This window comes from Psychrobacter sp. PSi21 (genome assembly GCF_054960615.1).
This window is the reverse complement of sequence record NZ_JBHNYR010000019.1, coordinates 1-57671: the sequence shown is the minus strand read 5'-3', so window position 1 is coordinate 57671 and position 57671 is coordinate 1. Positions and strand designations below refer to the sequence as shown.

Here is a 57671-nt window from a genome sequence, read left to right as displayed (position 1 = left end):
TGGTGCTTGGTCTGCACGGACATACTCAAAGCGTCTCATAAGCTGTCCCCTGCTGTGGTTGTCTGTTGGCTGGTTGCGTTAGATTGGCTACTCAGCTGCGCTTCACTTGGTGGCGGAGACCAAATACCAGTAACCGCACGCGAATCAGTGGTTGACGGTACTGGCGCGGATTGGTCTGCCACTTCTTCAGTTAACACTTGCTGAATGGCCTTGATGATATTGGGATACGCTGAGCAGCGGCAAATATTACCACTCATGCGCTCAGCGATTTCTTGTACTGACAACACATCAGGATGCTGCAAGTCGCCACTGACATGGCTTGGCCATTGCTGCTTGACCTCCTCGATAAGCGCCGTTGCTGAGCAAATCTGCCCAGGCGTACAGTAGCCACACTGGAATGCGTCATGATCGTTAAAGGCTTGTTGCAATGCCGATAACGAATCAGGCATACCAATGCCCTCAATCGTCGTGATCTCATCGCCGTCATGCATAATGGCCAAAGTCAGGCAACTATTGACCCTGCGACCATTGATCAGCATGGTACACGCCCCGCACTGTCCGTGATCGCAGCCCTTTTTGGGGCCAGTGATTTGTAAATGATGGCGACACACATCAAGGAGCGTCGTGCGCGAATCAAGATTATCAAACTGATAATCTTTTTGGTTAATCGTTAACGTCAAAGTAGACATGCTGGCTTCTCGCTGGCAGAGGATATTATTAGCGTTTTTATTATCAATAATAATGCTGTAAAAATGATAACTGGGTTCAAGCAACGTTTTTAATAATGATTACTTTCGCTTAAGTTATCAACCGTTTAATTTTATTTTTCTTGTTACTCTTTGGTAAGTCTTTCGTACTATTGACTGTTGTTGCGATTTAATTTTTTTGTTATTACTCATGCACTCGGCTATGATGTTAATGATAATCATTTTAAAAATTAAGACTGGCTACATAGCTTCATATCTCATTGTAAACAATACTATTTTGTTGAATATTCCAATAAAATAATGCACTATCAGCAAATAATGCGCAAAAAAATAATACTGTTTAGATATAATATTTTTTATAATACATAACCAGCATGTCTTGATAAAAAACAGGATGACCGACCTACCTTTTTAATGATCACTTAATAGCCGCTCACACCATATAAATAACGTGGCATAAAAAATAGATAGTTATTTTTATAAAAATACGTTACTTTCTCTTCGATTCGTATTTTTGATAGCATAAATGCTCATATCTCTTGAATTATAAAATTGTACTGACCAAGCATCTATATCTCGCGCTGCTATATTTGGTATGCCAACAGATCATTGTGGCCTCATCAACCTATTTTGTGGCGCAGCTTGCAAAAAGCCTGACAGAAGATCATGTGTCACTGCCGTTTGCAGCCTCTCTCATTGTGGTTTACTTGCCTGCATATTTTTGTGTGACGAATATCGCGCGGGCAAAATATGATGCGCATCAGCGTTATAACGATCAGTTTCATACCACATTCTTAGGCCAGACCGCTTTGTTATCTAGCGAGGATTTACAAAGTACCGCCACAACCACGCTGGCTCAAGAGAGCAGTTACACCCTTGATACAGCGATTGACAGTATCTTTGATATTGCCGCTTTGATATTGAATGTTTTGTTTAATGTACTCATCATAGCTTGGTTTTTAGATGGCATCTTATTACTTGGTTATGCTTTAGGGCTTATTTTTGCGTCCGCATTTGTCCATGTCAGGCGACATGCGTTGAAGTCAGTGGCCAAAACGGGCCAGCAATCACGACTGGATCTGACCGCAAAGCTGTTTGCCAGCTGGGACAATGTCCTTATTTTTAATAAGCATAATTACGCGCTTTATAATAATGGGCTGCAAAACAAATTTTTGACTGCCAAAAATAACAGCATCCAATCTGAATCACTCAAACATATTCATTCAAGCGTGGGCATGATTATCCTTATATTGCCTGTGTTTATCACCACGGCTTTTATTTTTCAAAAAAACTGGCAGGATGCTGCCACTATGGCTGTATTAATTGCAACGCTACCAAGACAGATTCAGCTCATGCAAATGTGTTATGCGCTGATTGGTTATCACACCAGCATCAGTCTGGTGAAAACGATGTTAGATGGTATTTTAGAGGTATTAAAACCTGATACGGTTCATTTGGATCAGTATATCCAAGCCGATCAAATACGTATTAGGCAAACAGGGGCGGTGTTTGATCCAGATGTGTTGCCTGAGCAAGGCAGAATAACGCTGGTTGGTGACAATGGCGTCGGCAAGTCTTGTCTGCTACTCAAGCTAAAACAGCATTACCAAGAGCAGGCTTATTATCTACCTGCCAAGCATCATTTGTATTTTAATCATCATACAGACCAGCAGCATAAAGGCTCAACAGGACAACAACTGATCAAACAAATTGAAGAAATCAGACAAGAGGATCAAAGCACCATCGTCATGCTTGATGAATGGGATGCCCATTTAGACCGCAAAAACACGGAAACCATAGACCACTATCTTGACGCGCTGGCCAAAACAAGGCTGGTCATTGACATCAGACACTAGGGCGTGTCTTCATTTTAAAAATGGTAATAAAAATGAGATAAATTGCCGTCAAACAAGAAAAATAGTGTCGGTAATATCGAAATATTAACAAGCTATTTGACGCAGTTTGGCAAAATTTAGCCATTTTTAGCCCATTTAAATGACCATCGATTGAATTGAAGACATGCCCTAGGTGCGCGATAAAAAATCCAGCTCGTCGATACCCGCCTGCTCGTGCGCTTTAAATGGATAACGATTGGCCATCACCATCCACGCCGCGCTTGCGGCGGGCTGTTCTTCCACAATGCCATGTCTTGGCAACATGCAAATCAGCAAAATATCAATATCCATCGTGACGCGCCTGATACCAGTGGCGTCATCATCTGTATTTGTGCCCTCTAAGCCTACATGATGCTCTGCGCGGCAGCGATTGCATTCGTTCTCGATGGTTTTGCACACGGCTTGTATTTGAGCCAGCGGCATCGGCTCCGTCAGCGATAACAAGGCGCATTGATTGGTATAGTCTGGCTTTGGCTGAGCCGCCGTCGCCGTAAAATCAGGGTTTTCAAAAGCGGTAGACAGTGTCAGATGGCCCAGCAAGGCCAGTCGCTGCCGTACTTTTGGCAGGTAATCGTCAGCCTGATAGTTGCTGCCCAGCGCAAGGAGCACAGCCGTCACTGTCCGCTGCTGTAACGTATCAGGCAGCGCCATATCAAGCGACTGTGAGATCAGTGCGGTCGTTTTTTTCATGACTGTGGCGCTACTGCTCATCGGTATCGCTGCTCTCGGTGGCAGCATGGCGGGTAATCTGTACCCCAACGGCATCAGCAGCGGTGATGGCGGTCGGTTTGGCAATACTGATGGTCACCGTTTGACAAGGATAACGGCTGAGCAATTGCTGCGCGATTTTTTCTGCCAAATGCTCAATCAGCTGCGCCTGAATCTCTTGGCACCACGCGGTGACATCATCGCACACCGCTTTATAGTTGAGCGCATCACTGACATCGTCAGATACGGCCGCTTTGGCAATACTGCTCTCAAGCGCCATATCGATCAGTAATGGCTGGGTGATGGCGCGCTCCCAATCATACACACCGATCACCGCCTCTACTTTTAGCGCTTTGACAAACACCACATCCGCTTGCGTCTGGAACATACTGTATCCTTATGATTGATTTGATTGAGCCGTCATGATGGGTACGTGAGCATGGCGGATTATGTGAGTCATTATATCGGTAGTGACATGGCAGGTTATCCTGTTTTCGCCGCAGCATCGGCACGAAGCTGCGCTGCCTTTAGCTGCTTGCTTGGGCGATGACGCCATAAGTCAATACTAAAGAGCAATAGACCAAACCAAATCAGGCCAAACACGGCCAAGCGGTGCAGGTCAAACGGCTCATGATAATAGAATACCGCCAAAAAGAAAATAAAGGTCGGTGTCAGATAATTCATAAAGCTTAAAATACTATAGGCCACCTGCTTGGTGGATTTGTTAAACAAGAGTAGCGGAATCAGCGTGATCGGGCCTGCCAGCATGAGCAGCCAAATAGACGGCGTAAACCAAAAACTCAGCTGACTGCTTGCCACATCTGCCTGCCAAAACCACCATAGACAGATCGGCACCAGCATCGTGGTTTCGACAAACATGGCATCGACTGCTGTGAGCGGTGTTTGGCGCTGGATGGTGCCGTAGGTGCTAAAGCTAAATGCCAGTATCAAAGATATCCACGGCAAATTGCCCAACATCACCACTTGTATAACCACTGACAGCAGCGCAAAGCCAATCGCCACCCATTGTAGCGTGCGCAGGCGCTCTTTAAACAAAATCATCGACAGTGCCACACCGACCAATGGGCCGATAAAATACCCCAAACTGGCCTCAAGTATCTGATCGTTATTTACCGCCCACACATAGGTGAGCCAGTTGGTCGCAATGATCAAGCCAGAAATAAAGGTCAGCGCGATCCATTTTGGCTGCTGCTTTAAAGTAATGAGCCACTGCCAGCGCTTGGTCACCACCAAGACAACCAGTAGACAAGCAAAAGTCCACACGATACGGTGTCCGATGATTTCGGTCGCATCATACTCCGCCAGCTGCTTGAAGTATAACGGAAAACCACCCCAAATAAAAAACGCACCAAGCGCGGTAAAAATGCCGCGTTTGGTGGTTTTGATGGGAGTTACGGTTTTTTTGGTACTGGTTGAGGTTTGGGTGGTCATAAGGCAAGCAACCGTTTTGGGCGTATATTGCCTGCTTACCGCGGGTAAGCAAGCAGACGTCAAAAAAAATAATAGCGCCATGATCAATCATGGCGCATGACAATAAAACATTAGGGCGTGATAGATAAAAGCAATATCAGCTGTCGATTACGGTGTTGATTGCATCAGCAGTTGGGTATCAGTCTTCACTGCTATTGACTTGCACATTCATACCAATATGATTGGCCAATGCGGCAAAATCAGGGAAGCTGGTATTGACCGTCTCCGTGCCTTCGATCGTGATTTGCTCAGCGGCGCGCAAGCTGGCCACCGTAAAGCTCATGGCAATGCGATGATCGTGGTGTGAGATGATATGACCACCACCAAAGACAGGCTGGCTGTTGTCAACAGTGTCATTATCGCCACTTGCTAGCGCGTTACGGTGCGCGCCTTTGCCATCAATAATAATACCATCGTCAGTAACCGTACAATCCACCCCAAGGGTACTCAGCCCCTCTGCCATGACGGCAATACGGTCTGACTCTTTGACGCGCAGCTCTTTAGCCCCTGTCAACACCGTGCGCCCTTGGGCACAGCTGGCAGCGACAAACAATACAGGAAACTCGTCAATCGCAAGTGGCACCAGATGCTCTGGTATCTCAATACCAACCAAATTTGAGCTGCGAATGGTGATGTCTGCCACAGGTTCGCCGCCAACGTGTGTCTCGTTGCTGAGGCTAATATCCGCATTCATCAATTTGAGAATATCGATAACACCCGTGCGCGTTGGGTTAATACCCACTTGTGTTAACGTCAGCTCGCTATCCTGACTGATGGCAGCAGCCACCATAAAGAAAGCAGCTGAAGAAATATCTGCAGGCACGGCGATATCACCAGCGGTCAGCTTACCGCCGCCCGTCACACTGATGCGGTTGCCATCGACGGTCACCTCATAGCCAAAGGCCGACAGCATACGCTCGGTATGGTCACGGCTGATCTCAGGCTGAGTGACCGTCGTGGTACCCTCTGCCCATAGGCCTGCCAGCAGCAAGCATGATTTTACCTGCGCTGACGCAACCGGCATATCATACTCAGTACCTTGCAAGGGCTTGCCAACCGTATCACGACCTGTGATGCTAAGCGGTGCCGTGCCACTATGACCCGTACTTTGGATCACCGCACCCATGGTGCGTAGCGGCGCGGCAACACGCTCCATCGGACGCTTGTTTAAGCTGGTATCACCAGTCAGCACGCTATCGAATTTTTGTGCGGCTAAAATACCAGACAATAGGCGCATGCTGGTGCCAGAGTTGCCCATGTATAGCGGGGTTTTACTTGGTTTTAGGCCATGCATGCCAACGCCATGAATGATCAACTTGCCATTGCCATTATCAGGCCCTTCGATGCTCACGCCCATATCACGAAACGCTTGTAGCGTGGCAAGGGCATCCTCCCCTTCCAAAAAGCCAGAAACGTGCGTTGTGCCTTCAGCAAGGCTACCGAGCATGATACTACGGTGTGAGATGGACTTGTCACCCGGAATGGCAATGGTGCCAGAGACGGTGTTGGTGGGCGTAATCAGGTAAGAAGATGACATGGTAGAAGTATCCGTATAAGGGGTGCTGGTTAACATATGACCAAAATGTCGCCGCGCGGCTTGCGCTCGGCCCAAAAGTCCCATTAGGGCGGTCGAATCTTGATCAATAATAAGCTGGCGCAGGTGCTGCAAATACACGCCGTATTCATCAAGGGCGCTGACGATGGCGCTTTGGTTGGCAAAAAATATGTCATGCCACATTTTTGGATCACTGGCAGCGATGCGGCTAAAGTCACGAAAACCACCCGCCGCATAGCGGAACATGTCTAGATTATCATCGTGACTTGCCAGCTGCTCGACCAAGTTAAACGCAAGCAGATGCGGCAGATGGCTGGTGTGCGCCAGTATCGAATCGTGGTGATCGGCAGCCATCGCCATCACATTGGCACCGACCGCTTCCCACAACAGTCGCGCTTTTTTGATGGCACCACGGCTACTGCTTGGCAGCTCACAGATGATAACGCTGTGATTGGCGAATAAGGTGGCGCGGCGAGCATGGTAGCCCGAATTTTCAGCGCCTGCAATCGGGTGCGCGGGTACGAAGCCCTCAGGCAACGCATCATCAAAGGCGACTCTTGCCGCCTCAATCACATTAACTTTCGTGCTACAAGCGTCCATGATCACGCAGTCGGGCGACAGCTGACCACTGTCCATCGCGGCCTTAATCGCTTGAAATATCGGCTGTACCGCTTGGACAGGCACTGCAATGACGATCAAGTCACTACCTGCCACCACCTCATCCAGCAGCGCACTACCCGCATCCAGCAAACCGTCATCAATGGCTTCGGTCACGCTGGCGGCATGCCGATCTACCGCCGTGATGCGAGCGCTGAGCTGGTTGTCTTTAATGGCTTGAGCCAAACTGGCACCAATCAACCCCAAACCAATCACACACGTCTGCTGAAACAGCGGCGCGGCGGTTAGGAGTGATGTCTTTGAAAGTGTTTTTTGCATAACGAGTAACTTAACATGATCACGCTTGGCACTGATGACATCACGATCACGATGCCATGCAGCGGTTGATTTACAGTTAACGGTTTGGCTGGGGTGTCACACCTGCTGCCGTTTAGTCGTCGTTTAAGATAGAACGTAACGTGTCAATCAGACGTAGGTTGTCTTCTGCCAGCCCAACCGTGATACGCAGCCAATCTTCTAAGCCGTAGTTGGACAATGGCCGAACGATGACCCCTTGCTCAAGCAGCGCTTGATAAATCGCTGACGCGTCTTCCATTTCTACCATCACAAAGTTGGCCTGTGAGGCAATAAAAGCCAGCCCCAAGGCATCAAACTGCTTGGTGAGCCACTGCATTTGCTCTTGATTGGTCGTGCGCGTCTGCTCGATAAAGGCTTGATCGCCAAGTGCCGCTTCAGCCGCCGCAAGGGCAAGGCGGCTGACGTTAAACGGCTGACGAATACGGTTCAGTAGATCAGCCACTGGTGCTGAGCTGAGCGCATAACCGATGCGCAATCCTGCCAGCCCATAGGCTTTTGAAAAAGTACGCACGATGACCACATTATCAAAATCATCGAGCAGCGCTTGATGACTGCTCTCAGGGGTATATTCGATATAGGATTCATCGAGTACCACCAAGACATCACTTGGCAGGCCAGCCACAAACTCGCGTACTGCCGCCCGTGTCAACAACGTCCCTGTTGGGTTGTTTGGATTGGCGATAAATACCAGCTTGGCATGATCATTGTCCAGTACCGCCGTACGCATGGCCTCAAGATCATGACCATAGCGATGTGAAGGCACTTCAATGCTCACCGCGCCCTGCATTTGTGTCACTAAGGCATACATGGCAAACGCATACTGACTATAGACGACCGCATCATTATGACCGACAAAGCTACGCGCCAAAATATCTAGTAAGTCATTTGAACCATTACCCAGTGTGATGCACTCATTAGGGACATTGGTAAAATCCGCAATGGCTTGCTTGAGATAATAGCCGTTGCTATCAGGATAACGAGCCAGTTGACCCAGCTGCTCGGTGATCGCCAGTGTCACAAAAGGTGAGCAGCCCATTGGATTTTCATTACTTGCCAGCTTGACCACATCTGAGACACCGTATTCGCGTGTCAGCTCCTCGGCAGGCTTTCCCGTTTGATAAGGAGTCAGTGCCAAAATGCTGTCATAAGCAGGGATCAGCGGTGATAAATCGTTCATTGACATAAAAATCCTTAGGGGTCTGCGCCCTTTTTATAGGCTATTATTATTCAAACAAAATGATATATGCCGTTATCGTTTGTTATATGGTCTCGTTTTGTAGGCTGATACGACCATATCATCACTCATAGTTATTATAGGACGGCTTTTGGATACGAGCCCAGCACGCGCAAATCTTTTACCAAAGGACGGATATCAGCAATGGCGGCGCTGACATTTGCATCATTGATGTGACCATTCATATCGATAAAGAAGACATAAGCCCATTTGTTTGGACGCTCAGGACGCGTCTCAATACTGGTCATCGATACGCCGTGATACGACAATGGCTTTAATATCTCAATCAAAGCGCCTGCTTTGTCATGCGCCGAGACCACAATGGAGGTTTTGTCTTGACCTGACGGGGCAACTGACTCGTGACCAACGATCAAAAAGCGCGTGGTGTTGCTTGGGTTGTCTTCGATATTAGAATACAGCTTGTGTAAGTCATACTCAGCCGCAGCCACATCACCTGCAATGGCGGCAGAGTGCCATTCGTTTTTGAGGCGGCGAGCCGCTTCACCATTACTAGAGACCGCGACGCGCTCTACATTTGGGAAGTTCACATCAAGCCAATGACGGCACTGGGCGAGTGACTGCTGATGTGAGTAGATACGGCTTAGGCTATCAACCTTGGTATGCTCGGCGACCAAGAAGTTTTGGTGAATGGGCAGCTCGACTTCACCGATGATTTTAAGCGTTGAAGACAAAAAACCGTCCAAAGTGTGATTGACCACGCCTTCAGAAGAGTTTTCAACTGGCACCACGCCGTACATGGCGGTGCCTGCTTCTACTTCGCGGAACACGTCAGTGATGGTGTTTAGCGGCATGGTATCAGCAGCTTTACCAAAGTGTTTGAGCGCAGCGGCATGAGTAAAGGTACCTACAGGCCCCAAAAAGGCAATGCGCTGCGGCGCTTCCAAATCCAAGCAAACCGACATGATTTCACGGAACAAGCGCGCCATCTTTTCGTCAGCGATCGGGCCTGTGTTGCGATCCATTACCGCTTTTAGCACCTGCGCTTCACGTTCAGGACGATAAAAGATGGGGTTTTGCGTCTCACCCTTGGCATCTTTACTGCTTAGATTGTGCTCTTTTTTGACCGTCGCCACTTGCTGCGCCAACTTGGCACGGTTGTTGATCAGGGTCTGGATCTCACAGTCTACCGCATCAATGCTTTGACGCAGGCCGTTTAAAAACACTTGGTCGGTTGTGCTATCGCTGACATCAGAAGTCACTTGATTTAGATTGTCGTTTTGTTGATTTGATGACTGCTCGCTCATTACCGCCTATCCTTTTTTAGAACTGTTATTGATCACTATGATGAGAATGGGTGCTGGGTCATTTGGGGCTGCGCCTGATCACTTAATTTACCTCAAGTCAGTTTTCTTAAACAGTCACAACGATGTTAAGAAGAGGTTAAGAAGGCACATACTGTATTGGCTGATGACCTACCAGCCGCCCCTACTATAGCAAAAACTGCGCACAGTGCCCATGCGTAAATACGCTAAATAAAATAAATGCCTGTAAATGACAAAACAAGCGTACCCTGCAGCGTCGTCAAGCATTACCAAGCGGCGGCAAACTCAGGGCGAACCCAAGCCCAAAACTGTGTTACAGTTTCAGCTATTCTATTAGCCAACTTTTCTATTAGCCGACTTTGCCACCCACTCTCACAATAAGGATAAAAAATGAGCGCATTACAACAGCTTCGCACCATGACCACAATTGTCGCTGATACTGGTGATCTGACCGCCATTGGCCGCCTAAAGCCGATTGACGCCACCACCAACCCAAGCCTGATCACCAAGGCGCTGACCCACCCCGACAACCAAGCGATGCTGGCAGAAACCATGAGCCGCCACCAAGGTGATGTGGACGCGGTGATTGACGCCCTGACCGTTCAGCTTGGCTGCGATATTCTCACATTGATCGATGGGCGCGTGTCCACCGAGGTTGATGCAAGGCTGTCTTATGACACCAAGGCCACGATTGATAAAGCCACTGCCTATATTGACGCTTACCAAAAAGCGGGCGTCGATCCACAGCGGGTACTGATAAAAATGGCCGCCACGTGGCAAGGAATCGAAGCGGCGCGCTATCTGGAAACACAAAATATTCACTGCAACTTAACCTTACTCTTTGGTCAGCATCAAGCAGTGGCCTGCGCCGATGCAGGCGTTACCTTGATCTCGCCTTTTGTCGGTCGTATTTTGGATTGGCAAAAACGCCAGCAGAACCGCCAGCAAATACCTGTGAGTGAAGACATGGGTGTGCAGTCGGTTAAGCTGATTTACCAATATTACAAACAGCACGGCTACGACACGCAGGTCATGGGCGCAAGCTTTCGCTCAGTAGAGCAGATATTGGCGCTGGCAGGTTGCGACTTGCTCACCATCGCGCCGGACTTGATCGATAAGCTGGCGGCGCTGGATGTCGACGTGCCGCGCCAGTTATCTCCTGAGATGGCCACAGCACTGGCACCAATGACCCGTGTGGGCTTGACGCATGAAGAATTTAGCGCCGCCTACCAACAAGACAAAGTCACTCAAAGCTTATTACCCAAAGGCATTGATGGCTTTATCAATGCCCGTGATGAGCTGGCACAAACATTGGCCGCCATTCGCCGTTAATTGTTCGCCGTTAATTGGCTAAAACATGGCACACACTTAATACTTTAAAGCATAAAGTATAAGCCATAAAAAAGCGCCCATCATCAGGGCGCTTTTTTATGTTGCAGGCTTAAATGATCAGCCTTTTATGCTTTTAATACCGTATATACAGGCACAGGAAACTCGCCATGCAAATCGACCAAATCCAGCAATACCAAGACCCCGACAACGGTATGCGCCGCAGATTGACACAGCTCATAAGCCGTGTTTAGCGTACCACCAGTGGCAAGAATGTCATCAACGAGCAGCACCCGCTCAGGTGGCAGGTTGTTTTGCATCTCAAGCGTGTCTTTACCATACTCTAGCGCATAAGATTTGTTGGCCACAGGTGGTGGCAGTTTGCCAGGTTTACGCAGCAAGATCATGCCTTTACCCAAGCGACCTGCCAGCAAGCTTGCAAATACAAAGCCGCGCGCTTCAACCGCGCCCAAGCAGTCCACCTCATCCATCAAGCCTTCTGGCAAAGCGTCCAATAGCGCATCGATCACCGCATCGATATGGCTGCGCAGTAGCGGCGTGATGTCATAAAAATCGATCCCTTCTTTGGGGAAGTTTGGCACGGTGCGAATGATGTCCCAAAAAGCGTGATCGGTATTTCGCGTTGTTGTAGATGAATGTGCCGCGTCAGTAGCGCTCATAGTAACCCTTACTTTAGATATGGCTGGTTAACTGTTTAAAGAGTGAAAAACAGCTCAAATTTTTGGTGGCTATCATAGCATAATTCGTCCGTGCTGACGGCAAAAGCGGCCAAAATCTTACCCTTATGGCACAGCAGCGGCACCATAAATATGCTACGGTGACTTGATAAGTGCGAGGCCATCTCAATATACAAGTGTAAACTTAAGCACGTATAAATCAGATATATGCTACACTACGTGCGTTTTTGTGGTCTGTAATTGGACTATAGAATTGGTAACTATGATAGGACTGTTTATGAAACGTTATGAATGTATCGTCTGTGGCTGGATTTATGATGAAGCACTTGGCTGCCCCGAAGAAGGCATTGCTCCAGGCACCAAGTGGGATGACATCCCTGATGACTGGACCTGTCCTGAATGCGGTGTCGGTAAACTTGATTTTGAGATGGTAGAACTTTAAGCAGGAGCGCCCATGATGCACTCTCACAACGATACAGACGCCGAATCAGTCAGCACTGATGAGCGGCAGGCGACCAGTAGCCATACTGACTCACGCCAAGCTACTGACGATGCGACTGGCCTTGTCAATAGCTCTGAGCAATACCCAACGCCCGATTGGGAAAAGTTTGGCCCGCACCGCTGGCGGGTTTCCGATCTGAGCGAGCATTTGTATCAATCGATGATCGATATCGGCGATGGCATTGAGCTGTGTGTTGAGGCAGGCGGTAACCCAAACCACCCACCCCTGCTGATGGTCATGGGCCTTGGCTCACAAATGGTATTTTGGCCAGACAACTTTATCAAGCGCTTGATTGATGCTGGATTTTTTGTGATTCGCTTTGACAACCGTGATATTGGCCTGTCTTCTAAAGTACAAATTGAGGGCTTACCGCGTGTCAGTCAGCTCAAAATGATGCTGCGCTTGCAAACTGGCTTATCTAATAAAAGCCAGCAGGTCGCCTACAATTTGACTGATATGGCAGAAGACACCGCTCGCTTGATCAAGGCACTGCATCTGGGCAGCACCCACTTGCTGGGCGCGTCTATGGGCGGAATGATTGCCCAAATCGTCGCCGCCCGTTATCCCAGTTTGACCAAGCGACTGGCACTACTGTTCACCACCACCAATCGCGCCTTTTTAAGACCACCAAAGGTCAAGCAGCTCTATACTTTGATCAACCGTCCAGAGAGTCATTCTGAGCGTGACATCGTACGTCATAGTGTTTGGTTTATGAAAACGGTCGGCACGCCCGGTCATGTCAATGTACGCACGGTACGTGAGATCGCCAAACTGCGTTATCAGCGTAACTTCCATCCCCTTGGCACAGTGCAGCAGCTCAATGCGATTTTGGCATCAGGCTCGATCAGTCGCTTTAGCAAACAAGTCAAAGCGCCCACCATCGTGATTCATGGTAGTGCAGATGGCTTACTACCGCCCTCTCAGGGCCGCGTGGTTGCCAAAACCATCCCCAACGCTACTTTCCATCTGGTTGAGGGTATGGCACACGATCTACCTGACTATTATCAGCCTTATTTGGTTGATTTGATTCGCAGTCATTTGCTGGCGTAAGCGGCATAAATAATCGTACAAAAAAGAGACGCTATCAATAGCGTCTCTTTTTTATGGATGATGATACTAAACCGTCATCATTATCTAATCTGAGCAGTCCACTGTTTCACCTTTAGTATTGATACACACCTTCTGACCATTTTTAAGCGTGCTGACCCATGCCTTACCGTCCTTAAACACCCATGCTGGTACGCCATGATAATTGTCACGGTCTAACGCATCGCTATCAGCAAATTGGAACGGGATCACCAGCCTTCCGCCCAGATTGACAAAACCCCATTTGTCATCAATGCGCACGCCTGCCAGCTGTTCAGAAAACGGCCTGACTTCATCAAACGAATAATTAATCATGATCTCTTCTTGATCATCAATAAAGCCCCAGCGTCCATCTTGCTTGCGCGGTGTCCAAGTGGTAACGGGCGCAGCGGTGGGTATCTGCGGCTTTATTGGAGTGATGTTTGGCTCACTGCTGGCGCTGAGAGGATTGCTGCTCGGCATCTGCTCATTGGGTGACGGTTTTGGTTCTGATGGCATTGATATCAGATTGCCATTTTTGTCAATACTGGTGGTGCCTTGGCGGCGTTTGACCTGCGCGGTGCCACTGCGATAATCCTCAATATTACGAACATCGCCTGCAAACGCAAAAACCGTTCGGTTGCTGGTATCGATCACACCAAAGTCGCCTGCGCGTTTGACCACAATACGGCCTTCAGACACTGGTCGCGCCCAACCGCTGCCATCACTGATACGATCATACATGGTCGGTATCACCTCCTGCCCTTGCAGGTTGATATACCCAACACGGCTACTGCGCTGCACTGGCATGAGGCCGCCTGCGATTTTGTCCGCGGCCACGCTTTGGTAGCGCGACAGGTTCGCGACAGGCTTGCCACTTTTGTCAATCAGTGCCACAGGCGCACCAAAATCTTTGGTTGCCAAAAAATAATTGCGATTGGCAGTACAAGCGACATTTTTATAGTAGCTTTTGGGCAGCTGACAACTGGCAGCATGCGCCGCTGGCATGGTCAATAAACTACCATACAGCAAACCTGCAAACATTGCGGCTTGAGAAGAAAAAGACAGATATTTTGTTGGTAAAGTTATCTTGGTCGTTAACACACGACGAATATAAGTATTACTTAAAGACATAAATAGACCTAGAGTAGAGGGCATCATTAAACCTTCCCGATCATAAGAACACTACAGATAAAACGCTAGGAAAATATGACCCTATCACAGCGCTCGACAGATGATCGGGGCGTATAGTATGATGGCTAAGATTAGCCCATTTTTAGCTGAAAGGGTAACAAATTCCAAGGCTAAGACCAATACACATCCTGTAAATATGTAACGACAACCTATACTTTTTGTCCGCTATCTGTGCGGCCTACCTAAAGTATCGCCCTGTTCACTTATTTTACCCTATCTATCAACAGCCATACTTTTGATGATACACCCACATGACCAATCACTCTTGGCATGCTATAGGGCGGTCAGTGTTTGTCTTTTTTTTGGTCATAACAAACCACCGCAACAAACTTTTTTCGACTACGATATCGTAAGGATCGCTTATGGCTGTCACCGACTCCCGCTCTGCTGCTATTGGTCTGACCATTGGTTGTATTATTTTTGGTCTGGGTAGCTTGATCGTTGCACATGTGGATATTGGTGGCTGGGCCATGTCTTTTTGGCGCTTGGCGGTCTCTGGTATCGTGTTTGCAGTATTGGCAAAATTCAGCGGCCAAAAACTGCCGCACTCTCGTCGTGCTATTGTCTTTGGCCTGCTCTCTGGCGCATTTTTGGGTCTGGATTTGGCACTGTGGCATGAGAGCATTCATGCCGTTGGCCCAGGAATATCCACGCTACTGAACAGCTTGCAGATTTTCTTTTTGGCCGCGATTGGGTTTTTGTATTTTAATGAGCGCCAGTCGATTGTGCAGCTGGCAAGTTTGGTGCTGGCCATGCTGGGTGTGGCAATGATCGGCAGCCCTGAGTTTTCACACAATACCAATGCCACTTGGGGCTTTGTCACAGGGATTGTCTCTGGGGCGATGCTGGCGGCGTCCATGACCTTTATTCGTAAGACTCATGATGCCGAGCCGACACCAATCTTTGTGCTGATGCAACTGGTCAGTATTGGCGGCGTGCTGGCGATGATTGTACCGATGCTGATTTTGGACGCTGGGCATATTATGCCCAACACCATGGCAGATATTGGCTGGATTTTGGTATACGGTGCGGTGATGCAGTGCTTGGCGTGGGGCTTGATCGCCTACTCGATTCCAAAATTATCGCTGGCGCTGACAGGATTGCTGCTATTGACTGAGCCTGTCGCCGCCTTAGTGATTGATTACACGTGGCTGGACAAGCCCATTAATGGTCTACAGTGGGGCGGCGCGGCGCTGACCATGTTTGCCATTTATTTGGGCTCGTTAAAACCCAAACCGCGTGCCCTGCGCCAATACCGCTTTTTTTCACGCTTTTACAAACGCCCATAAAATACGTGCCTGCCAACACCATTTATTGATTATGGCTTTTGACGATTAAACAGCGCGTTTAGCACAATAGCGGCCAAGGTGGCCGTGCCAATACCGCCCAAATCAAAACTGCCAAGATGTAGGCTAAAATTACCTGTGCCCATAATGACCGTGACTGCCGCGATAATCAGGTTGCTGTTTTTGCTAAAATCAATATGATTGTCGATCCAGATTTTGACCCCAGCAACCGCAATCAAACCAAAAACCACGATGGAAGCACCGCCAAGGAGTGCAGGCGGAATGGTCTGGATAATAGCGCCAAATTTTGGCGATAATCCCAATAATATTGCCACCAAGCCTGCCATCACAAAGATGGTGGTGCTATAGACTTTGGTCACCGCCATCACGCCGATATTTTCAGCATACGTGGTCACGCCTGTACCCCCAAACCCTGCCGAAAAAGTCGTCGCCAAACCATCAGCTAAAAATGCGCGTCCCATATACGGAGTGACACGCGCTTTGGTCATACCCTCGACCGCCTTAAAATGACCGAGGTTTTCGGCAACCAAGATAAAGGCAATGGGCGCAATCAAAATAATAGCGCTCAGCTCAAAGCGCGGCGTATGAATACTGGGCAGTCCCAGCCAAGACGCAGCGGCGACCTGACTAAAATCAATGGCCGCGCCTAGCCCCATGATATTGGTCAACACAAAATATGCTATATAAGACAATATCAAGCCGACCAATAGCAGCAACCGGCGTAACATACCGCGCGTAAAGACCGCCACTCCGCTGATCAATAATACGGTCAGTGCGGCGACCCAAGCATCAAACTGATTGGCAGAGACGCCTTGTATCGTCACAGGCGCAAGGTTCAGACCGATAATCATCACGATAGCACCGGTGACCACTGGTGGCATTAAACGCTCAATCCAGCCCGTCCCCGTCTTAATGACCAGTAGTCCCACCAGCGCATAGAGTATCCCGCAGGCCATAATGCCGCCAAGCGCGACATTGAGATTGTCATTAAAACCTGAACCGGCATAAGCGGTCACCGCAATCACAGGGCCAATAAAGGCAAAGCTTGAGCCCAAATAACTGGGCATACGGCCGCCTGTGATGATAAAGAACATCACCGTACAAATCCCTGACATCAAAATGGCCAGATTGGGGTCAAAACCCATCAATAAGGGTGCCAGCACCGTCGCACCAAACATCGCAAAGGTATGCTGCACACCCAGCAGTAGGCTTTTTGAGGCAGGGAGGTATTCGTTGATGCCAACAGGATTGCGGTCAAGATCACCTTTAAACGGTCGCCATGTGGGGAACCATTGACCATTGTCAAAATCTGGATTGGAGGGTAACGGTACGGTATCACTAGAAGGGGTGGTTACATCTGCAGAATGATCTGGATGAGAGGTCATGCGCGCTTATCCTATGTGATCCAAGCTCATATTAGCGCAATATTCACTCAGACGGATTGAAGGAGAAAAAAAAGCTTACTCACGCTTATGTTCTCCGTGCAGTGTCACCTACCTGCCTGCTTTGGCGTAGCAGTCTACCTGCCTGATACGGCCGATACTATTTGTGTGCCATTGCCAAATTTGTCTAGATGTCTCAGAGCAGATATGTTTTACTAAGCCCACCGCTTGGCTGCGCACCGTGATACGGTGATGGATCGCGCAAACTTACAGGATGTTACATAAGCGTTGATGCTCAGCATCATAACGGAATTTAATCATAAACAAAAGCGATTATTCACCCATCATCCGTACTGCCACGTTTACACAACATCATAGACGACGCCCCATTCCGCTGCATCTACTCATGCGTATACTGACCCCCTTAACCGTAGCGCCATAAGATGACGGCTATAATGTGCGGCAGTGCTTTATTGAGTATCTGTTTGGCTTGGCTTTAATGTGTGCCCCTCATGGCGATTTGCTTGTTATTTGAGCACTTATTTAACCACTTAATTGATAATATTGGTAACCCTTATGATCAGTGTCTTTGATTTATTTAAAATCGGTATTGGCCCTTCAAGCTCACATACGGTCGGCCCTATGGTCGCGGCCAATTTGTTTTTGGCTTCTTTGGCAGCGCAATTTGACTTAACCGATGTCACTCGCATTGAGGTTGAGCTATACGGTTCGCTTGCCGCTACTGGGCACGGCCACGCGACCGACACCGCCATTTTTTTAGGCCTACTGGGGCATACCCCAAGCACCATCGATACGCGCATGACCAGTGACTACCTTGCGCCTATTTTTAATGATCAAGTGCTGAATGTCGCAGGCACTCACACGATCAACTTTGATACGGCGCGAGATATTTATTGGCATGATGATATGGTACTGCCCTATCACCCCAACGCCTTGACCATCCGTGCTATTTTATCCGATGGTCAACGCTATCAGCAGACCTACTACTCTATCGGTGGCGGTTTTGTCATTAACGAAGCCGATGCCACCAGTCCTGATACCGATCATGCCAGCCCAACCATTGATGCCGTGCCCTATCCTTTTAATGATGCTGCCGAGCTGTTGGCACAGTGTCGTGAACATCGGCTGAGCATCAGTGAGCTGGTACTTGCTAACGAATGCCACTACCGTGATGAGGCTGCCGTATTTGCCTATTTGGATGCCATTTGGGACGTGATGCAAGACTGCGTCACCCAAGGCTGCCAAAACAATGGCATCCTGCCCGGTGGTCTTGATGTCAAGCGCCGCGCACAAGATCTTTATGCACAGCTGTGCGCCGAAAAAGACCAACCCATCTCCCAAACGGACAAGCTGGCGGCAATGGACTGGGTGGATTTGTACGCGCTGGCAGTCAATGAGGAAAACGCCAATGGTGGTAAGGTGGTCACTGCACCGACCAACGGCGCTGCTGGTATCATCCCTGCGGTCTTGCATTATGTCCGCGACTTTTTGCCAAACTACAGTGAGCAAGGCGTACGAGACTTTTTGCTCAATGCCACCGCTATCGGCAGCCTGATCAAACAAAATGCGTCTATCTCTGGCGCTGAGGTCGGCTGCCAAGGTGAGGTTGGCTCAGCCTGTGCGATGGCGGCCTCCGCCCTTGCGCAAGTGATGGGCGGCGACCCTGCCAAATGCTTGAATGCAGCTGAGATTGGTATCGAGCACAACTTGGGTCTGACGTGCGACCCGATCGGCGGTTTGGTACAAGTACCTTGTATTGAACGTAACGCGATGGGCGCGGTCAAAGCCATCAACGCGGCGCGCCTTGCCTGTCGCGGCAATGGGCAACATTTGGTATCGCTGGACAAGGCCATCCAAACCATGAAAGAAACAGGCGCTGATATGTCCGACAAATACAAAGAAACGGCACGCGGTGGCTTGGCGGTGTATGCAGACAATCGCATTCCCACAGCCACTCATGGCGTGAGTGTCAACTACAGCCAGTGTTAACAGCGCTGGTTATCAGTACGGGTGACGAGTACTGACCATGACACTTTTCATCACGCACAAAAAAGCCTCTATCATGATAGAGGCTTTTTTATCGAATATGTGCTGCGCTGTCAAACATCTCAGCGATTATTCAGCAGTTTTTGATACCACTTCGTTCAAATACCATACTGGCTTAACCATACCTGAGTCTGTATCTGCTACTGCTTCTTGACGAACATCAAGCACATAGCGATAGTTTGGCTCATAGGTGAAACCCTGAATGGTGCCGTTCAATGTGTTGAAGTTTTTCTGATAAGTTTGACGATACTGCAAGCACTCAGACTCAATCTTGCTGCCGTTAGATGTCATAAATTCACAAACAGCTTTACGCGGAGCGATTTCGACTTCAAAGCTTGGAATGTTCACAACTTTTACGTTCATTGGCTGTCCTTCAACCACCATGGTACGCTCGTCGTTCATGTCCATAGTCGAACAGCCTGCTAGGGCAAAAGTGGTCATCAATGCGGCGATTGCTAGCTTTTTCATATGTCTTTCCTCAGTTTATTATTAATATCGTTCAATATGCAAATTGCAAAACCCAGTAAGTTTTCTATGAACAGTATTGGCTTAGCAGTTGAATCACAAATAATAAATCAGACCTCAAAACTACTGATGATTATCCATTTGTTACTATCAAAACTCTCTATGGCAATCGACAGATAAACAACGCTTGTCATCGTTTACCAAAACATCAGCCATTACTGTTTGTTGTTTTACTGCGTACCAGTATAGACTCGGCAAAACCTTGCCATCTATGGCTGCTTTGTAACATCACGTCAGCATTTGCAACTGATGTGAATATATCGTATTCACATCGCACGTTATATTTACCTTTCACACTAAAAAAACACGAGCAGCTATCTGCAAAAGTGCGCCATAAATCAGCTGCGATAATCGGCATTGATCTTCACGTAGTCATAGGACAAGTCGCAAGTATAGACCGTATCGCTGGCGTCACCACGTGCAAGATCGATGTGTACCGTGATCTCAGGGCGACTCATCACACGGTTGCCATCCGCTTCAGTGTATTCAGGTGCCACGCCGCCATTTTGACAAATCATCACGTCATCCAGCGACACATCCACCTGCTCAGTATCCAAGTCCTCAACACCTGCATAGCCAACGGCTGCCAGCAAGCGTCCCCAGTTGGCATCACTGGCGAAAAAGGCGGTTTTTACCAGTGGAGAATGCGCCACGGCATAGGCCACATCACAGCATTCTTCTGTGGTTTTGCCGCCTGTGACTTTCACGGTAATAAATTTGGTCGCGCCTTCACCATCACGAACGATCAGCTGTGCCAAACGCACAAACACGGCTTGTAACGTGTCAAACAACGCTTGGTAGTGCGGATGCTCAGGGCTGTCGATGATGTCGTCACTGGCTTTACCAGTAGCGATAAGCACGCAGCAGTCATTGGTCGAGGTGTCGCCATCGACAGTGATGCGGTTAAACGACTGCTCATTGATACGGCTGAGCATCTCTTGCAGCACATCTGCAGCGATGTTGGCATCGGTCGCCACATAGCCGAGCATGGTGGCCATATTTGGGCGAATCATGCCAGAGCCTTTAGATATCCCTGTGATGTGATAGCGTGTGCCCTCTACATCCAGTTGCTCACTGGCTATTTTGGGCACGGTGTCGGTGGTACGGATACCATTGGCAGCGGCTAACCAGCTGTCAGCGCTGAGGTTGGCGATGGCGCTATCCAAACCTGCGATAACCGCATCGCTATTTAACGGCTCTCCGATCACCCCTGTTGAGAACGGCAATACTGCGGCGGTATCTACCCCAGCTTTGTCCGCCAGTGCACTACAAATGGCTTCTGCACGGCGTTTGCCATCTGCCCCTGTACCTGCATTGGCATTACCCGTATTGATGACCAAATAACGTGGGCTTTGCTCGGCAAAATGGGTGCGCAAGATACGTACTGGCGCGGCGCAAAAGGCATTTTTGGTGGTGACCACTGCGGTTGCCGCGTTGTCAGCGATTTCTATTACCACCAAGTCATCACGATCTTTGTAGCGCACGCCAGCAGCCGTGGCACTAAGTTTGATGCCTTCGATGGGATAGATGGTATTGGGTACAGCAACATTTCCGACAGCCATAAAAAAAATCCTTATTTGTTTATTGTGGTAGATAAATGGGATAAAACCGCTTAATAGAGCGCGCGATACGCTCAGTCTTCAGCCAAGTCAAACGCTGACCAGATCGGCGCATGGTCTGAGGGCTTTTCCATGGCGCGTAGTGGATAGCTGATGCCTGCATCAACACACATTGAGGTCAGATCAGGGGTACATAAAATATGGTCGATACGTAGACCGCGCTTGGGATCGTCATCAAAGCCGCGGCTACGATAATCAAACCAGCTATACAGCTCGGTACTGGTGGGATAATGCAAACGATAAGTGTCGGTCAGGTCTCGTGACAGTAGCGCATCATACCATTCGCGTTCTTCTGGCAAAAAGGAGCATTTTCTGTTTTTAAGCCAGCGTTTGGCATTGGCGTCACCAATACCGATGTCGATATCCGCAGGTGAGATGTTCATATCGCCCATCACGATCAGCGAGCGCCCTTCGGCTTTTAGCGTGTCAATATAAGCCATCAAGTCGGCATAATATGCACGCTTCATTGGAAACTTGGTGGGGTGATCGGCGCTTTCGCCTTGCGGAAAATAGCCATTCAGTACGTCGATTTCGCGACCTTGTAGTTCGTAGCGAGCATGAATAAAGCGTTTTTGCGCGTCTTCATCGTCGTTTGGAAAGCCTTTTTGCACAAAGATAGGCGCAACTTTTGACAGTAGCGCGACGCCATAATGCGCCTTTTGCCCAAAATATTCGACATGATAGCCCAAGCCCTCGACGTTTTTGAGCGGAAACTGTTCATCATGGACTTTGGTTTCTTGCAACCCCATCACATCAGGGTCGATTACATCGCGTACGGCTTCCAGCTGATGCTGACGCGCACGGATACCATTTATATTAAAACTGACAAAACGGGTCATGCCTTATCCTATAATTGTTTTGAGTGAATGTCTCTTGATATCAGGTTTTACCGCCCAATAGGCTTGTGCATTATCATGCGGCGGTTTATCTTGTTATCATTTATCTTTGCTGGCAAGCTGCCTAACGGCCATTACTTGCTTATTTTTCGTCTGTTTGTTGAGCCCTATTATGTCTACGATAAAGCCGCACACCAAAAACAATACCTCTGGCACGGATGCCACGCTGCCGCCACTATTTGCCACCGATTATCACGTCTATATCAACCACACCGACGCTGGCGGCATTGTCTATCATGCCAATCACTTAGTGTTTTTTGAAAACTGCCGCCGCGACTGGTTTACTCAATTGGGTCTAAATGGCTATTTTTTGCAAACCGATAACGGCGATATACAGCATTTTGTGGTCAGCCAAGTCCAGTTGCAATATCGCAAGGCCATTTTGCTGGACGATACCATCAGTGTACGTATCGATCGGGTAGCGTTAAAACCCGCCAGCATGACGTTTTATCAAAGCATTCACCGCGCGGCGCCTGATACCACAGCGAATGACGCTCAAGACACCGCGCCCAGCGATACGCTACTCAGTAGCGGTCAGGTGGTGATTGCTTGCGTGCAAAACCAAGTCAAATCTGACGCTGATGCCAGCTTGGCACCGATGCGTCCGATCAGAGTGCCACAAAAGCTCTATGATAGCATTCAGCGCGCCATCACGCAGCAAGCAGCAACGCAAAACCTCAATTGAAACCGCGATCCTTGATATGACCAAAACCGATCACCAGCCGCTTGTTTGCCAAAATCCCATGCTGACCTTTGATCGGCTGTCAGTTACGTCGCAACTATCTGAGCGCCAACCATCGCCCAAGATATTGGTCAATAATGCCAGTGGGCAGCTGCATTCAGGTCAGCTGACGGTACTGACTGGCGCTTCGGGTAGCGGCAAATCGGTGTTGCTCAAAGCACTTGCTGGATTGTCGCCTATCCACTCAGGCGAGGTGTATTATCATAGCGCGCCTGACCCTTACACACCTACCCATTCACCAACGCGCCAGCCGCTCAGTACGACCACGCCGACACACTGGCGCGCAAAAGTGGCTCTATTGGCACAGCATCCCATACTGATAGAAGGCAGTGCACTGGACAACCTTAAGCTGCCCTACCGTTTGCAAGCACATCAAAAACAACACTTTGATATCGGCTGGCATCATAAGCAGCTTGCCCGCCTTAGCCGTGATGCGGCGTTGCTGGCTCAGTCAGCGGCGCAACTGTCTGGCGGGGAGCGGCAACTGATCAACACCTTGCGCTTATTACAACTAAATCCCTGCGTCCTATTGTTAGATGAGCCAACGGCAGCACTGGATGGCGACACAGCGCAGCAACTGATCGCAATGTTGCTGCATTGGCTGCATGAGTCGCCGCAGCGCACGCTTTTATGGGTGACGCACGATATTCGCAGTATTTTGCCACAAGCAGACCAGCATTGGCAGATGCGCGCAGGTGTACTGACAAACATCAGTAACGGATAAAAGGACAAAGGGTTATGGATGGCAGCAGCCAAATACAAGCGTTTTTGACCTATACCGATGTGGCACTGGCCAGCAGTCTTATCCTTGTGGTGATGGCGATTTCATGGCGGCTGCGCTTACGGCTGACAGGGACGCTATTGATGGCGGCATGTCGTACCGTGATCCAGCTCAGCTTTATCGGGCTGATATTGGCATGGGTCTTTGCTCGCGAGCAGTGGTATGAGGTGCTGACCATTCTGACCATCATGACTTTGATTGCCGCGACTGCCGCAAAAAATCGCGTCAAACGTGCTTACAAAGGCTTATGGACAGACACATTGATAGCGGTAGCCACCTCAGCGCTGTCAGTCACCGCTGTGGCAATTGTACTGATTTTGCATATTGAGCCGTGGTATACCCCGCAGTTTATCATCCCCATCTTAGGGCTGGTTTTGGGCAACTCATTGACTGCCATTTCACTCACCAGTAGCCAGCTGGTCACTGCCTTTTATGAGCAGCACACCCGTATCGAGATGCTCCTGTCGTTATCTGCCACCCCTTTTGAGGCGGTGCATGCGTCCATACGCGCCGCCATTGTCAATGGCATGACGCCAACGCTCAACTCTATGCTGGTGGTGGGTATTGTTAGTTTACCAGGGATGATGACAGGACAAATCCTTGCAGGCGCAGATCCAACGCAGGCGGTACGCTACCAAATCGTTACCATGTTTTTGATTTGTGCCAGCAGCACCCTTGGTTGCACCATCAGTGCGCTGCTCATTTATCGCCGTTTTTTTAACGACAAGCAACAACTTATCTTATCACCGTGACGTAATTTTCTTTATAAACAGCAACATACAAACCCTTTCAACCGTTTTGTCCAGTATTTTTCACAAACTGCTAAGTTCTTGCTTAGCCGTACAAGAGTCAATCGGCACTATGCTACTCTTTAATCAGTGCTCATTATGCCCTGCCCCAGTGACTGCCCGTTTTGTTTGACCCGCCAGCTGCGATAGACACTGCCTACTACCTACTGCTGGATAGCGTGGACGCTGCTGGGATAAGCAGTGATGCAGGATGATGGCAGCACGATCGTAGCAGCCCGTCAATGAAACAAGGATGTTGTTGCGCCAAGCGGGATTGGAGCCGCGTCCGCGCTGATTTGTGTTATTGACATGGATGTGACTGACGTCCATTGGACGCTTTCTAACATAAATCATTAAATTTGGAGGACGCTGACTATGACAGTGAACAAACCTTGGCTTGCGAACTATCCTGAAAGTGTGCCCAAAACCATCGATCCTGATGCCTATGGCAATCTGATTGAGCTGTATGAAGAATGCTTTAATCGCTACCGCTATCATCCCGTCACCATTTGTATGGGCGTGACCCACACCTATGACGATGTCGATAAAGCCTCGATTGCAGTAGCGGCATGGCTACAAGCGCAAGGACTGCCGCGTGGCAGTATTGTGGCACTCATGATGCCCAACGTGCCGCAATACCTGCCGATCATGATTGGTATTTTGCGCGCAGGCTATGTATGTACGCCAGTCAATCCGCTCTACACTGGTCGCGAGCTGCGCCATCAGCTCAATGACTCTGGCGCAGAGGTTATCTTTTTGGTAGACAACTTTGCGCAGGCGTTAAAGCAAGTGGTCGATGAAACCGCCATCAAACGCATCGTACTGTCAAAGATGGGCGATATGATGGGGTTAAAAGGCATCTTGGTCAATACCGTCATCCGCCAAGTCAAGCGGTTGGTGCCCAAATACAATCTAAATGATCCCAAACATGAGGTCATCAAATTCCCCGATGTGCTGCGCCGTGGTAAAAACCTGCCCTTTGTGTCAAAAGAAATGTCGTTAGATCAGCGAGCCATCTTGCAATACACAGGCGGCACCACAGGATTGTCCAAAGGCGCGATATTTAACCAGCGCAATATCGTAGCTGCAGGACTACAGTCGGAAGCATGGTATCGCCCTGTCACCTCAGAGATTGATGAGGCTTATATCAATATGGTGATGGCGCTGCCGCTATATCATATTTTTGCCTTTATGCTGAGCCTATTGGGTATGCGCTCAGGGTATACCTTTATCTTGGTGCCCAATCCGCGCGACTTACCGGGATTTGTCAAAACCTTATCCAAACAGCCGTTTCATATTTTCCCAGCGGTCAATACCTTATTTAAAGGCCTACTCGACCAGCCCGATTTTAAGTATTTAGACTTTAGCGCGCTCCACATTTCACAAGCAGGCGGCATGGCAGCCACCGAGCAAACCGCCGCGCGCTGGCTTGAAGTGACCAATTGCCCGATGGTAGAAGGTTGGGGCATGACCGAATGCTTGGCAGCAGGTACGGCCAATATTCCAACCGATCGCAAGTTTAATGGCACCATTGGCATGCCTGCGCCCAGCCTAGACGTCATCGTTATTGATGAAAACGACGAGCTTGTTGGTGTCAACCAAGCAGGCGAGATGTGTATCCGTGGCCCCAACGTCACCTCAGGCTATCACAACCGTGATAACCGCGAGTACTTTACCAAAGATGGGTTTTTCCGTACTGGTGATATTGTCAGTATGGATGAAAATGGCTACTTTACCCTGCTCGATCGCAAAAAAGACATGATTTTGGTCTCAGGGTTTAATGTGTTTCCAAATGAGATCGAATCAGTGATGCTCAACTGTACAGGCGTGGTGGATTGTGCGGTGATTGGCGTGCCTGATGAGCAGCAAGGCGAATCGGTCAAGCTATACGTGATCCGCGCCGACGACCACGTGACCGAAGCAGTGATTAAGGACTTTGCGTTGGACAATCTCACTGGCTATAAATGCCCGCGCTATGTCGAGTTTGTCGATGAGTTACCAAAAAGTAACGTCGGTAAAGTCTTGCGACAAAAATTGCGCGAGACCCATTTGGCAAAAAGCGCTTGATCGGCATGAATTGAGCATCACGCGACAAAAACCCGCTATCGTGATAGCGGGTTTTTGTTGTTAAGCTGAGGTGATCAGCTGATTTTGTTCACCACGTTTAGCGGCAGACGCTTCATCGCTTGACCAACGATCGACCATGGCAAGCTGGGTACGCAGGCTTCGGCGACGCCTGATTCGATGGCAGCAACGATGGCCTTGGTGCCTTTGTCGGCGCTAACCTCAAAGGGTAACGGCTTGGCATTTTCGTTGATTTCGGTACGGATATAACCCGGATACACAGTGGTGACTTGAATGGGCAACTTAGTCAGCAGCATATCCGCACGAATCCCTTCTGCCAAATAAGCCAATCCAGCCTTGCACGCGCCATACGTGGTCATGTGCTTGGGCAAACCGCGCATCGCCGACATACTCGATATCACCACCAAGTGACCGCTGTTTTGGGCACGGAAAATTTGCATGGCTGATTCACACTGCGCCAATGCCGCCACAAAGTTGATCTCAGCAGTACGGCGATTGGTTTCAAAGCGCCCTTTCCCAATACGGCGGCTCTCGCCCACACCCGCATTGACCACTACCCGATCGATATGACCAAAGTCAGTCGCAAAGGCGTTAAATACTTCAAAAATAGCCTTGTAATCGGACACATCAAGCGCGCGATACTCAACGCGAATATCAGGATACGCTGCAAGCAAATCGTCTTTAAGCTGCGCCAATCGGTCTACGCGGCGCGCACAGATGGCCAAATTATAGCCAAGCTTTGCAAACAAGCGCGCCATGTTTTCGCCCAATCCTGAGCTGGCACCCGTGATGATGATGGTCTTGCCGCGTCCTACCTGCGCTTTACGCCGTCCTTTTAGATAGCTGGCAGGTTGCAAGGCGCTATAGGCGTGCTCTTTGCTATGTTTGGCGGTTTGGGTAACCAGGCGCATCAGTTTTTTTTGCATGGGCAGTCCTTTATAGGTATGGCAATATATAAAAGTGGTTAAATACAGTATAGACAGTATAACCGCACAGCTGAGTGGCGGTTATGTATCAAAAGCCGCCTTATATTACCAAAATTTTATCGATTTATCGCCATGTTATCAGACGCTCGCCGCTATCGAACAGGTGACTGTATTCATTTAAAGACAGCAAGCGGGGCGCATGTTCGCGCACGCTGATTGCTGTCACGCCCATGTTCACAAGGCTTTTGTTAATTTGGTACGCGGTTTGGCTGCCTTGCCCCAGCAAATGCGCCGTGATAGCAGCAATCACACCACCTGAGGTAAAGACAAGTACGGTACAATCATCATCCGCTGACGCCAGTGACGTGGCTTGCTGACAGATATCTGCCAGCGCTGACTGCGCGCGTGTACTAAACTGCGACCAGCTCTCGATATAATCAGTATCATAATCGCCGCCGTGCCAGCGCTGCATCGCCTCATCAAACAGCTCAGCAAGCCGCTGCTTGGGTACAGGGGCTTTGGCAATTTCGGTGGCGATGGCAGCTTGGCTACTAAAACTTAGGTTTGACTTAACAAACACGTCTTTGTGATTGAATTCATCAAACGCAGGCAGTACCTCATGCACCAAAGGCTCACCCAAACCAGCAGCTTGATAGGCACTGCAAAAATGTCGTGCTGAGTCCTGCTGGCGTATCAACTGACCCGTATAAATGGCATCGATATGCCGCTTGGTATGAGCATAATGCGCGCCCAAAAGCTGAGCTTGCTGGAAGCCTAACGCTGAGAGCTGATCATAATTGCTGTGCCCAAAAGAGGCTTGGCCGTGACGGGCCAAGAGGATGGTAATCATAGTGACCGCCTATTGTTATCCTTATTATTGCGCGTCGGCATCAAAATACCCAGTGGGTAAGATGCTTTTTACCACTTTTTGTACAGGGCTTGGTAGCTGCATAACCATTGCGGTATCGACCCCCATGTCATGTAAATGCGGCTGCAAATGTTTGATAAACAAAGCCTCACCTTCATGTTTGGCAATCAGCTTCAGACACTTGGCGTGAAGTACATGAACGATGACCCAAAAGTTCTTAAACGTTGGGTTCTGGGTTTGTTTGTGATAATAGCGATAATATATCTGCTGCACAATACCAGCGAGGCGAAATAAGCCAAAGACCTCATAAAATATCCAGTTGTCCACCTCAAGGCCAGTATGATCAAGATAGTAGGCGACCACTTCCTCACGGGTCATCATGCCATCGAGGTGCGTTGGCTGCCGCCGTGATTGCTGCATGATAAAGTTATCTTCTTTTTCCACCCAATACGCCAGCGCACTACCCAGCTCCATCAAAGGGTCACCTAAAGTAGCCATCTCCCAATCCAATACCCCGATCACACAGGTTGGATCATCAACATCAAGCACCACATTATCAAAGCGCCAGTCGTTATGAATCACACAAGTGGCGCTGTCCTCTGGGGTGTGGCGGCTGAGCCATTGCCGCACCATCGCAAAGCTTGGCACATTGGGCGTTTTTGCTTTGGCGTAACGCTTATTCCAGCCCTCGACTTGACGCGCACAATACCCCTCGCCGCGCCCCAAAGCTTGTAGCTCAGGGTTGTCCTGATAATTCACTTGATGCAGCTCAACCAATGCATCAATGACGTTGGTACACAACTGATGCGTTTGGGCGCGATCAAGCTGAATGTCTTTTGGCAGTTCAGCACGCGGGATAATCCCAGCGATGCGCTCCATAACATAAAAATCAACACCTATCACGGTCTCATCGGTACATAATGCAACCATCGTTGGCACATAAGGATAGAGATTTGCCAATGCGTTTTGCACTGTGTATTCACGTACCATATCATGCGCGGATTTGGCTTTGGTGCCTTTTGGTGGACGGCGCAAGATGAGGTCTTGATTGTCATATTGTAGACGGTACGTCCAGTTCGATGCACCACCTGAGAACTGAGTGACGACAGGCTCACCAACGATATCAACACCTTGCTCACGCAGCCACGCACTCACCGCTGCCACATCCAGCGCTTCGCCATCACGGACTGCGCCGCCTTTGTCTAATACAGTCGCATGAGTATGATCGTCAGCTGGTTTTTTTAAGGGCTTGTCTGGCCTATGATCATCATCGTGGTTTTGGTCATCTTTATGGCTTGTCGAGTTATCGGCCATAGCGTACTCCCTATTCTATTTTTGGTTTAATTTGCTTAGGCTATTTATTGATAGCGATTATGATAGTGCTGCTTCACTATTTGTTAGAGCGGCGAAACCCTTGGCGTTTTAATTCAAGCTTAGCAATCATGGTCTTATGCACCTCGTCAGGACCATCGGCCAAGCGTAATGCCCGCGCCTGAGCAAAGAAACTGGGCAAAAACGTATCCTGACACACGCCCATACCACCATGAATTTGAATCGCCATATCAACGACGTTTTGTAGCACCGTTGGCGCAACCACCTTAATGGCTGAGATTTCGGTCAGCGCCGCTTTAGTGCCTTGGCTGTCCATTTTTTGCGCGGCATTTAATGTCAGCAGGCGCGCTTGGTCAATCTGAATCCGTGCGTCTGCAATACGCTCAAGGTTACCGCCGAGCTGTAACAAGGGTTTACCAAAGGCGGTGCGCTGCATACCGCGCTGCACAGCCAGCTCTAGTGATTTTTCAGCCGCGCCGATACAGCGCATACAGTGATGAATACGGCCAGGCCCCAAGCGGCCTTGAGCAATCTCAAAGCCCATCCCTGCCCCGCCGATAAAGTAACTGACAGGCACGCGCACGTTCTCAAAACTGACCTCACCATGACCATGCGGTGCATCATAATCGCCAAAGACTTTGAGCATGCGCTCAGTGGTCACCCCTACACTGTCTGCAGGCACCAACACCATTGAATGCTGATGATGACGATCTTTGCTCTCATCAGGGGTATGCGCCATCACGATCAGCACATCCACTGCTGGATCGCCGAGACCTGATGACCACCATTTTCGGCCATTGAGCACAATCTCATCACCCTCTACCACGGCTGTCGCCTGCATGTTGGTGGCATCGCTTGAGGCCACTTCAGGCTCAGTCATACAAAAAACCGAACGCGTCTGCCCTGCCAGTAGCGGCTTGAGCCACTGCTCCTGTTGCGCGGCGCTGCCATAACGCCATAACAGCTCCATATTGCCACTGTCTGGCGCGTTGCAATTGAACACATGCGGCGCAATCAAGCTGCGCCCTGTCAGCTCAGCAATCGGGGCATAGTCGGTCACAGATAAGCCCGCTCCCAGCTCATCATCAGGCAAAAACAAATTCCAAAGTCCTGCCTCGCGTGCCTTTGTACGCAGCGTCTCATACGCCTCAGGCCATTGCCAATGACGCCAATTGCCATTAGGGTTTTGCTCGTGACACTCCTGCCAAAATGCGGCTTCAATAGGCTCGATATGGGTATCAATAAAGGCTTTGACTTGCTCATACATGGCTTGACCATGTGCAGTGGTGGTAAACATCGTATGTCCTTCTTCCGTGATGGTGAGTGATATTTAGTGGCTATACTGATAGTGACTATACTGTGTTGATGTAACTGAATTGATGCATCAAAACGACGAAAAACCGCAACAAGCCATTCGCGGTCATTATCAACAGTCTGGTTTAAACACAAACTATAATGTCATCTTTTTTAGCTTTTTAAGGCTCAAGTAACCGATGTGGCTTTTGTCATCTGTCGCGTCTATCGCTGTGTCTGACAATGGCGTGATAACCAGATGCCCACCAGTGAGTAAATCACTGACCTCATATATCTCATATATCTCATCAATATCGACTTGTTGCTTGTCGTCAATATGTGCGGCGGCATCCAATGGCGAATCGGCATCTTGAAAGCCGTACTGCTGATAAAACGCGGTTTGTCTGGCTTTTTTAACGGCCAATGCTTGCGTCGGCGCGACGATCAGCAGCTTGTGATGATATTCTTCAAACTCGCCTGCGATATAACCACCGAGGTTGATAAAAAACAATCGCATCTCATTACCCGCCTGCTCAAAATAAGACTGGTCAGCAGTATTGGGTTGCCATTGCACACGGTGCCCGTCAACCACGGTCACCTGCCGATATGCATCCAAATGCCATGCGTTTTTTACTTCTGGCCAATGCGTGTTGATCGCCGTGACAAAATCGCTAATATGCTTGCCAACCCCAAAGTACATATCATGCTGCTCAATCAAGCGCCCTCTTGGCCGCGCCCCAATTTTTATCATAAATAGTGTTGGCATTTTTCTTTACTCTTGTCTGTCTGTTCTTTTTTAATATGTATTCAATCGTCACTTCCAGTTATACCATAGCTGCTAAGTAGACACAGCAAAAAAGGCGCGACCGACTAGGACACGCCTTTTGTATGACTCTGCATGAATATTGCTATAAACTGAATCATAGCAAAAATAGGATTAAAATAAAACTATAGTTTGCTAGAAAATTATATTTTTATACCAATAAGCAATAATTATTTTATTTTAACAACTTTATTTTACTACTAATATCCATGCGCATCAGTGCTTCTGGTAACTTTTCCATCGCCATATCAATCGTCGCAGTGGCCGCTTGCGCAAAACCCAATTTTTCTGCCAAAGTCGGCTTTTGTCTTGATAGTAAGGCATAGACTTGATTGTCTTCCATGAGCTCCAGCAGATAGCTGTCCGAGGTTTGCAGACGATCAACTAAGTTTAAGTGCAGCGCATCCTCACCATACCAGTGCTCACCCGTCGCTACTGTTTCCAAATCTAGGGTCGAGCGATAGCGATTAACAAAATGCTTAAACAACTGATGTGTTTGCTCCAGCTCTTCTTGATATTTGGCACGATCTGCTTCGTCATTTTCACCAAATACCGTCACTGTGCGCTTATAATCACCAGCGGTAAACATCTCATAATCGACGTCGTGGTTTTTAAGCCATTTGTGAAAATTGGGCAGCTGTGATACCACGCCAATAGAGCCGATAATGGCAAATGGTGCCGCAATGATGTTGTCCGCCACGCAGGCCATCATATAACCCCCGCTGGCCGCTACCTTGTCAACACAAACGGTCAGCTTTAGTCCTGCGTCTTTTAGGCGCACCAGCTGCGCGGCTGCTAGGCCATAACCATGTACCAAGCCGCCGCCTGACTCTAGGCGTACCACCACTTCATCGCCTTTATTTGCGGTACTGATTAATGTGCTGATCTCTTCACGCAAATGCTTGACTGCAGTGGCTTTGATATCACCATCAAAATCAAGCACAAAAATCTGACGCGCTTCTGTCTTTTTATTTTTGCCCTTAGCCATTTTTTTGGCTTTTTTCTCCAGACGCTTTTTCATCGCTTTGAGTGCAGCTTTGCCTTGCGTGGCTTCTGTCAGCTCATGACGGCGCTGCGCTTGGGTTTTGTTTAAGTGCATGACTTTAAGTTCGATTGGATTTTTTTGCGAATGAAATAGCATAGAGCAGTCCTTGGTTCATAAATATGACATCAATATAGTTATAATATGAGTCAAATAATATCAAATGATTGGTAAAGCGTTGATATGCGCGCAAGCCTCATAATTTTCAAGCGCGAATGCGATATTTTCTCATCATCTGTTGACAGGATTTGTAGCGAGATGTGTCTGTCTGACATTATGTGATTTGCAGGCTTGGTTTGCGACAGATTGTGCGCCTACAGTTGTATAACAAAAGCACATTAGGCATAATGTGCCTTTACAAAAAATTTTATGCAGCCTGCGCGATGATTGTTTATCTTCATCGCGTTTTATGTGCTATTTTTTCGAAGTTATCGGCGATATTGCTGGTAATTTTCGTATTTTTATTATGGCAAGTAGCGCCGCGAATGCCACTATTGGCGCGGCAACGGCCAATATATCCTGACCCAACCAAACTGTTTAATTAAGGGCAGCTTGGTTGAAATCAGAAGCATATGGCTGCATTATCGTACTTTGAATTGGGCTGACAACTGGATAACTATATTATGATGCACAGTGAATACCGAGATGAATACTGCGGAGCGGTAACCGAAAGCTTACTGGAGCAAACCATCACCATCGTAGGCTGGGTACACCGTCGCCGCGATCATGGCGGCGTGATTTTTTTAGACATGCGTGACCGTGCAGGTATTTTGCAAGTGGTTGTGGATCCAGATACGCCAGAAGCATTTGCCACGGCTGATGCAGCTCGTCCTGAATATGTGCTCAAAATCACAGGCCGCGTGCGTCGTCGTTACGAAGGTACTGAAAACGCCAATATGACCAGTGGTCAAGTTGAGCTGCTTGGCAAAGAAATTGAAGTATTGGCCAAATCTGAAACGCCACCGTTCCCACTCAATGATGAGAACAGCACGGTATCAGAAGATTTACGCCTCAAATACCGCTACTTAGACATGCGCCGTCCGCAAATGCAAGAGCGTATGGTGTTTCGTGCTAAAGCCACATCCGCCATCCGTCGCTACTTAGATGACCACGGCTTTTTGGACGTTGAAACCCCAATTTTGACTCGTGCTACTCCTGAAGGTGCGCGTGACTATCTTGTACCGTCACGTACCCGTCCCGGTAACTTCTTTGCCTTGCCACAGTCACCTCAGCTGTTTAAACAGCTGCTCATGGTGTCAGGATTTGACCGTTATTATCAAGTGGCCAAATGCTTCCGTGATGAAGATTTGCGCGCCGATCGTCAGCCTGAATTTACCCAAGTCGATATCGAGACTTCTTTCTTAAATGAAGAAGAAATCATGGATATTAACGAAGGTCTGATCAAGCATTTGTTTAAAAACATGATGGATGTTGATTTTGAAAAATTCCCGCGTATGACCTATGCTGAAGCCATGCGCGATTATGCCTCAGACAAGCCTGACTTGCGTATTCCACTCAAGCTTATTGACGTGGCCGACTTGATGCAATCGGTAGATTTTAAAGTATTTGCAGGCCCTGCCAACGATCCTAAAGGCCGCGTGGCAGCACTACGTATCCCAGGTGGCAGCTCACTAAGCCGTAAACAGATTGACGAATATACCAAATTTGTGGGTATTTACGGTGCGCGCGGCTTGGCATACATCAAAGTCAATGATGCCAGCAACATCAACAACGGCGTCGACAAAGAATCAGGCCTGCAGTCCCCGATCATCAAAAATATGACTGATGATGTGCTTGCCAGCTTGGTTGAGCGTACTGAAGCGACAGATGGCGATATCATCTTCTTTGGTGCGGACAAAGCCCGTATCGTTAACGATGCCATGGGTGCGCTACGTCAAAAAATCGGTTTGGATCTGGACATGGTCACCTGCCAGTGGGCGCCGCTTTGGGTCACTGACTTCCCAATGTTTGAAGAAACCGACAATGGCCAGTGGACCTCAATGCACCATCCGTTCACCAAGCCAAAAGGTTCTGTTGACGAGCTGAAGAACAGCCCAGAAACCGCCCTATCTATCGCTTATGACATGGTACTTAACGGTACTGAAATCGGCGGTGGTAGCTTGCGTATCAATACCCTTGAAATGCAGCAAGCGGTCTTTGATGCCCTCGGTATTGACGAAGCCGAAGCCGAAGACAAGTTCAGCTTCTTGCTTGACGCCCTAAAATTCGGTGCGCCGCCGCATGGTGGTATTGCCTTTGGTTTGGATCGTCTGATTATGCTTATGGTTGGCGCAAGCTCAATCCGTGACGTGATTGCTTTCCCAAAAACCAAAACAGCCGATTGTCCATTGACACAAGCACCTGCTGAAGTCGATAGCAAGCAGCTGCGTGAACTGGGTATCCGTGTGCGCGAAAAGGCGCAAGCAGACACCAACAGACCCGCACAGTAAGTACGCTTTTGGGTCGTTGTGAGCGTTTATGAATCCTTATCAGATCTTTAAATATGTGCCATTGCCCGCGATGCGGGTAACGGCACGTCTGGCCGCCAATGTGATTGTACGGCTGCCCAATGCCAGTATGGTACGCAGCATCAAGATCAACATGCGCTTGATCGGTCGCACGCCTGCGGCCGATGCCAAACTGATTAAGAATATCGTACGCAACCAATGCTTGAGTAGTGTCGAGTCGATCAAAAGCTGGGCCATGGCGCCGCAGTGGAGTATTGAGCAGATACATACTGTCCATCATCAGGAGATTTTGACCAAAGGGCTAAACAACCCAAACGGCATGCTCGCCATCGTCCCGCACTTAGGGACATGGGAGGTGATGAACGCGTGGCTCAACCAGTTTGGCGCACCGACCATCATGTACAAGCCAGTCAAAGAGAAGATGGTCAATGACTTTATCCTGCAAGGACGCAACCGCCTAAGTGCGACGCTTGTCCCCACCGACAGCAGCGGTGTCAAAGCCATCTTTAAGACGTTAAAAGCTGGCGGCTTTAGTATTGTGTTACCCGATCACGTTCCTGATCTCTCAGGTGGCGTGGTCGTACCCTTTTTTGGTATTGATACCTTATCCAGTACACTGGCATCAAAACTGGCCAGCAAGACCAAATGCGCTTTAGTCGGCCTGTCCTGTATCCGCCGCGATGACGGTCAAGGGTTTGATATCTATTGCTATGATCTTAGCGACTCTAATTTGTATGATCGTGATGCCAAAAATGCTGTCAGCGCGCTTAACACCGCCATGCAGCATATGATTGACGCACATTTTACCCATTATATGTGGGGCTATCGCCGCTTTAAGCACCTTCCCAATATAGATAATCCCTACCGCGCTGACCCTGAAGCGTTAACCCAGTTTATCAAAAACCGACATACTCACTAGCTTGGTGCCTACGCTGTCACATCATTCTTTGTGAATCTATCGCTTGCGTCTTGTAGCATCACGGATGAAAATATACAGCATCGCTAATTCATGCTAAGCTTAGCGTTTGTTTGCTTTCACTGATTTTTGGCCGTTATCTGCATTGTATTGATTCTGGCCACCCCTACCGAAGACGATCTATCTATGACTTCACCCACTACCCATGAGGCCGCCTCCGAGCAGCGCTACGTTATTTGTATGAAATGGGGTACCAAATATGGCCCTGAATACGTCAACCGTTTGTACAATATGGTCAGCCGTCATCTGAGCCTAGACTTTCAGATGGTATGCCTAACCGATGACAGTAACGGTATTGATCCTGCGGTTGCCTGCTACCCCATTCCTGAGATGGATTTGCCTGCAGGCCCCGAACGTGGCTGGAAAAAATTGACCACCTTTAAACCTGAGCTATATGGTCTTAAGGGTACAGCCTTGTTTTTAGACATTGATATCGTTATTGTCGATAATATTGATGCCTTTTTTACCTACCAAGCCCAGCACGAAGACAGTGTCGTCATCATTCGCGACTGGAAGAAACCGTGGCGCATGATTGGTAACAGTTCGGTATATCGCTTTAAAATCGGTATGCACACTTATCCTGACTTGCTGGCAAACTTTGAGCGCAACTTTGATAGCATTCGTACCCAAGTACGTCATGAACAAGCTTATCTCTCCAACTATCTACGTGAGCACCATCATTTAGAATACTGGGACAAGACATGGTGCGTGAGTTTTAAATATCAGTGCTTGCCGCCTACTCCGCTTAACTTCGTCCGAGCACCAACCTTACCTACGGGTGCAAAAATCGTCATCTTCCATGGCGAGATCAATCCGCCTGATGCTATCGAAGGTGGGGGCGGAAAATGGTATCGCCATGTCAAACCCAGTCCATGGCTTGAGCAGTATTGGCGCTAGGTAACAGGTAAATATATGAAAAAGTCCAACTCACAAGATATAGACGTCGTCATCGCTTGGGTAGATGGCGCCGATCCCATACTCAAGCAAAAAAGAGTCCACTACAAGACAAATGAAGCGGTAGCTTCAGATGCCATCACTGCCACACGGTTTGCCAGCGATGATGAAATATACTACAACATTGCCTCCATCCTCAAATACGTGTCTTTTTGTCGCCATATTTATATCGTCAGCGATCAACAGCAGCCTCGTTTTATTGAACAGTTTGCCGAGCAGAATATCTGTGCGGTCAATAAGATACACATGGTTGACCATCAAGAGGTATCCTCAGGGTATGAGCAGTTTTTACCGACCTTTAAGGTCAAATTCAATCTTCGAAAATCTCGATTCAAATTATTTGGTACGGCTATCCAGCCACACCACAGCACAAATGCTTAGTGCCAAAATATTGGGGATATTCCGATTTCTTGAGATTCACCACTATCCACATATTGTGGATAAAAACATCTTGCTCGACTACTTACGTCAGCACCCCAAATGGTTAACAGAGCAAATCAAATATAAATTCAGGGATGTCGCACAGGTCAATCCCATAACACTTATGAACCACCTGAAAATTCAAAAAGGCGAAACACATTTAAAACCTAATACCACTGTCAATTATCTAAAAAATGAGGGTAGCGTAGAGGATTTCGTCATTGCTTTAGAAAATAAAACGATTAAGTATGGCTGTATTCAAAGTTTGGATTTTCTCAAACCTGAGCCATATCACCAAGTTCTTGACGGGATGCGCGAGAAATTCTCGGCGTATCTTCCCAGCGACGTACTAGAAAATATCGATACAAGAATATAAGTTAACGTGTAGTCGCAATGTTGACTGTCCACAGTAAAAATACCATTTGGATATATTATGAAAATAGCAGTAGTGGGTACAGGCTACGTAGGCCTATCAAACGCAATGCTACTCGCGCAGCACAATGAAGTTATCGCTGTCGATGTGGTTGCTGAAAAGATAACTATGTTAAATGCAAAACAGTCTCCTATTGAAGATAAAGATATCGAAGACTTTTTATTGCATAAAAGCCTCAACTTTTCTGCCACGTTGGATGCTAAAGCAGCTTATAAAGATGCTGACTTTATTATCGTTGCGACACCGACCGACTATGACACTAAGACCAATTACTTCAACACATCGACTGTAGAATCCGTGATCGAGCAAGTGCTCTTAGTTAACCAACAAGCAACTATTATTATAAAATCTACCGTGCCAGTCGGTTATACCACGAGTATCAGCGAGCGCTATGCGACTAATCGTATTATTTTTTCGCCTGAATTTTTGCGCGAAGGCAAAGCTCTTCATGACAATCTCTATCCTTCACGCATTATTGTTGGTGCGCAGTCTGAACAGGCTGAGATATTTGCTAATCTATTGCTTGAAGGTGCCATTGAAAAAGATGCACCGCTATTATTTGTACAGTCTACTGAAGCTGAGGCGATTAAGTTATTTTCCAATACTTATCTAGCGATGCGTGTGGCTTATTTTAATGAGCTTGATACTTATGCACAAACCTTTGGCCTTGATACCAAGCAAATCATAGAAGGCGTTGGTTTAGACCCACGTATTGGTAATCACTATAATAACCCCTCATTTGGTTATGGTGGCTACTGCCTACCCAAAGACACCAAGCAGCTATTAGCAAATTATGACGAAGTACCAAGCAACCTTATTAAAGCCATTGTTGACTCTAATAGAACCCGCAAGGACTTTGTCGCGGACAAAATTATCGAAAGACGTCCAAAAATCGTAGGGATACACAGACTGGTCATGAAAAGTGGGTCAGACAATTTTAGAGCATCCGCGATACAAGGCATCATGAAACGTATTAAAGCAAAGGGTATCGAAGTAGTTGTTTATGAGCCTGTATTGGAAGAAAATGATTTCTTTAATTCACGAGTTATTAAAGACTTAGATGCTTTTAAAGCCATGAGCGACGTTATTGTCGCCAATCGCTTATCTGATGAGATAAAAGATGTGGCAGACAAGGTATTTACTCGTGATCTATTCGGGAGCGATTAATCTGTGGACTGAGTGGGTTCTGAAGCAATGATGTGAATTATAGAAATTATTAAAGTGCTTTAAGGATATGATAATGGATACATTAAACAATATTGGTATTTCAGTAAAGGGCAAGCCTCTCATCATAGAGAATTTTAATACAAAAAAAATAGACATTAGTCTGAATAATACTAATGTCAATATATTCGCGTCAGGTCCTTCTATAGACGATGTATATTTTGATAACCCCTTGCTATCTAATCCTACTATATTTGTCAATGGTAGCTTAAGTCTTATTGGTCAATATAGTTTTAGCAATGTTGTAGCCTACGTAATAAGTGACGAGCGTTTTATAAAACATAATAGCGATGTGCTCAATACTTTTTATTGCGGACAACCACTGTATATCACTGTTAGTGCGTTGCACTCTATGATAAGCCAACTACCCCATCTAATAGAGAAGTATCATCAAAACATACAGTTGATACATGCCGCTGATAGACCTATTCCTGCTCAGACAATGAATTCTTCTTTTCAAACGCTTGTATCGAAAATTACCCGCAAGCCATTTATAAAGCAGCGTACACCTAGATTATCCTTATCCCACTTTGAATCTCAAAGTAACTTTGTGATAGATATGACGCATCATCCTGAGCCCATTGGAGTATCCTTGGACGTTAGCGATGGTTTTGTAGAGGCTGGAACGGTGGCCTACGTGGCGGCACAACTGGCTTATACCTTGGGAGCGAGCACTATAAACTTGTATGGTATAGATCTTTTGAATGCCAACCAGCCAAGATTTTACGAAGACAAAGATAACAAAGCACCTTGTAAACTTGAAAAGGCTATTTATGAACGTATCATACCATCATTTAACTTACTGATTAACGAGTATAAAAAACAAGGAGTGCAAGTTGTGAATCATTCGCCTATTTCAAAAAATCTATTCATCCAAGTATAGATAGGTAGCTAAGTCATTTATTATCTATCAATTGTATGTACTGCTGTGCAATAGTTTTAGGTAAGAATCCTTGATTAAAAGGAACATTAAATTCATCTGGACATTGCATTGCTTGCTCTAAAACAGCTGCTAACTGAACGATATTATCTACCTCTGTTAGGTTATTTGAGGGTAACATCTCTCTGGGTCCTGAGGGGCAATCTGTACTGATTACTGGTGTATTCAGCGCTAATGCTTCTGCTATCACTCTGCCAAAACCCTCAAACCTAGAAGATAGAACCATCAGTTTGGCATTTTTTATGTAAGGGTATGGGTTTGATTCAAACCCCATAAAAAACACTTTGTTTTCTAGGTTTAATTGCTTTACTAAATCTTGCATATCAGATAGCAGGCTGCCTTTTCCAAGTAAAACAAGATTATATTGTTGACTCGTTTTGGCATAAGCTTTAATTAAAACATCATGTGCTTTTTGATATTTGAAACTGCCAACATGAACAATATAAGGGGGAAGGTTTGGTGTTTGCATATCTGCAAAATGCTTTATAGATTTTCTATCTATAGGATTGTAGATGGTTTGGATATTATTAAGCCCTAAAGTCTGAATAAAATCCTTAGTAACACCCTCACTGATTCCAATGCATTGATGGTATTTGTAAATATCTCTAATTTTATTTAAGGATATTGGTTTGGATCTTTGTTTAATTTCTTGAGATAGAGTATTGCGAATTACATGAATAACATTTGATAGTTTACTATGCGCTAAAACACGGTCCGCTCTATCTAGATTTGAAATAGTCAATAGTGGGCTGCCAATATGCTTTTTGACATATTTATCAACAGTTTTAGCAAATATTTGATATCTAACTTTCTCCGATGGTATCAACTTAAATGGCTTAAAGCTCACTTGATGATAATAAAGATGTGGGGATAAATCATATTCTACAGTGGATTTAAATCTCAGGATGTGAACTTCATAACCTAGCTCATAAAAACCTTGTCCAAGTGTTAGTACTGATTTTTCAGCACCCCCTCCCTGTAGGCAGTTAATTACTAATAGTATTTTTTTTAATGTCATAGTCTACTATCGCTTATTTATCTAATAATATATTGCTAATGATACTTAACGAAAATTGACTTTCTTCATTTTGAAAGACCTTGTAAACCTAACGGCTTCTTTTTTAATCTTAGTAGTTGTCGATAATTTCTTTTTTCTCGTCTCAAGCTCTTTTTGCTCGTCTCTATATTGTTGTAAGTCGCTTGTTAACTTTATATTATCACTATTAAGAACTGAATCTTGGATAACCACAGCAGGATATAGTTGATGAACAGCTATGTTTTTGATGTATTTCCGTTGATTAAAAACAATTGCATCAATAACATCTAGCTTTGGTAGCTTATTGATATAATCAACTAAGTATTTTGCACCACTCAAAGATAAAATATATCCGCCACAACCAAGGTTCTTGCCCAACATCTTATAAATTTTTCTATCAAAATTCTCTAATGACTTTGATGTAAATGACAACTCTACCCTTGCTCTAAATTTTTCCAACTTCAGCACATCGATATTTTTCAACCATTTAGTATCAGTCATTAACATGCCGAAGTCTTCACCTAAATGTATATCATCTTCGAATATCGCAATATATTCAAGGTTCCTTTCTACTGCCAAACACCAAAGCTTAATATGACTCAATGCACATGCTAACTCGCCTGTAGATAGATCGCTGATAATCTCTTCATTCAAATTCAATTTTTTAATCTCTACCATTAATGTATCTGGAGTGACAGCATCAAAAAATTGAAAATTAGTATGATGTGATTTAAACTGACCTTCAATATGGTCACGTCTTTCCCACTGATTTTTAAGACTGATGACATAGCTTTCAATCATATTCGTTTCTCGTTCCAGTTATATATAGGTATTACTTGTGTAATATACACTAAGAGTTCAGTGTGTTTATCACTTACCAGTGAATATATTTATTAAATAAATTCATAATAGGGCGGGATCACCTAGAGGCAAGTTATCGTCAATGCTATATAGCTTCGATAGCTCACTTTTAGTAAGCCTACCACGTACTGTGAAACAAGTATCTAAGCCAATATTTTTCATTTTCCTGACTTGCTTGGCATTGCTAAGAGGTCTTAATAACCCTGAACCCCAAATAGTTGTGCTCTGATTTGGAAAATATTTCGCGTGCTCGATGATAGACACTACTGTAAAAGTAGAGTGCGTTCCATTTAAGTATTTAGAATGAATAACTTGCTGCCCTGTTACAAGACTTATAAGCCAAGGTCCTATTAAGTCTCCAAAATTCACCTTATCATCCCACCAATAAGCATGATATAAGTCCGAAGTCACAAGCTCATTGTTATCAACCCCAAAACTTTTTAATCCATCAGTATATATAACAGAGCTTTCTTTATTAGAAATATTTTAAAAAAACTCATAGATAATAGCTTATAATATAATTAAATTTTTAAAATGCGTCGCTTTGTTGATATTTACTCCTTCCAATGTTCAGCTACCCAATCAACTGGCAAGATAAAATGACGCAAATGGCGCAATGGACGCTTTAAGTTTTTTGGCTCTATGAGCTGTTTAAGATGATCACGAGTATTATTAGCAGAATTCTTATCATACTGACCACATATAGCATCAGTAGGATATAACCCACCAGGGAAAATAACAATACGAGCACCTTTAGGGATTTTAGGCGCTTTAAAATAGTTAAGCGGAAATGGCTGACGGCATTTACGTCTAAAGTGCGCAACCCATGCTTTTGGAAACAGCTTGACACCACCTGGTGCATTACGAGTCACAAAGCGCTGCTCGAAACGATATTCATCAGCGATACCTTGCGGATCGGCTTTGAATTTTTCTTGTAGTGATACCAATGAGCCAACCTGAAAGCGAAAGCAAGATGTCTGGCCGAGGCGCTCTAGCGGATTGCTTGGGTTGTATGACAGGACAACGTCTTCTGGCTTGCCGTATTCAAAAAAAGGATCCAAACTGTCTACTATAATCACATCCAAATCTACGAATAATACTGTACCCGTTAAATTTCCCAGCTTCTCACCCCACAAGCGTGACTTTGGCCATTTGCCTAGTGTGTTGGTTGGCATAGTCACATCAAGCGGCGGCAGTTCTTGGCATTCAATTTCTGGGCGCACGTCCGTAGTATCGTCAGTAAAACAGACAAAACGAAACGGCGGGGTGATGTTACGTGAGACCATACCATATAACTTGTTGGCATAATCGGCGCCGTACTTTGTACCCCATTTGATACAAATAATTTGCTTAACATTATTGTTATCTGTTGTATTAGAATTTATTGTCATCGACTGCTCACTTTAATCGTATGAATTATAGGTGAGATATATTAGCATAAAATACCAAACGGTTATGTCCAACTTTATAATCTGGCCAAACCTCTATTCTTTAATGCGCTGTTCATTATTAGCAAGTGTCTTGTTTGAGACAACAGACTGATTTGGTTTATAAGCGTCATAAATAAAAAACCCATCTGACACAGACATGTCAGATGGGCTGTTAACCTAATATCACTCTATGTGGTAAAAGGTATGGCTACAGCGGCGCTTAAATATCAAATACCAAGGCACGGTCGCCGTCAGCATCTTGAATGCGCGTTGGTAGGCCAATATCATTGAGCAAATTGATAAGTGGCTTAGGATCTAGCTCTTCAACATTGACCATCTTGCCTGCGTCCCATGCACCAGTGGCGACCAATATTGCTGCGGCAACGGGTGGTACACCTGCGGTATAAGAGATGCCCTGACTGCCCACTTCATTGTACGCGTCTTTGTGGTCAGAGACATTGTAGATAAAGACTTCGGTATCTACGCCATCTTTTTTACCTTTCACTTTGTCACCGATACAAGTTTTGCCAGTATAGTTTGGTGCCAGTGAGCTTGGATCAGGCAGAACGGCCTTCACCACTTTTAGCGGTACGACTTCTTGCCCCTCTGCGGTCATCACGGGCTGCTCAGATAGCAAGCCTAAGTTTTGCAGGACGGTAAAGACGTTCATATAATGCTCGCCAAAACCCATCCAGAAGCGGATGTTTGGTACATCTAGGTTTGCTGATAATGAGTGCACTTCATCATGACCACTCAAGTAGCTGTTTTGTACGCCAACGACTGGCAAATCATCAGTACGTTTGACCTCAAACATCTTGTTAGACTGCCATTTGCTGTCTTGCCAAGAATAAACCGTACCAGTGAACTCACGGAAATTAATCTCAGGATCAAAGTTGGTGGCAAAATATTTGCCATGGCTACCCGCATTGATATCGATGATATCAATATCAGTTACTGAGCCTTTATCCATCATATCGTAGCCAATTTTGGCATACGCATTGACCATACCAGGATCAAAACCTGCACCCAAAATCGCAGTGATATTATTGTCGGCACAGCGCTCGCGGCGTTTCCATTCATAGTTGCCATACCATGGCGGTGTCTCACAGATCTTGCGCGGATCTTCGTGAATGGCAGTATCAATATAAGCCGCACCCGTCTCAATACAAGCCTCTAAAACGCTCATATTAATGAAAGCTGAACCCACATTAATCAGAATCTGAATGCCTGTCCCATTAATCAAGCCGATCAGCGCTTTGGTATCCATCGCATCGACTTGATGCGTATGTAGCGTGGCTGGCTCTTTAAAGCTGCCCTTTTCCACCACACTTTTGGCAATCGCATCGCATTTATCTTGCGTACGCGACGCAATGTGAATCGCGCCAAGCACATCATTATGCATCGCACACTTGTGAGCGACCACTTGAGCCACGCCGCCTGCGCCAATGATGAGTACGTCTCGTTTGGTTTCTTGAGTTGTGTTCAATGAAAAATCCTCCTTTGTGTTTCTGTCAGCGCCGTGAGTCGTGGCTGTTCAGAACAGAAACGAGTGAATGATATGCGTGAATTAAAAAGGAAGACCGAGGAAAACCCACGCACCCGTTGAACAACGATCACCGTCACTGTTCGACGGCGATTATAACAAGTTTTTATCACTTTTCGGCAACAATTACTGTTCTTATCGCAGGCACTGACGTGATTATCGTCGAACGTCTAAAGCCAACCTTCTATCATTAAATTAAGACAAGCTTGCCTTATAATCTTGGTAATCAAACTGACGTTGCACAGTGACAGTGCCATCTAAGCGGCGAATCACGATTGCAGGCATATTGACGCCATTAAACCAATTTTTCTTGACCATGGTATACCCTGCCGCATTGCCAAAAGCCACCGTATCGCCCACTTGTAGCGGTGTGTCGATAACGTATTCGCCAAAGATGTCACCCGCCAAACAAGAGCGACCATAAATAATGGTGTTATCAATCGTCTCAGCGGTCGCTGGTGCCACTGCCCTAGCGCTACCGTTAATAGCAGAAATGGGGGCCGATTCACGATAAATCAAGAGGTCCAGCATATGCGCTTCAATCGACGCATCCACCACCGCCAGATTTTTTTCGTTATGCAAGGTGTCAAGCACGGTGGTGACCAGCTCGCCTGCACCATGAATGCTTGCTTCACCAGGCTCCAAATACACCTGTACGCCATACTTCTCGCTAAAGCCTTTTAAGCGTTCAGCCAACTGTTCAAGCGGATAATCAGGGGCGATAAAATGAATGCCACCACCAAGGCTCACCCACTCAAGCTTAGCCAGCGCGTCACCAAAACGCGCTTCAATATCGGCCAAGCTGGCGCTAAATGCCTCAAAGCTGTCATTTTCACAGTTATTATGGATCATCACACCTGTGATATCAGGCAATACTGCTTGAATACGCGCTTTGTCATGCTCGCCCAATCGGCTAAAGGGGCGCGCTGGATCAGCAATGATAAATGAAGAATTGCTGGTTTTTGGATTCAGACGCAGTCCAACTGGGATATTTTTGGCGGCTGCTTGTGCTTTGAACGCCTCTAGCTGCGAGATCGAGTTAAAGATAATTTTATCCGCGTAGCTGAGCACCTCCTCAATCTCGTCAGCACCATAAGCCACACTATAAGCGTGCGTCTCTTTGCCTTCGCTATCACCAAACGTCTCGTAACCCAAACGCACTTCATTGAGCGATGATGACGTTGTGCCATGCAAATAGGGCTTCATGGCCTCAAACACACCCCACGTGGCAAAGCACTTTAGCGCCAGTAGCGCCTTTGCACCAGACAGCTCACACAAACGCGCCACAACTTTTAGATTGGCCACGATGGCCGTTTCATCCAATAAATAATAAGGCGTCGGTGCAAGCGGTGTCGAGACGGTAGCAGATTTTTTCATTGTAAATCACCCAATAGCAGTAACAAGCATGGCTTCTATCGACGTGTCCGCAGTACAACATAACCGAGTTGTCAAGCTGCTGTGACACGCCAAAATATTTTCGCTATAGTAGTATAAACCCATCACAATTAGAATAGCTTATGTCCACTTCACCTGATTATTCTACGTTTTTAACGCGGCCTGAACTGGCACACCTGCCAGCGGATGCATGTGCGGTGCTTAATTTTTGGTTTGACCCCGAGCACGAGGCCTGTTGGTTTGCTGATAGTGTGACCTTTGATCAAGAGATTGCCGATCAATTTGGCGATCTTTGGCAGACAGCCGTTAACGGCATGTGTGCCAGCTGGCGGCGATCAGCTGGCGGTGATGGTGACAACGTTGCCAACCTTGCAGGACGTCTTGCAGAAATTATTGTCATCGATCAGTTTTCGCGCAATCTCAATCGCAACGATGCCACTGCTTATAGATATGATGAAATGGCGCTGGTGTTGGCACAAGAGGCCGTGTGTCAGCCTGACTTTGCCGCGCTGCCCACCCAGTGGCGCAAGTTTATGCTGCTACCCTTTATGCACTCTGAGTCCAAGGCCGTTCATGGACATTATGTAAAATTATTTGAACAGTTGGGTGATGTGCAGACACTTGATTTTGCTCATCAGCACAAAGCCATTATTGATGAGTTTGGTCGATATCCGCATCGTAATGAGACCTTAGGCCGTCAGTCAACGGCAGCGGAAAAAGCCTTTTTACAGCAGCCCAAGTCGTCATTTTAACAAAAATATCTATCTGACTCTGGTGGCGTGCCGTGACGTAGCTATCCGATCAAAAGGCGCAGTCTGTGACGATTCACAGACTGCGCCTTTTGCTAAATACTTAATTGACCGCGCCTGTCGTAAAGGTAAACTGCTTGGTCATCATGTCGCTACCGTCAACCATAATATCAAAGCTGACCTCATATTCTGTATTGCCATGCAAGCCGCAGTTGCTGCGGTTTAGACGCGTATCAGTACAGCTACTTAAATCATCAGTAATCGGCAGGATAAAGGCTTCATTTTGTGCCAGTGCATAGCTGGTATTTGGATTGGGATCTTGCTCACTATCAATTAGTGTAACAGGCACATCACTGTTGCGCTCAATGTCATGAAATTTGATGTTGCTGACCTTAATGCTATCTGCTGTCGGTATACGGATATAGACAGGCTGGCCAATCGGGTCAGTGGCAAGGTCGCGACCCGTATTGGCCACAGGACTTGGCGACTCATTGTATAGTGCCGTATTGGTGTCAGTGACACCTGCGCACGGATATGTCAGCACACCATCAGTAGCGGTAATACGATTGTCTACGCTGTCTGCTGATCCTGATGAGGTGTTAACAAACACATAGCCTTGGTTGGTATTGGCATCTTTACCAAATGGTGTGTAAGCCACCATTCCTGATCCTGTTTGGCTCAGATACGGTAGAACCAATGATTTTAAATGATAAGGCGCGGCCAGCAGCGATTTTGCCATGGCTTGAGCAGCAAACTCTGGTGAGGTTATTTTACCTGAAGAGTCAAAAGAGTTGGTTTGTACGATGTTTTCTACCACGCCATATCTTAAATCTGGATAGGCCGCCTCTAACAAGCGCTCCTGAAAGCTGACACCAGTGAAAAAAGGATTGTTATTCCCTGTCACAGACTCAATGCCAGCGATACTACCTTCAGTATGGGCGTTAAAAAAATTCGGAGTGCTGTTGGCAAACACATGCTGTATATATAGCGCATGCTGAGTGGCAATTTGACCTAGCGCCTCATTATTACTTAAGCCGCTAAGACCACAGCTTTGACGGGCTAAGCTGAGGGTATTAGAACCTGCCAGCGCCGCTTGCGGATAGTTTTGACTTTGAACACTACTGATGTCGACTTGATTGTCAACTTGAGGTAAACCCACATTTAACTCATCAGGCTGCTCAGTGCGATCTGGCTCAGCAGGTGTTGTGGGTGCAGTTGGTGGATTTTGCGGCGCTTGCGGACTTGCGGTAGTCCCGTCTGATCCACCCCCACCACAACCTGCAACGAATAGTGCGGCAAACAGGATGGAAGTAAGGCCTTTCCTTGGCGGTATCATAGTCATAAATCACCCTTTTGTCATATCAAGATCAAAGAAAATGATGCCGTTGCTCAACATCAATCACATGGGTTAAAACCTATCGAAGCTTTTTCAATATTACTATAACTTATTGTAATGTAAAGCATTAATATCACTACATTTTATATTTAACTATCGGTGGTCTCATATGATGTATGGATGGTTTTTTCGGTGTACAGGTCGTGCTTAATATTGTTTATACCTTCGAGTTGTAATAAGCTACTTATGTTTATTATTTTTTAATCATTCAAACCAATAATCACAGGTATTCTAAAGCATACTTACCTAAGCAAGCGCATATACCCCATGTATAAATGACCCTCTCACTGTATTCTATCCGTAATACTCACTGGAAGATAATATGATCCTTCAACAAGAAAGACTGTCTGCGTTAATAAAATTTACCCAACAAACCTTACTTATTAATAAAAAGCCACTAACCCATCTGTCTCAACATACGGATTTTGTACGTACAGAAGAGCAACTTTTACATTTACCTGGTGTGACTTTTAACCAAAGTATGGATACAGAAGAAGAGACGTGGCTTCGTATCGAGCGTCTGCACGAAAGCCATGCACCGTTACCAAAAAACCATCTATTACGGGTATGGCTTAGTTTTACCCAAGTATTTAGTGAACTGCCAACGCTTAAAACCAAAATACTCACATCAGACTTATTGAATGCAGGTGTGACATTCCCACAAACCTTGTCCGATACCACAGACCACTTTGAGTCTACTTTTGTTTCAGCAGACAGCGATTCAATTTATTGTAACTTGAGTACTTTTTTTGACAAAAAAAATGTAGAACAGGCTTTAGAAGATTATATTCAAAACATATGGAAACCTTGGCTAGAACAAGAAAAACAGATACGTAAAAGTATCAAGCTCTACGGCGATTTGTTTTTATTGTCTAAAGACCTACAAGGTAATTTAGCGGATGCCAAACTTGAGCTGGTATGGGGAGTTGGTGTCGCGCTATGGAATAGAACGGATACAAATCGTATTAAATACCCACTGCTTACTCAGGTCGTAGAGATATCATTAGACAAGAACACCATGGCATTGAGTATCAAACCGAGTATGGGATCCGTTAAGCTTGAGACAGAGGCTTTTTCTTCTTCAGAAAACCCCAATTTGGTGACCTTGATAGACACGAAAAAAGTATTTTTCAATAGTGATGATATTACATTTAATCCTTTTAAAACCAGCACTTACTCTCCTATATTAAATACAGCGGCTTCTTTATTAGACCCATCTGGTAAGTATTGGCCAAATCAGATAAGTGATCATGACGAAAATAACAGAAAGCTTCCTAAAGCAACGTCTCACTTAGTCATCACGGATACTTGGGTCTTGATAGCTCGCCCAAGAAGTGACAATTTTTTGTTGCAAGACCTAGAAAAATTTAACGAGCAACTCACAAGCGACTCAGCCTCAACAACCATACCCAATGCACTGGCAGCAATCCTGACAGAACCTGACACAGAGAATAAAGTCATTGCACTGCCCCACTATCGCGGTATTTCGGCTGTAGTAGGTCAGTCTGATGATTTTGGTAAGCCTAATGATCTATATTTCCCTAAAGCTTATAACGATGAACAGGTTCGTATCATTCAGATGCTCCAAGCTTATGATGGTGTGGTGGTGCAAGGTCCTCCTGGTACAGGAAAAACACATACGATTGCAAACGTGATTTGTCACTATCTTGCTTCAGGCAAAAGAGTATTAGTGACCTCTATGAAAGAACCTGCTCTGTCGGTACTCAAAGAAAAATTGCCTGAGAGTATTCAACCACTTGCCGTCAGCCTACTGAGTAGTGAAAACGAATCTATTAAACAGTTTGAAACTGCAATAAGAAAGATATCGAGTGAAGTGTCTAGTATAGATCGTAAGCAATATCAATCATCCATCGATCATCTTGATGATACGATTGATGTGACTCATGCACAGCTATCCAAAACAGATACTGACATCGCTTATTGGGGTCAAGTAAATCTAGAAAACGTGATCCTTGATGATGAAGTGATAACCCCGCTTGATGCAGCAAAAACAGTGGCGCTACAACAAGAAATGATCAGCTGGTTTCCTGATAAACTGGGGATAGAAGATATATTTAAGCCGCAATTTTCTAACTCAGACATCTCTGGGCTAAGAGAAGCCAGACTCAACATTAAAGATAATTTAATCTATTTACATCAGCACCTGCCTGCATTTGATGATTTTCCAACCGCGACCGAAGTCGTTACCTTACATCAAAATTTAATACATATCGATGAGTTAGAACAGGCTGAAAATGATGGCAGACTGCCCCGCTTGGTAGACAATAACCCTGATACCATCAAAGCTGTCGAAAATTTGGTTTTAAAAACTGAGCAATTAAAATATCAAATACAGGAGATATCTGATGCCAATCTTACTTGGGCATCATCATTACAAAAGCACTTGTATGCCGATCATAAAACCGAGCTATTTGGTCATTTTTTGACACTTAAAGAAGAGATCAAAGCACAACTGACTCAGCGTACTATTTTTATCACTAAACCAGTCACTATTTCTGATGAATTTGACAATAATCCAGATCTGGCAAACGCTGTTAAAAATTTGGCCGAAGACAAAAAGCCATTTGGTTTGGCAGGCCTGTTTGGTAAAGCGGCAGAAAAGAAACAGCTGGCGTGTGTCACTGTGCTGGGTACTAACGTGACTGGTACAGAAGATTGGCAACATGTATTGGCATTGATTGAGTTTAGGGCACTGGCAAAATCGTTAATGACACGTTGGAATGCATTAGCACCTGAGCTGTCGCTACCAACCGTAACCCCAAGTGCGGATAGCTACAAAGAGCTGTCAGTAATCATTCAATCTATAGAGGCCATTCACGCCAATTATTTACTTGAACTAGACATTCAAACCACGCTGCAGCGCCTGTTGCCAACATGGCAGGCGAGCCGCCAAAATAACCATACCTTGTTAACCCTAACACCTATTATCCACACACTAAAACAGCTATTGACCAAGCACACCTTGAACACAACTGATATCTTAAAAGCCACTCTTCATGAAGCAGTAGCTAATAGCTCAGGCCCGATTATTGACAAGATAGCTGCCTTTGTCAAAGACGATCTTGGAAATGAAGGTGGTGCCAATGAAGATATTACCGCGCAATGGCTCAGCTTAATGACTGAGCTTAGTCATATTCATAGTTTGTCAGATGATTTTAATCAGGTTCATACTGTCACAGAAAAAATCGAACAATCAGGTGCTGTCCTCTGGGCCAAGATGCTGCGAGAACAACCTGTTTCTGATCACCAAGAAACACTTCTGCCAGATAATTGGCGAGAAATTTGGCGCTTGAGCAGATTGGTCAGCTTTGTTGAAGACATTGATGCCAGACAAGAGCTGCGCGGACTCAACCGTAAAAGACGCGAACTGGAACAGCATTTATCTAAGTTGTATCAGGATGTCATTACACAAAGAACGTGGTTACATCTTGCAGAAAACGCCACGCCTACTGTTAGAGCTGCGCTTGAGCAATATAGAGCGGCTATTGTCCGTATCGGTAAGGGCACAGGTAAACGCGCACCTCGTTACCGTAGGGAGGCTCAGGAAGCATCTGAACAAGCCAGCGCTGCGATACCATGTTGGATTATGCCCCATTATCGTATCAGCGAGTCGCTTCCAGCCAGTTTTGGCAGCTTTGATTTAGTCATTATTGATGAAGCTTCACAATCTGATTTGACGGCACTGCCTGCATTGATGCGCGCCAAAAAAGTCTTGGTGGTTGGAGATGACAAACAAGTCTCTCCAGATGGGATCGGTCTGGATGAAGACAAAATCAAAGATCTAATGGGTCAGCATCTCGCCAATCAAGTCAAATTGTATCAATCACAAATGTCACCCGAACGCTCAATATATGATCTATTTAAGGTGGTTTTTGCTGATAGTTCAGTCATGCTAAGAGAGCACTTTCGCTGTGCAGCACCCATTATTGAGTTTTCAAAACGTGAATTTTATGATCATGAACTAAAGCCTTTACGTAAGTCCAAACCCTCCGAGCGCTTAGACCCACCACTTGTGGATATATATGTCACTGATGGCTTTAGAAATCATAGAAAAACCAATCCCTCTGAAGCACAATTCATCCTTGATGAGATCAAGGCTATCGTGGAAGATGCTGATTACAAAGGCAGAAGCATTGGTGTGATTTCTCTCTTAGGTAACGAACAAGCACGCTTGATTATGGAGATGCTAAGCCGTGAGCTGGGTGAGAAGGTTATCACAGAGTTTGATATCGCTTGCGGCGATGCACGCACTTTTCAAGGTAAAGAAAAAGACATCATATTTTTATCATTAGTGGTTGCGCCAGGAGACGCTCATGCTTTAACCAGAACGTCATTTGCACAAAGAATCAATGTTGCCGCTTCACGTGCGCGAGATAGAATGTATTTGGTTCGTAGTATTAATCTGGATGAATTAAGCCCAGCAGATATGTATAGAGCCAAACTGATACAACATTTCCAGCAGCCATTTCTTCAGGATAACGCACAAGTCGAAGATTTACGTAGTCAATGTGAATCTGCTTTTGAAACCGAAGTGTTTGATATTCTGGTTGAGCACGGCTATCGCGTGATACCGCAAGTGCCAGTCGGACAGTATCGCATTGATATGGTTGTAGAAGGAGAAAATGACAACAGTCTGGCTATCGAGTGTGATGGCGACCAGTATCACGGTCCTGATAAGTGGCCAAGCGACATGCATCGTCAACGCATTCTTGAAAGAGCAGGCTGGACATTTTGGCGCTGCTTTGCCTCTACTTTTGTATTGCACAAAGAAACTGTCGTTACAGAGCTTTTGGCTGAGCTCACTCGGTTACATATTCATCCTATACCACATGCTCACGCTCCAAGTCGCTTATATACTGAGACTCGTCAGATACAAGCGCTTGCAGAGTCCGTAACTGACGACGAACCTATGGCTGATGCGAATACGACTTGCCTGTTATCATGATAATGGGCTTAACACGTTTAACATGAATCGTTTGAAAGTGAGAAAATTTATGTATTTGCGCCATCAAGCGCGCGTTTAACTGGCCCAAAGCTGCGGCGGTGCTCAGGTAACACGCCGTGGTCAGCAATCGCTTGCATATGCGCAGCCGTTGGATAGCCTTTATGCTTAGCGATACCATATAGCGGATACTGCTCGGCAAGCTGATACATGGTCTGATCGCGGCTGACTTTGGCGAGGATACTGGCCGCCGCAATACTGGTATGACGGGCATCGCCTTTGACCCATGCCTGCATATCAATGTCGCCACATACAATACCATTTTGATTCAGTAGCGCCTCATCTATATCAGGACAACGGTTTCCATCAAACAGTACTTGCCACGCCGCCCCATTCGCCATTTGAGGCGCGGCCGCTGTTAATAACCGCTCCGTACACAAACGCATGCCCAGCATGGTCGCCTGTAAAATATTGATTTGATCGATCACAGCAGCAGGAATATCTGCAATCACATATCCCAATGCATGCTCGCTTACCAAGGGGAAAAGCTGGTCGCGTTTTTTTTCACTCAGTTTTTTGGAATCAGTCAAAATGGTCAGTGGTGTTTGATCGAGCGGCGCATCCTCGATAAGCCCTGACCACGCAGGCGGTAGAATAGCAGCAGCTACTGTTACACTACCCAGTAGCGGCCCGCGTCCTGCCTCATCGACGCCAATTTGTAGCGGCTGAGCCTGCTGATCGGCGGTGTTAAACAACAACACAGCGTCGCTCAAACAGCTTGATAGCGCGCCTGTCAACGTGATCGTGGCGGCTAAGTTTAGGTATTGTCCTTTCACATCGATATGATCGACATGATGCTGCAATGATACGCGTTCTGCTGTCGAGGTGATGCGGTGAGTCTGCTGATCATTCATAGCTATACTGTGCTCTTTCATGCTTGAGTTAGTCAATATATTCAATCTGCTGCTGATAATGTTGCAAAAACCACTGCTCAATCACGCTATCGGCAGGACGATGGTTGCTTTGTTGTTGCAGCATGAGCTTGGTTTCGACAAGTGCGGTCAGCTGCTCTGTATAGGCGCGCGGCTGCAGCAAACGCATGATCGTACGGCAGATATTTTCTCCACTTGCCTGATCCTGAATCAACTCTGGTACAATGAAGTCGCTTGCCAAGATATTAGGCAATGCCACATAAGGTACCTTTACCAGACGCTTGGCGATTTGATAGGTCAGCTGATTAAGCTGATACACCACTACCATCGGCCGCTCCAGCAATAACGCTTCTAGCGTGGCCGTCCCTGAGGCCAGCATCACGATATCGGAGGCGGCCATCGCTTGCTGGCTAAAGTCAGTCTGACTGTCATCATAAACCACCACAATCGCGGCGCGCAGCTGCTCTGAACACTTATCAATCACATCTTGCACGATGTACTGATGGTTTTGATCTACGGTTGGGATAATAAAACACAGCTTTGGGTCAAGCAGCAGTAACCGCTGAATGCCATCAAGCATACGTGGCAATATGGCATTAATTTCACTACGGCGTGAGCCTGGCATCACACAGATCAACTGACTGACATCATCAAAACGCTCGATAAAAAACTGCTGCAGTCCGTCATTGTGCCACACCAGATCACTACGCAGCTGATTGGTCGGTGTATCGACCAAATATTGATTGATGCTGTGCAGTAGCGGGTGCCCCACACAGATGGCAGGATGGTTGTGGCGTTGATAGACAGGCAGCTCAAACGGAAACAGGCACAGTATCAAGTCAGTTGCAGCCTTAATACCATGAATACGTGACTCACGCCATGCCCAAATCGAAGGACTGACGTATTGCACACAAAAGATACCTTTGGGTTTGAGTTTTTTCGCCACACGCAAATTAAAGTCAGGCGCATCAATACCGACAAACCAGTCGATATCCGCAGCAGCAAAAGCTGTCAGCAACTCGCGGCGCGCTTTAAACAAATCGGACAATTGGGACAATACCTCAACCAATCCCATCACCGCCAGTCGCGATAACGGAAAAATGCTTTGCAACCCTTGTGCCTGCATTTGCGTACCACCAACCCCCACCCAGATGATGTCATCACGAAGCGTATTCATCTGCTGCATAAAGTCTGCACCTAGACTGTCTCCTGACACCTCACCCGCCACAATGCCAATCACCAAAGGCGTTCCTGCCTCATGCAGCGTATCTGCAATGCCCTCTGGCGTCATGGACATAAGGTCTGTAGCAGAAATAGTCATGACAAACTCTCAATATAAATCAGATAAAATGAATCGTAAAACACACCAGTATAGCAGCACTGCCTACTAAAAATAACAGGCATTGACTCAGACCAAGCCGGAAGAGTCACTGTAAACCCGACCAATTTAGACAATAACTGAGATCAAATCGATATTTAATTTCCTCAATCATCACTATCAGTGCTGACAAATCAGTTGTCAGAAAACAGTAATACCGGCGTCCAGCGCCCAAAGTACGGGCAAGTATAACAAAATTTTGGTTTTGACATTCCAGTAATCAGTCAATTAACTGGGCGACTGCCCTTGTCAACCCATGCTTTTGTCCGCATAATGAATGCTCCTATAAATTAGCTAGACGATGTATAATCATGACTATACCAGCTACTCATAACGCAGACATTGATGACGTGAATATTGAAAAATTCATCCCCCTTATTACACCCGACGAACTAAAACAAGAACTACCCCTTTCAGAGCAAGCGTATCATACCGTTTTGCAAGGCCGTCAAACCATCCAAAATATTTTGGATGGTAAAGACAAACGTCTGTTTGTGGTAATTGGTCCTTGTTCTATTCACGATATTAAAGCCGCCCACGAATATGCCGATCGCTTGGCTGTGTTGGCAAAAGAAGTCGAAGACACTATTTTTGTGGTGATGCGTGTGTATTTTGAAAAGCCGCGTACCACAGTCGGCTGGAAAGGCTTGATCAATGATCCTGACATGAACGACAGCTTTGATATCGAAAAAGGCCTGCGCACCGCTCGTAAGCTGCTGCTGGATTTGAACGAGAAAGGTTTGCCTTGTGCCACTGAAGCCCTCGATCCCAATACCCCGCAGTACATGCAGGATTTAATCAGCTGGTCAGCCATTGGCGCTCGTACCACCGAAAGCCAAACTCACCGTGAGATGAGCTCAGGTCTGTCCTGTCCTGTTGGTTTTAAAAATGGTACAGACGGCGGCATGACCGTAGCTGTAAATGCCATGCAAGCGGTCAAAGCCGGTCACAGCTTCTTAGGCTTGTCATCAGATGGTAAAGTCTCCATCATCAAATCCAAAGGGAACCCTTACGCACACGTGGTATTACGTGGTGGTAACGGCAAGCCAAACTACGATGAAACTGCAGTATCGCAAGCAGAAAACGAGCTAGAAAAAGGCAAAACCAACTGCAAAATCATGATTGACTCAAGCCATGCCAACTCAGGCAAAGATCCCTACTTGCAGCCGATGGTCATTCAGAACGTCGCTGAACAGATCGAAAATGGCAATAAGTCGATCATTGGCATGATGATTGAGAGTCACTTAAAAGGCGGTCGCCAAAACCTAACCAGCGACTTGAGCAAGCTAGAGTATGGCATGTCGATCACAGATGGCTGCCTCGACTGGGATAGCACCGTCACTGCATTACATAAATTACGTGATACCATCAAAGACGTCTTGCCTAACCGCTAATTACAATCATAGCGATGATGTTTAATACTCATTGCTATTAACCATCTAACATAAAAAAGCCCATCGA

General features: G+C 46.6%; 47 protein-coding genes and 1 pseudogene (1 of these 48 running past the window's edge). 19 read left to right on the top strand and 29 right to left on the bottom strand.

Annotated elements, in window-relative coordinates:
• Both ACFI32_RS12440 and ACFI32_RS12435 read right to left on the bottom strand, forming a co-directional pair.
• A protein-coding gene (locus ACFI32_RS12440) for an FAD binding domain-containing protein (protein WP_462626916.1) crosses the window boundary here: on the bottom strand, positions 1-39 show its start. The gene continues 954 nt to the left of window position 1, outside the view; 39 of the gene's 993 nt are visible here — the first part of the coding sequence; its start codon is at positions 37-39; its stop codon lies off the left edge, out of view.
• Positions 36-689, bottom strand: a complete 654-nt coding sequence (locus tag ACFI32_RS12435; protein WP_462626915.1) for a 2Fe-2S iron-sulfur cluster-binding protein — start codon at positions 687-689, stop codon at positions 36-38. Before ACFI32_RS12435 ends, ACFI32_RS12440 begins: the two co-directional genes overlap by 4 nt.
• Before the next feature lie 557 nt (positions 690-1246).
• Between ACFI32_RS12435 and ACFI32_RS12430 the strand changes: the two genes are divergently transcribed.
• Positions 1247-2563 (top strand): ATP-binding protein, encoded by a 1317-nt coding sequence (locus ACFI32_RS12430; protein ID WP_462626914.1) that lies wholly within the window; start codon positions 1247-1249, stop codon positions 2561-2563.
• 168 nt (positions 2564-2731) lie between these two features.
• Here the strand turns inward: ACFI32_RS12430 and ACFI32_RS12425 are convergent, their stop codons facing one another.
• The 6 genes from ACFI32_RS12425 to pheA all read right to left on the bottom strand — a co-directional run bounded on the left by ACFI32_RS12425 (position 2732) and on the right by pheA (position 9830).
• Positions 2732-3292, bottom strand: coding sequence for a 2-amino-4-hydroxy-6-hydroxymethyldihydropteridine diphosphokinase (locus ACFI32_RS12425; protein ID WP_462626913.1), 561 nt, complete (start codon positions 3290-3292; stop codon positions 2732-2734).
• A gap of 10 nt (positions 3293-3302) precedes the next feature.
• Positions 3303-3698: a dihydroneopterin aldolase gene (folB, locus tag ACFI32_RS12420; protein ID WP_462626912.1), complete on the bottom strand. Its 396-nt coding sequence runs from the start codon at positions 3696-3698 to the stop codon at positions 3303-3305.
• Positions 3699-3793: 95 nt separating this feature from the next.
• Positions 3794-4762 carry an EamA family transporter RarD gene (gene rarD, locus ACFI32_RS12415; protein WP_462626911.1) on the bottom strand — a complete coding sequence of 323 codons (969 nt, stop codon included), beginning with the start codon at positions 4760-4762 and terminating at the stop codon, positions 3794-3796.
• A gap of 178 nt (positions 4763-4940) precedes the next feature.
• Positions 4941-7292, bottom strand: coding sequence for a bifunctional prephenate dehydrogenase/3-phosphoshikimate 1-carboxyvinyltransferase (locus tag ACFI32_RS12410; RefSeq protein WP_462626910.1), 2352 nt, complete (start codon positions 7290-7292; stop codon positions 4941-4943).
• A gap of 112 nt (positions 7293-7404) precedes the next feature.
• The gene (hisC, locus tag ACFI32_RS12405) at positions 7405-8514 is read right to left on the bottom strand and encodes a histidinol-phosphate transaminase (RefSeq protein WP_462626909.1); all 1110 of its coding nucleotides are present in this window, start codon (positions 8512-8514) and stop codon (positions 7405-7407) included.
• Between the two features lie 128 nt (positions 8515-8642).
• Positions 8643-9830: a prephenate dehydratase gene (pheA, locus tag ACFI32_RS12400; RefSeq protein WP_462626908.1), complete on the bottom strand. Its 1188-nt coding sequence runs from the start codon at positions 9828-9830 to the stop codon at positions 8643-8645.
• Positions 9831-10238: 408 nt separating this feature from the next.
• Here pheA and ACFI32_RS12395 point away from each other — a divergent pair, with 408 nt between their 5' ends.
• Positions 10239-11180: a transaldolase gene (locus ACFI32_RS12395; protein ID WP_462626907.1), complete on the top strand. Its 942-nt coding sequence runs from the start codon at positions 10239-10241 to the stop codon at positions 11178-11180.
• Between the two features lie 125 nt (positions 11181-11305).
• On the opposite strand, the gene ACFI32_RS12390 is transcribed toward ACFI32_RS12395, so the two are convergent.
• Positions 11306-11857, bottom strand: a complete 552-nt coding sequence (locus tag ACFI32_RS12390; protein WP_462626906.1) for an adenine phosphoribosyltransferase — start codon at positions 11855-11857, stop codon at positions 11306-11308.
• Positions 11858-12152: 295 nt separating this feature from the next.
• Here ACFI32_RS12390 and ACFI32_RS12385 point away from each other — a divergent pair, with 295 nt between their 5' ends.
• Together ACFI32_RS12385 and ACFI32_RS12380 are read left to right on the top strand one after the other, a co-directional pair.
• Positions 12153-12317, top strand: a complete 165-nt coding sequence (locus ACFI32_RS12385; protein WP_199507880.1) for a rubredoxin — start codon at positions 12153-12155, stop codon at positions 12315-12317.
• 12 nt (positions 12318-12329) lie between these two features.
• Entirely contained in the window at positions 12330-13427 is a 1098-nt protein-coding gene (locus ACFI32_RS12380) for an alpha/beta fold hydrolase (protein WP_462626905.1), read from the top strand.
• Positions 13428-13511: 84 nt separating this feature from the next.
• On the opposite strand, the gene ACFI32_RS12375 is transcribed toward ACFI32_RS12380, so the two are convergent.
• Positions 13512-14576: a WG repeat-containing protein gene (locus ACFI32_RS12375; RefSeq protein ID WP_462626904.1), complete on the bottom strand. Its 1065-nt coding sequence runs from the start codon at positions 14574-14576 to the stop codon at positions 13512-13514.
• Positions 14577-14998: 422 nt separating this feature from the next.
• Here ACFI32_RS12375 and ACFI32_RS12370 point away from each other — a divergent pair, with 422 nt between their 5' ends.
• Positions 14999-15925 carry a DMT family transporter gene (locus ACFI32_RS12370; protein WP_462626903.1) on the top strand — a complete coding sequence of 309 codons (927 nt, stop codon included), beginning with the start codon at positions 14999-15001 and terminating at the stop codon, positions 15923-15925.
• A gap of 29 nt (positions 15926-15954) precedes the next feature.
• Here the strand turns inward: ACFI32_RS12370 and ACFI32_RS12365 are convergent, their stop codons facing one another.
• Positions 15955-17328 (bottom strand): solute carrier family 23 protein, encoded by a 1374-nt coding sequence (locus tag ACFI32_RS12365; protein WP_462626902.1) that lies wholly within the window; start codon positions 17326-17328, stop codon positions 15955-15957.
• A 573-nt stretch (positions 17329-17901) separates the two neighbouring features.
• Between ACFI32_RS12365 and ACFI32_RS12360 the strand changes: the two genes are divergently transcribed.
• Positions 17902-19335 carry an L-serine ammonia-lyase gene (locus ACFI32_RS12360; protein ID WP_462626901.1) on the top strand — a complete coding sequence of 478 codons (1434 nt, stop codon included), beginning with the start codon at positions 17902-17904 and terminating at the stop codon, positions 19333-19335.
• Positions 19336-19461: 126 nt separating this feature from the next.
• Here the strand turns inward: ACFI32_RS12360 and ACFI32_RS12355 are convergent, their stop codons facing one another.
• The 3 genes from ACFI32_RS12355 to xthA all read right to left on the bottom strand — a co-directional run bounded on the left by ACFI32_RS12355 (position 19462) and on the right by xthA (position 22375).
• On the bottom strand, positions 19462-19860 hold the full coding sequence (locus tag ACFI32_RS12355; protein WP_462626900.1) for a DUF4377 domain-containing protein: 399 nt from the start codon (positions 19858-19860) through the stop codon (positions 19462-19464).
• Between the two features lie 395 nt (positions 19861-20255).
• Positions 20256-21479 (bottom strand): bifunctional glutamate N-acetyltransferase/amino-acid acetyltransferase ArgJ, encoded by a 1224-nt coding sequence (gene argJ / locus ACFI32_RS12350; RefSeq protein WP_462626899.1) that lies wholly within the window; start codon positions 21477-21479, stop codon positions 20256-20258.
• Positions 21480-21550: 71 nt separating this feature from the next.
• Positions 21551-22375, bottom strand: a complete 825-nt coding sequence (xthA, locus tag ACFI32_RS12345; RefSeq protein WP_462626898.1) for an exodeoxyribonuclease III — start codon at positions 22373-22375, stop codon at positions 21551-21553.
• A gap of 169 nt (positions 22376-22544) precedes the next feature.
• Between xthA and ACFI32_RS12340 the strand changes: the two genes are divergently transcribed.
• From ACFI32_RS12340 to ACFI32_RS12330, 3 genes are read left to right on the top strand one after another with little or no spacing between them, the layout of a single operon-like run.
• The gene (locus tag ACFI32_RS12340) at positions 22545-23117 is read left to right on the top strand and encodes a hotdog domain-containing protein (protein ID WP_462626897.1); all 573 of its coding nucleotides are present in this window, start codon (positions 22545-22547) and stop codon (positions 23115-23117) included.
• The gene (locus tag ACFI32_RS12335) at positions 23062-23898 is read left to right on the top strand and encodes an ABC transporter ATP-binding protein (RefSeq protein ID WP_462626896.1); all 837 of its coding nucleotides are present in this window, start codon (positions 23062-23064) and stop codon (positions 23896-23898) included. The genes ACFI32_RS12340 and ACFI32_RS12335 overlap by 56 nt, the downstream gene beginning before the upstream one ends.
• A 14-nt stretch (positions 23899-23912) precedes the next feature.
• On the top strand, positions 23913-24707 hold the full coding sequence (locus ACFI32_RS12330) for an ABC transporter permease (protein WP_462626895.1): 795 nt from the start codon (positions 23913-23915) through the stop codon (positions 24705-24707).
• 123 nt (positions 24708-24830) lie between these two features.
• Here the strand turns inward: ACFI32_RS12330 and ACFI32_RS12325 are convergent, their stop codons facing one another.
• The gene (locus tag ACFI32_RS12325; protein WP_462626894.1) at positions 24831-25073 is read right to left on the bottom strand and encodes a hypothetical protein; all 243 of its coding nucleotides are present in this window, start codon (positions 25071-25073) and stop codon (positions 24831-24833) included.
• A gap of 45 nt (positions 25074-25118) precedes the next feature.
• On the opposite strand from ACFI32_RS12325, the gene ACFI32_RS12320 reads away from it, so the two are divergent.
• Positions 25119-26810 carry an AMP-binding protein gene (locus tag ACFI32_RS12320; protein ID WP_462626893.1) on the top strand — a complete coding sequence of 564 codons (1692 nt, stop codon included), beginning with the start codon at positions 25119-25121 and terminating at the stop codon, positions 26808-26810.
• Positions 26811-26884: 74 nt separating this feature from the next.
• Here the strand turns inward: ACFI32_RS12320 and ACFI32_RS12315 are convergent, their stop codons facing one another.
• From ACFI32_RS12315 to sohB, 6 genes are all read right to left on the bottom strand, one after another.
• Positions 26885-27754 carry an SDR family oxidoreductase gene (locus ACFI32_RS12315; RefSeq protein WP_462626892.1) on the bottom strand — a complete coding sequence of 290 codons (870 nt, stop codon included), beginning with the start codon at positions 27752-27754 and terminating at the stop codon, positions 26885-26887.
• Between the two features lie 124 nt (positions 27755-27878).
• Positions 27879-28604 (bottom strand): histidine phosphatase family protein, encoded by a 726-nt coding sequence (locus tag ACFI32_RS12310; RefSeq protein ID WP_462626891.1) that lies wholly within the window; start codon positions 28602-28604, stop codon positions 27879-27881.
• Between the two features lie 24 nt (positions 28605-28628).
• Positions 28629-29936: a phosphotransferase family protein gene (locus ACFI32_RS12305; protein ID WP_462626890.1), complete on the bottom strand. Its 1308-nt coding sequence runs from the start codon at positions 29934-29936 to the stop codon at positions 28629-28631.
• A gap of 76 nt (positions 29937-30012) precedes the next feature.
• Positions 30013-31251 (bottom strand): acyl-CoA dehydrogenase family protein, encoded by a 1239-nt coding sequence (locus ACFI32_RS12300; RefSeq protein WP_462626889.1) that lies wholly within the window; start codon positions 31249-31251, stop codon positions 30013-30015.
• Positions 31252-31404: 153 nt separating this feature from the next.
• A complete protein-coding gene (locus ACFI32_RS12295) occupies positions 31405-32013 on the bottom strand; it encodes a DUF1543 domain-containing protein (protein WP_462626888.1) in 609 nt (202 codons plus the stop codon).
• Between the two features lie 232 nt (positions 32014-32245).
• Entirely contained in the window at positions 32246-33211 is a 966-nt protein-coding gene (gene sohB, locus ACFI32_RS12290; RefSeq protein ID WP_462626887.1) for a protease SohB, read from the bottom strand.
• Between the two features lie 524 nt (positions 33212-33735).
• Between sohB and aspS the strand changes: the two genes are divergently transcribed.
• From aspS to ACFI32_RS12260, 6 genes and pseudogenes are all read left to right on the top strand, one after another.
• Positions 33736-35562, top strand: coding sequence for an aspartate--tRNA ligase (aspS, locus tag ACFI32_RS12285; protein ID WP_462626886.1), 1827 nt, complete (start codon positions 33736-33738; stop codon positions 35560-35562).
• 28 nt (positions 35563-35590) lie between these two features.
• Positions 35591-36499 (top strand): lysophospholipid acyltransferase family protein, encoded by a 909-nt coding sequence (locus ACFI32_RS12280; RefSeq protein ID WP_462626885.1) that lies wholly within the window; start codon positions 35591-35593, stop codon positions 36497-36499.
• Positions 36500-36682: 183 nt separating this feature from the next.
• Positions 36683-37453: a glycosyltransferase gene (locus tag ACFI32_RS12275; RefSeq protein ID WP_462626884.1), complete on the top strand. Its 771-nt coding sequence runs from the start codon at positions 36683-36685 to the stop codon at positions 37451-37453.
• A gap of 15 nt (positions 37454-37468) precedes the next feature.
• Positions 37469-38306, top strand: a pseudogene (locus tag ACFI32_RS12270) (Stealth CR1 domain-containing protein).
• Between the two features lie 57 nt (positions 38307-38363).
• Positions 38364-39530 (top strand): nucleotide sugar dehydrogenase, encoded by a 1167-nt coding sequence (locus ACFI32_RS12265; protein ID WP_462626883.1) that lies wholly within the window; start codon positions 38364-38366, stop codon positions 39528-39530.
• A gap of 73 nt (positions 39531-39603) precedes the next feature.
• On the top strand, positions 39604-40470 hold the full coding sequence (locus ACFI32_RS12260; RefSeq protein ID WP_462626882.1) for a hypothetical protein: 867 nt from the start codon (positions 39604-39606) through the stop codon (positions 40468-40470).
• Positions 40471-40483: 13 nt separating this feature from the next.
• Here the strand turns inward: ACFI32_RS12260 and ACFI32_RS12255 are convergent, their stop codons facing one another.
• From ACFI32_RS12255 to ACFI32_RS12235, 5 genes are all read right to left on the bottom strand, one after another.
• The gene (locus ACFI32_RS12255) at positions 40484-41545 is read right to left on the bottom strand and encodes a glycosyltransferase (RefSeq protein ID WP_462626881.1); all 1062 of its coding nucleotides are present in this window, start codon (positions 41543-41545) and stop codon (positions 40484-40486) included.
• 45 nt (positions 41546-41590) lie between these two features.
• Positions 41591-42364, bottom strand: a complete 774-nt coding sequence (locus ACFI32_RS12250; protein ID WP_462626880.1) for a glycosyltransferase family 25 protein — start codon at positions 42362-42364, stop codon at positions 41591-41593.
• Between the two features lie 614 nt (positions 42365-42978).
• On the bottom strand, positions 42979-43815 hold the full coding sequence (locus ACFI32_RS12245; RefSeq protein ID WP_462626879.1) for a glycosyl transferase: 837 nt from the start codon (positions 43813-43815) through the stop codon (positions 42979-42981).
• Between the two features lie 259 nt (positions 43816-44074).
• Positions 44075-45340 carry a saccharopine dehydrogenase family protein gene (locus ACFI32_RS12240; protein WP_462626878.1) on the bottom strand — a complete coding sequence of 422 codons (1266 nt, stop codon included), beginning with the start codon at positions 45338-45340 and terminating at the stop codon, positions 44075-44077.
• 252 nt (positions 45341-45592) lie between these two features.
• Positions 45593-46774, bottom strand: coding sequence for a carboxynorspermidine decarboxylase (locus ACFI32_RS12235; RefSeq protein ID WP_462626877.1), 1182 nt, complete (start codon positions 46772-46774; stop codon positions 45593-45595).
• 140 nt (positions 46775-46914) lie between these two features.
• Between ACFI32_RS12235 and ACFI32_RS12230 the strand changes: the two genes are divergently transcribed.
• Positions 46915-47544, top strand: coding sequence for a DUF924 family protein (locus ACFI32_RS12230; RefSeq protein WP_462626876.1), 630 nt, complete (start codon positions 46915-46917; stop codon positions 47542-47544).
• Positions 47545-47644: 100 nt separating this feature from the next.
• Here ACFI32_RS12230 and ACFI32_RS12225 read toward each other — a convergent pair whose 3' ends face one another.
• Positions 47645-48883, bottom strand: a complete 1239-nt coding sequence (locus ACFI32_RS12225; protein ID WP_462626875.1) for a spore germination YkwD domain-containing protein — start codon at positions 48881-48883, stop codon at positions 47645-47647.
• A 376-nt stretch (positions 48884-49259) separates the two neighbouring features.
• Between ACFI32_RS12225 and ACFI32_RS12220 the strand changes: the two genes are divergently transcribed.
• Entirely contained in the window at positions 49260-53903 is a 4644-nt protein-coding gene (locus ACFI32_RS12220; RefSeq protein ID WP_462626874.1) for an AAA domain-containing protein, read from the top strand.
• Positions 53904-53950: 47 nt separating this feature from the next.
• Here ACFI32_RS12220 and ACFI32_RS12215 read toward each other — a convergent pair whose 3' ends face one another.
• Both ACFI32_RS12215 and lpxB read right to left on the bottom strand, forming a co-directional pair.
• Positions 53951-54814 carry a ribonuclease HII gene (locus ACFI32_RS12215; RefSeq protein WP_462626873.1) on the bottom strand — a complete coding sequence of 288 codons (864 nt, stop codon included), beginning with the start codon at positions 54812-54814 and terminating at the stop codon, positions 53951-53953.
• Between the two features lie 28 nt (positions 54815-54842).
• Entirely contained in the window at positions 54843-56129 is a 1287-nt protein-coding gene (gene lpxB, locus ACFI32_RS12210) for a lipid-A-disaccharide synthase (protein WP_462626928.1), read from the bottom strand.
• Positions 56130-56521: 392 nt separating this feature from the next.
• Here lpxB and ACFI32_RS12205 point away from each other — a divergent pair, with 392 nt between their 5' ends.
• On the top strand, positions 56522-57604 hold the full coding sequence (locus ACFI32_RS12205; RefSeq protein ID WP_462626872.1) for a 3-deoxy-7-phosphoheptulonate synthase: 1083 nt from the start codon (positions 56522-56524) through the stop codon (positions 57602-57604).
• Positions 57605-57671: the final 67 nt, after the last annotated feature.

Coding starts and splice junctions, on each gene's coding strand:
- ACFI32_RS12435 (WP_462626915.1), bottom strand. CDS start 689: ATGTCTACTTTGACGTTAACGATTAACCAAAAAGATTATCAGTTTGAT.
- ACFI32_RS12425 (WP_462626913.1), bottom strand. CDS start 3,292: ATGAAAAAAACGACCGCACTGATCTCACAGTCGCTTGATATGGCGCTG.
- folB (WP_462626912.1), bottom strand. CDS start 3,698: ATGTTCCAGACGCAAGCGGATGTGGTGTTTGTCAAAGCGCTAAAAGTA.
- rarD (WP_462626911.1), bottom strand. CDS start 4,762: ATGACCACCCAAACCTCAACCAGTACCAAAAAAACCGTAACTCCCATC.
- ACFI32_RS12410 (WP_462626910.1), bottom strand. CDS start 7,292: ATGCAAAAAACACTTTCAAAGACATCACTCCTAACCGCCGCGCCGCTG.
- hisC (WP_462626909.1), bottom strand. CDS start 8,514: ATGTCAATGAACGATTTATCACCGCTGATCCCTGCTTATGACAGCATT.
- pheA (WP_462626908.1), bottom strand. CDS start 9,830: ATGAGCGAGCAGTCATCAAATCAACAAAACGACAATCTAAATCAAGTG.
- ACFI32_RS12395 (WP_462626907.1), top strand. CDS start 10,239: ATGAGCGCATTACAACAGCTTCGCACCATGACCACAATTGTCGCTGAT.
- ACFI32_RS12390 (WP_462626906.1), bottom strand. CDS start 11,857: ATGAGCGCTACTGACGCGGCACATTCATCTACAACAACGCGAAATACC.
- ACFI32_RS12385 (WP_199507880.1), top strand. CDS start 12,153: ATGAAACGTTATGAATGTATCGTCTGTGGCTGGATTTATGATGAAGCA.
- ACFI32_RS12380 (WP_462626905.1), top strand. CDS start 12,330: ATGATGCACTCTCACAACGATACAGACGCCGAATCAGTCAGCACTGAT.
- ACFI32_RS12375 (WP_462626904.1), bottom strand. CDS start 14,576: ATGTCTTTAAGTAATACTTATATTCGTCGTGTGTTAACGACCAAGATA.
- ACFI32_RS12370 (WP_462626903.1), top strand. CDS start 14,999: ATGGCTGTCACCGACTCCCGCTCTGCTGCTATTGGTCTGACCATTGGT.
- ACFI32_RS12365 (WP_462626902.1), bottom strand. CDS start 17,328: ATGACCTCTCATCCAGATCATTCTGCAGATGTAACCACCCCTTCTAGT.
- ACFI32_RS12360 (WP_462626901.1), top strand. CDS start 17,902: ATGATCAGTGTCTTTGATTTATTTAAAATCGGTATTGGCCCTTCAAGC.
- ACFI32_RS12355 (WP_462626900.1), bottom strand. CDS start 19,860: ATGAAAAAGCTAGCAATCGCCGCATTGATGACCACTTTTGCCCTAGCA.
- argJ (WP_462626899.1), bottom strand. CDS start 21,479: ATGGCTGTCGGAAATGTTGCTGTACCCAATACCATCTATCCCATCGAA.
- xthA (WP_462626898.1), bottom strand. CDS start 22,375: ATGACCCGTTTTGTCAGTTTTAATATAAATGGTATCCGTGCGCGTCAG.
- ACFI32_RS12340 (WP_462626897.1), top strand. CDS start 22,545: ATGTCTACGATAAAGCCGCACACCAAAAACAATACCTCTGGCACGGAT.
- ACFI32_RS12335 (WP_462626896.1), top strand. CDS start 23,062: ATGATAGCATTCAGCGCGCCATCACGCAGCAAGCAGCAACGCAAAACC.
- ACFI32_RS12330 (WP_462626895.1), top strand. CDS start 23,913: ATGGATGGCAGCAGCCAAATACAAGCGTTTTTGACCTATACCGATGTG.
- ACFI32_RS12325 (WP_462626894.1), bottom strand. CDS start 25,073: ATGGACGTCAGTCACATCCATGTCAATAACACAAATCAGCGCGGACGC.
- ACFI32_RS12320 (WP_462626893.1), top strand. CDS start 25,119: ATGACAGTGAACAAACCTTGGCTTGCGAACTATCCTGAAAGTGTGCCC.
- ACFI32_RS12315 (WP_462626892.1), bottom strand. CDS start 27,754: ATGCAAAAAAAACTGATGCGCCTGGTTACCCAAACCGCCAAACATAGC.
- ACFI32_RS12310 (WP_462626891.1), bottom strand. CDS start 28,604: ATGATTACCATCCTCTTGGCCCGTCACGGCCAAGCCTCTTTTGGGCAC.
- ACFI32_RS12305 (WP_462626890.1), bottom strand. CDS start 29,936: ATGGCCGATAACTCGACAAGCCATAAAGATGACCAAAACCACGATGAT.
- ACFI32_RS12300 (WP_462626889.1), bottom strand. CDS start 31,251: ATGTTTACCACCACTGCACATGGTCAAGCCATGTATGAGCAAGTCAAA.
- ACFI32_RS12295 (WP_462626888.1), bottom strand. CDS start 32,013: ATGCCAACACTATTTATGATAAAAATTGGGGCGCGGCCAAGAGGGCGC.
- sohB (WP_462626887.1), bottom strand. CDS start 33,211: ATGCTATTTCATTCGCAAAAAAATCCAATCGAACTTAAAGTCATGCAC.
- aspS (WP_462626886.1), top strand. CDS start 33,736: ATGATGCACAGTGAATACCGAGATGAATACTGCGGAGCGGTAACCGAA.
- ACFI32_RS12280 (WP_462626885.1), top strand. CDS start 35,591: ATGAATCCTTATCAGATCTTTAAATATGTGCCATTGCCCGCGATGCGG.
- ACFI32_RS12275 (WP_462626884.1), top strand. CDS start 36,683: ATGACTTCACCCACTACCCATGAGGCCGCCTCCGAGCAGCGCTACGTT.
- ACFI32_RS12265 (WP_462626883.1), top strand. CDS start 38,364: ATGAAAATAGCAGTAGTGGGTACAGGCTACGTAGGCCTATCAAACGCA.
- ACFI32_RS12260 (WP_462626882.1), top strand. CDS start 39,604: ATGGATACATTAAACAATATTGGTATTTCAGTAAAGGGCAAGCCTCTC.
- ACFI32_RS12255 (WP_462626881.1), bottom strand. CDS start 41,545: ATGACATTAAAAAAAATACTATTAGTAATTAACTGCCTACAGGGAGGG.
- ACFI32_RS12250 (WP_462626880.1), bottom strand. CDS start 42,364: ATGATTGAAAGCTATGTCATCAGTCTTAAAAATCAGTGGGAAAGACGT.
- ACFI32_RS12245 (WP_462626879.1), bottom strand. CDS start 43,815: ATGACAATAAATTCTAATACAACAGATAACAATAATGTTAAGCAAATT.
- ACFI32_RS12235 (WP_462626877.1), bottom strand. CDS start 46,774: ATGAAAAAATCTGCTACCGTCTCGACACCGCTTGCACCGACGCCTTAT.
- ACFI32_RS12230 (WP_462626876.1), top strand. CDS start 46,915: ATGTCCACTTCACCTGATTATTCTACGTTTTTAACGCGGCCTGAACTG.
- ACFI32_RS12225 (WP_462626875.1), bottom strand. CDS start 48,883: ATGACTATGATACCGCCAAGGAAAGGCCTTACTTCCATCCTGTTTGCC.
- ACFI32_RS12220 (WP_462626874.1), top strand. CDS start 49,260: ATGATCCTTCAACAAGAAAGACTGTCTGCGTTAATAAAATTTACCCAA.
- ACFI32_RS12215 (WP_462626873.1), bottom strand. CDS start 54,814: ATGAATGATCAGCAGACTCACCGCATCACCTCGACAGCAGAACGCGTA.
- lpxB (WP_462626928.1), bottom strand. CDS start 56,129: ATGTCCATGACGCCAGAGGGCATTGCAGATACGCTGCATGAGGCAGGA.
- ACFI32_RS12205 (WP_462626872.1), top strand. CDS start 56,522: ATGACTATACCAGCTACTCATAACGCAGACATTGATGACGTGAATATT.